The 55,381-nt window shown below is 74.0% G+C and carries 50 protein-coding genes and 1 pseudogene (1 of these 51 only partly in view); 21 read left to right on the top strand and 30 right to left on the bottom strand.

All coding sequences use genetic code 11. The features are described from left to right. From ACIGO8_RS19035 to ACIGO8_RS19015, 5 genes are all read right to left on the bottom strand, one after another. Positions 1–112 carry the 5' portion of a molybdopterin-dependent oxidoreductase gene (locus ACIGO8_RS19035; protein ID WP_399731564.1) on the bottom strand. It extends 2,201 nt beyond the left edge of the window, so the window shows 112 of its 2,313 coding nt (coding positions 1–112); it begins with the start codon at positions 110–112; its stop codon lies beyond the left edge, outside the window. A gap of 82 nt (positions 113–194) precedes the next feature. Continuing rightward, positions 195–785: a TetR family transcriptional regulator gene (locus ACIGO8_RS19030; protein WP_399732409.1), complete on the bottom strand. Its 591-nt coding sequence runs from the start codon at positions 783–785 to the stop codon at positions 195–197. Positions 786–930: 145 nt separating this feature from the next. Beyond that, complete coding sequence (locus tag ACIGO8_RS19025; RefSeq protein ID WP_399732407.1) at positions 931–2,193, bottom strand: hypothetical protein; 1,263 nt, start codon at positions 2,191–2,193, stop codon at positions 931–933. Between the two features lie 185 nt (positions 2,194–2,378). Then, positions 2,379–3,170: a hypothetical protein gene (locus ACIGO8_RS19020; protein WP_399731562.1), complete on the bottom strand. Its 792-nt coding sequence runs from the start codon at positions 3,168–3,170 to the stop codon at positions 2,379–2,381. Further along, positions 3,167–5,260, bottom strand: a complete 2,094-nt coding sequence (locus ACIGO8_RS19015) for a right-handed parallel beta-helix repeat-containing protein (protein WP_399731559.1) — start codon at positions 5,258–5,260, stop codon at positions 3,167–3,169. The genes ACIGO8_RS19020 and ACIGO8_RS19015 overlap by 4 nt, the downstream gene beginning before the upstream one ends. 150 nt (positions 5,261–5,410) lie before the next feature. Here ACIGO8_RS19015 and hmgA point away from each other — a divergent pair, with 150 nt between their 5' ends. From hmgA to ACIGO8_RS19000, 3 genes are all read left to right on the top strand, one after another. Beyond that, positions 5,411–6,736, top strand: a complete 1,326-nt coding sequence (gene hmgA, locus ACIGO8_RS19010) for a homogentisate 1,2-dioxygenase (RefSeq protein ID WP_399731556.1) — start codon at positions 5,411–5,413, stop codon at positions 6,734–6,736. A gap of 62 nt (positions 6,737–6,798) precedes the next feature. Beyond that, the gene (locus tag ACIGO8_RS19005) at positions 6,799–7,548 is read left to right on the top strand and encodes a GntR family transcriptional regulator (protein WP_399731552.1); all 750 of its coding nucleotides are present in this window, start codon (positions 6,799–6,801) and stop codon (positions 7,546–7,548) included. A gap of 124 nt (positions 7,549–7,672) precedes the next feature. After that, positions 7,673–8,893 carry a type ISP restriction/modification enzyme gene (locus ACIGO8_RS19000; protein WP_399731549.1) on the top strand — a complete coding sequence of 407 codons (1,221 nt, stop codon included), beginning with the start codon at positions 7,673–7,675 and terminating at the stop codon, positions 8,891–8,893. Between the two features lie 59 nt (positions 8,894–8,952). On the opposite strand, the gene ACIGO8_RS18995 is transcribed toward ACIGO8_RS19000, so the two are convergent. Next, complete coding sequence (locus ACIGO8_RS18995; RefSeq protein WP_399731545.1) at positions 8,953–9,663, bottom strand: TetR/AcrR family transcriptional regulator; 711 nt, start codon at positions 9,661–9,663, stop codon at positions 8,953–8,955. A 63-nt stretch (positions 9,664–9,726) separates the two neighbouring features. Between ACIGO8_RS18995 and ACIGO8_RS18990 the strand changes: the two genes are divergently transcribed. Together ACIGO8_RS18990 and ACIGO8_RS18985 are read left to right on the top strand one after the other, a co-directional pair. Continuing rightward, positions 9,727–10,665 (top strand): ATP-binding cassette domain-containing protein, encoded by a 939-nt coding sequence (locus tag ACIGO8_RS18990; RefSeq protein ID WP_399731542.1) that lies wholly within the window; start codon positions 9,727–9,729, stop codon positions 10,663–10,665. Continuing rightward, positions 10,662–11,435: pseudogene (locus ACIGO8_RS18985) on the top strand (ABC transporter permease); the annotation flags it as partial. The gene ACIGO8_RS18990 and the pseudogene ACIGO8_RS18985, both read left to right, overlap by 4 nt. 234 nt (positions 11,436–11,669) lie before the next feature. Here the strand turns inward: ACIGO8_RS18985 and ACIGO8_RS18980 are convergent. Then, the gene (locus ACIGO8_RS18980) at positions 11,670–11,942 is read right to left on the bottom strand and encodes a hypothetical protein (protein WP_399732405.1); all 273 of its coding nucleotides are present in this window, start codon (positions 11,940–11,942) and stop codon (positions 11,670–11,672) included. Positions 11,943–12,218: 276 nt separating this feature from the next. Here ACIGO8_RS18980 and ACIGO8_RS18975 point away from each other — a divergent pair, with 276 nt between their 5' ends. Beyond that, a complete protein-coding gene (locus ACIGO8_RS18975; RefSeq protein WP_399731539.1) occupies positions 12,219–13,823 on the top strand; it encodes a protein kinase in 1,605 nt (534 codons plus the stop codon). Here ACIGO8_RS18975 and ACIGO8_RS18970 read toward each other — a convergent pair. Beyond that, positions 13,807–14,613: an SGNH/GDSL hydrolase family protein gene (locus tag ACIGO8_RS18970; protein WP_399731536.1), complete on the bottom strand. Its 807-nt coding sequence runs from the start codon at positions 14,611–14,613 to the stop codon at positions 13,807–13,809. The genes ACIGO8_RS18975 and ACIGO8_RS18970 overlap by 17 nt on opposite strands. Before the next feature lie 188 nt (positions 14,614–14,801). Between ACIGO8_RS18970 and ACIGO8_RS18965 the strand changes: the two genes are divergently transcribed. Then, the gene (locus ACIGO8_RS18965) at positions 14,802–15,920 is read left to right on the top strand and encodes a DUF5925 domain-containing protein (RefSeq protein ID WP_399731534.1); all 1,119 of its coding nucleotides are present in this window, start codon (positions 14,802–14,804) and stop codon (positions 15,918–15,920) included. A 59-nt stretch (positions 15,921–15,979) separates the two neighbouring features. On the opposite strand, the gene ACIGO8_RS18960 is transcribed toward ACIGO8_RS18965, so the two are convergent. Then, positions 15,980–16,354 (bottom strand): GntR family transcriptional regulator, encoded by a 375-nt coding sequence (locus ACIGO8_RS18960; RefSeq protein ID WP_399731532.1) that lies wholly within the window; start codon positions 16,352–16,354, stop codon positions 15,980–15,982. Between the two features lie 74 nt (positions 16,355–16,428). On the opposite strand from ACIGO8_RS18960, the gene ACIGO8_RS18955 reads away from it, so the two are divergent. Together ACIGO8_RS18955 and ACIGO8_RS18950 are read left to right on the top strand one after the other, a co-directional pair. Continuing rightward, positions 16,429–17,358, top strand: coding sequence for a GNAT family N-acetyltransferase (locus tag ACIGO8_RS18955; protein WP_399731530.1), 930 nt, complete (start codon positions 16,429–16,431; stop codon positions 17,356–17,358). Continuing rightward, positions 17,339–17,884, top strand: a complete 546-nt coding sequence (locus tag ACIGO8_RS18950) for a DUF402 domain-containing protein (RefSeq protein WP_399731528.1) — start codon at positions 17,339–17,341, stop codon at positions 17,882–17,884. Before ACIGO8_RS18955 ends, ACIGO8_RS18950 begins: the two co-directional genes overlap by 20 nt. Positions 17,885–17,913: 29 nt before the next feature. Here the strand turns inward: ACIGO8_RS18950 and ACIGO8_RS18945 are convergent, their stop codons facing one another. Next, positions 17,914–18,339: a DUF6299 family protein gene (locus ACIGO8_RS18945; RefSeq protein ID WP_399731525.1), complete on the bottom strand. Its 426-nt coding sequence runs from the start codon at positions 18,337–18,339 to the stop codon at positions 17,914–17,916. 79 nt (positions 18,340–18,418) lie between these two features. Next, positions 18,419–18,892: a GNAT family N-acetyltransferase gene (locus ACIGO8_RS18940; RefSeq protein ID WP_399731522.1), complete on the bottom strand. Its 474-nt coding sequence runs from the start codon at positions 18,890–18,892 to the stop codon at positions 18,419–18,421. 211 nt (positions 18,893–19,103) lie between these two features. Between ACIGO8_RS18940 and ACIGO8_RS18935 the strand changes: the two genes are divergently transcribed. Further along, complete coding sequence (locus tag ACIGO8_RS18935) at positions 19,104–20,099, top strand: lytic polysaccharide monooxygenase (RefSeq protein ID WP_399731519.1); 996 nt, start codon at positions 19,104–19,106, stop codon at positions 20,097–20,099. Positions 20,100–20,117: 18 nt separating this feature from the next. On the opposite strand, the gene ACIGO8_RS18930 is transcribed toward ACIGO8_RS18935, so the two are convergent. From ACIGO8_RS18930 to ACIGO8_RS18920, 3 genes are all read right to left on the bottom strand, one after another. Continuing rightward, a complete protein-coding gene (locus ACIGO8_RS18930; RefSeq protein WP_399731516.1) occupies positions 20,118–21,008 on the bottom strand; it encodes an esterase/lipase family protein in 891 nt (296 codons plus the stop codon). A 201-nt stretch (positions 21,009–21,209) separates the two neighbouring features. Continuing rightward, positions 21,210–22,169: a DNA polymerase thumb domain-containing protein gene (locus tag ACIGO8_RS18925; RefSeq protein ID WP_399731513.1), complete on the bottom strand. Its 960-nt coding sequence runs from the start codon at positions 22,167–22,169 to the stop codon at positions 21,210–21,212. Further along, complete coding sequence (locus ACIGO8_RS18920) at positions 22,166–25,666, bottom strand: DNA polymerase III subunit alpha (protein ID WP_399731509.1); 3,501 nt, start codon at positions 25,664–25,666, stop codon at positions 22,166–22,168. Before ACIGO8_RS18920 ends, ACIGO8_RS18925 begins: the two co-directional genes overlap by 4 nt. A gap of 147 nt (positions 25,667–25,813) precedes the next feature. Here ACIGO8_RS18920 and ACIGO8_RS18915 point away from each other — a divergent pair, with 147 nt between their 5' ends. Next, positions 25,814–26,851 carry a DUF3533 domain-containing protein gene (locus tag ACIGO8_RS18915; protein ID WP_399731507.1) on the top strand — a complete coding sequence of 346 codons (1,038 nt, stop codon included), beginning with the start codon at positions 25,814–25,816 and terminating at the stop codon, positions 26,849–26,851. A gap of 89 nt (positions 26,852–26,940) precedes the next feature. Here ACIGO8_RS18915 and ACIGO8_RS18910 read toward each other — a convergent pair whose 3' ends face one another. The 8 genes from ACIGO8_RS18910 to ACIGO8_RS18875 all read right to left on the bottom strand — a co-directional run bounded on the left by ACIGO8_RS18910 (position 26,941) and on the right by ACIGO8_RS18875 (position 35,589). Beyond that, positions 26,941–27,849 carry a S1 family peptidase gene (locus tag ACIGO8_RS18910; protein WP_399731505.1) on the bottom strand — a complete coding sequence of 303 codons (909 nt, stop codon included), beginning with the start codon at positions 27,847–27,849 and terminating at the stop codon, positions 26,941–26,943. Positions 27,850–28,052: 203 nt separating this feature from the next. Next, positions 28,053–28,955 carry a S1 family peptidase gene (locus ACIGO8_RS18905; RefSeq protein ID WP_399731502.1) on the bottom strand — a complete coding sequence of 301 codons (903 nt, stop codon included), beginning with the start codon at positions 28,953–28,955 and terminating at the stop codon, positions 28,053–28,055. 214 nt (positions 28,956–29,169) lie between these two features. Beyond that, complete coding sequence (locus ACIGO8_RS18900) at positions 29,170–29,958, bottom strand: DUF1684 domain-containing protein (RefSeq protein WP_399731500.1); 789 nt, start codon at positions 29,956–29,958, stop codon at positions 29,170–29,172. Positions 29,959–29,982: 24 nt separating this feature from the next. Then, positions 29,983–30,993, bottom strand: a complete 1,011-nt coding sequence (locus ACIGO8_RS18895; protein WP_399731498.1) for an ABC transporter substrate-binding protein — start codon at positions 30,991–30,993, stop codon at positions 29,983–29,985. 68 nt (positions 30,994–31,061) lie between these two features. After that, a complete protein-coding gene (locus ACIGO8_RS18890; protein WP_399731495.1) occupies positions 31,062–31,865 on the bottom strand; it encodes an amino acid ABC transporter ATP-binding protein in 804 nt (267 codons plus the stop codon). Then, the gene (locus ACIGO8_RS18885; RefSeq protein ID WP_399731492.1) at positions 31,862–32,764 is read right to left on the bottom strand and encodes an amino acid ABC transporter permease; all 903 of its coding nucleotides are present in this window, start codon (positions 32,762–32,764) and stop codon (positions 31,862–31,864) included. The genes ACIGO8_RS18890 and ACIGO8_RS18885 overlap by 4 nt, the downstream gene beginning before the upstream one ends. Before the next feature lie 60 nt (positions 32,765–32,824). Next, the gene (locus ACIGO8_RS18880) at positions 32,825–34,714 is read right to left on the bottom strand and encodes an FAD/NAD(P)-binding protein (RefSeq protein WP_399731489.1); all 1,890 of its coding nucleotides are present in this window, start codon (positions 34,712–34,714) and stop codon (positions 32,825–32,827) included. After that, positions 34,711–35,589: an amino acid ABC transporter permease gene (locus ACIGO8_RS18875; protein ID WP_399731486.1), complete on the bottom strand. Its 879-nt coding sequence runs from the start codon at positions 35,587–35,589 to the stop codon at positions 34,711–34,713. Before ACIGO8_RS18875 ends, ACIGO8_RS18880 begins: the two co-directional genes overlap by 4 nt. Before the next feature lie 460 nt (positions 35,590–36,049). Between ACIGO8_RS18875 and ACIGO8_RS18870 the strand changes: the two genes are divergently transcribed. Together ACIGO8_RS18870 and ACIGO8_RS18865 are read left to right on the top strand one after the other, a co-directional pair. Beyond that, entirely contained in the window at positions 36,050–36,541 is a 492-nt protein-coding gene (locus ACIGO8_RS18870; RefSeq protein WP_399731483.1) for a GNAT family N-acetyltransferase, read from the top strand. Next, on the top strand, positions 36,538–37,509 hold the full coding sequence (locus tag ACIGO8_RS18865) for an ABC transporter substrate-binding protein (RefSeq protein ID WP_399731480.1): 972 nt from the start codon (positions 36,538–36,540) through the stop codon (positions 37,507–37,509). Before ACIGO8_RS18870 ends, ACIGO8_RS18865 begins: the two co-directional genes overlap by 4 nt. 59 nt (positions 37,510–37,568) lie before the next feature. On the opposite strand, the gene ACIGO8_RS18860 is transcribed toward ACIGO8_RS18865, so the two are convergent. After that, the gene (locus ACIGO8_RS18860) at positions 37,569–38,873 is read right to left on the bottom strand and encodes a DUF5685 family protein (protein ID WP_399731478.1); all 1,305 of its coding nucleotides are present in this window, start codon (positions 38,871–38,873) and stop codon (positions 37,569–37,571) included. Between the two features lie 324 nt (positions 38,874–39,197). On the opposite strand from ACIGO8_RS18860, the gene ACIGO8_RS18855 reads away from it, so the two are divergent. Next, on the top strand, positions 39,198–39,632 hold the full coding sequence (locus ACIGO8_RS18855) for a cell division protein SepF (protein WP_399731475.1): 435 nt from the start codon (positions 39,198–39,200) through the stop codon (positions 39,630–39,632). Positions 39,633–39,677: 45 nt separating this feature from the next. Here the strand turns inward: ACIGO8_RS18855 and ACIGO8_RS18850 are convergent, their stop codons facing one another. After that, positions 39,678–41,399, bottom strand: a complete 1,722-nt coding sequence (locus ACIGO8_RS18850; RefSeq protein ID WP_399731472.1) for an MFS transporter — start codon at positions 41,397–41,399, stop codon at positions 39,678–39,680. A gap of 404 nt (positions 41,400–41,803) precedes the next feature. Here ACIGO8_RS18850 and ACIGO8_RS18845 point away from each other — a divergent pair, with 404 nt between their 5' ends. Beyond that, positions 41,804–42,835, top strand: a complete 1,032-nt coding sequence (locus tag ACIGO8_RS18845) for a phosphatase PAP2 family protein (RefSeq protein WP_399731469.1) — start codon at positions 41,804–41,806, stop codon at positions 42,833–42,835. A gap of 106 nt (positions 42,836–42,941) precedes the next feature. Here ACIGO8_RS18845 and ACIGO8_RS18840 read toward each other — a convergent pair whose 3' ends face one another. Next, a complete protein-coding gene (locus ACIGO8_RS18840) occupies positions 42,942–43,133 on the bottom strand; it encodes an I78 family peptidase inhibitor (RefSeq protein ID WP_399731467.1) in 192 nt (63 codons plus the stop codon). A 329-nt stretch (positions 43,134–43,462) separates the two neighbouring features. Between ACIGO8_RS18840 and ctaD the strand changes: the two genes are divergently transcribed. Continuing rightward, positions 43,463–45,205 (top strand): cytochrome c oxidase subunit I, encoded by a 1,743-nt coding sequence (gene ctaD / locus ACIGO8_RS18835; RefSeq protein ID WP_399731464.1) that lies wholly within the window; start codon positions 43,463–43,465, stop codon positions 45,203–45,205. On the opposite strand, the gene ACIGO8_RS18830 is transcribed toward ctaD, so the two are convergent. The 4 genes from ACIGO8_RS18830 to ACIGO8_RS18815 all read right to left on the bottom strand — a co-directional run bounded on the left by ACIGO8_RS18830 (position 45,114) and on the right by ACIGO8_RS18815 (position 49,433). After that, entirely contained in the window at positions 45,114–46,130 is a 1,017-nt protein-coding gene (locus ACIGO8_RS18830; protein WP_399731460.1) for a helix-turn-helix transcriptional regulator, read from the bottom strand. The genes ctaD and ACIGO8_RS18830 overlap by 92 nt on opposite strands. A 126-nt stretch (positions 46,131–46,256) precedes the next feature. Then, on the bottom strand, positions 46,257–47,534 hold the full coding sequence (locus ACIGO8_RS18825) for a glycosyltransferase (protein ID WP_399731458.1): 1,278 nt from the start codon (positions 47,532–47,534) through the stop codon (positions 46,257–46,259). A gap of 68 nt (positions 47,535–47,602) precedes the next feature. Beyond that, positions 47,603–48,895 (bottom strand): ABC transporter substrate-binding protein, encoded by a 1,293-nt coding sequence (locus ACIGO8_RS18820; RefSeq protein ID WP_399732402.1) that lies wholly within the window; start codon positions 48,893–48,895, stop codon positions 47,603–47,605. Positions 48,896–48,926: 31 nt separating this feature from the next. After that, on the bottom strand, positions 48,927–49,433 hold the full coding sequence (locus tag ACIGO8_RS18815) for a hypothetical protein (RefSeq protein ID WP_399731455.1): 507 nt from the start codon (positions 49,431–49,433) through the stop codon (positions 48,927–48,929). 126 nt (positions 49,434–49,559) lie between these two features. On the opposite strand from ACIGO8_RS18815, the gene ACIGO8_RS18810 reads away from it, so the two are divergent. From ACIGO8_RS18810 to ACIGO8_RS18800, 3 genes are read left to right on the top strand one after another with little or no spacing between them, the layout of a single operon-like run. After that, positions 49,560–50,015 (top strand): hypothetical protein, encoded by a 456-nt coding sequence (locus tag ACIGO8_RS18810; RefSeq protein WP_399731451.1) that lies wholly within the window; start codon positions 49,560–49,562, stop codon positions 50,013–50,015. Next, a complete protein-coding gene (locus ACIGO8_RS18805) occupies positions 50,003–52,534 on the top strand; it encodes an ATP-binding cassette domain-containing protein (protein ID WP_399731448.1) in 2,532 nt (843 codons plus the stop codon). The genes ACIGO8_RS18810 and ACIGO8_RS18805 overlap by 13 nt, the downstream gene beginning before the upstream one ends. Next, the gene (locus ACIGO8_RS18800) at positions 52,531–53,199 is read left to right on the top strand and encodes an ATP-binding cassette domain-containing protein (protein WP_399731445.1); all 669 of its coding nucleotides are present in this window, start codon (positions 52,531–52,533) and stop codon (positions 53,197–53,199) included. The genes ACIGO8_RS18805 and ACIGO8_RS18800 overlap by 4 nt, the downstream gene beginning before the upstream one ends. Here ACIGO8_RS18800 and ACIGO8_RS18795 read toward each other — a convergent pair. Then, the gene (locus ACIGO8_RS18795) at positions 53,196–53,762 is read right to left on the bottom strand and encodes a transglycosylase family protein (protein ID WP_399731442.1); all 567 of its coding nucleotides are present in this window, start codon (positions 53,760–53,762) and stop codon (positions 53,196–53,198) included. The genes ACIGO8_RS18800 and ACIGO8_RS18795 overlap by 4 nt on opposite strands. Before the next feature lie 205 nt (positions 53,763–53,967). Here ACIGO8_RS18795 and ACIGO8_RS18790 point away from each other — a divergent pair, with 205 nt between their 5' ends. Beyond that, a complete protein-coding gene (locus tag ACIGO8_RS18790) occupies positions 53,968–54,750 on the top strand; it encodes a hypothetical protein (protein ID WP_399731439.1) in 783 nt (260 codons plus the stop codon). A 209-nt stretch (positions 54,751–54,959) separates the two neighbouring features. After that, positions 54,960–55,217: a hypothetical protein gene (locus ACIGO8_RS18785; RefSeq protein WP_399731436.1), complete on the top strand. Its 258-nt coding sequence runs from the start codon at positions 54,960–54,962 to the stop codon at positions 55,215–55,217. The last annotated feature ends 164 nt before the right edge of the window (positions 55,218–55,381 follow it).

Here is a 55,381-nt window from a genome sequence, read left to right as displayed (position 1 = left end):
CGCGGGCGGCCGTGACCCGGCCGCCGTCGAGGGTGAGGGTCAGCCCGCAGGTCGCTTCGCACAGCGGGCAGATGCGCGGGGCGGTGGACGGGAGGGACTCGGGCTCCGGCATGGCGGTCTCCGTGGGGCGGGGCGGTGGCGCACGGGCAAGCGCGAGCATACCGACCGGTAGGGAGGTGCGACAGGCCTTGTCCTTACGCGAGTGAGGGCCCCAGATACGCGTGGAGCAGCGCGCGGGTCTCGGCGACGAGCGCGGGATCACCGGCCGGGTCGGCGCGGAAGGCGAGCCGGAGCAGGGCGTCGGTGGCCTCGACGCAGACGAGGACCTTGCGGAGCAGGACGGCGTCGGCGGGGCGGCCGAGGGGCGCGGCGAGCAGTCCACAGATCCGGTCCGCGACACGGAGGTTGGGGTCCTGGTCGTCCGCCTCGGCGGGAGCGGGGACGCCGAAGTCGACGAGACCGAAGCCGGGCACGGTGCGCTTCATCGCCAGATACGCGTCGAGGACGGTGTCGATGGCGCCGGCGGCGTCGACGGCCGGCAGCGCGTCGAGGCCGGCGGTGATGCGGGCGGCGTAGCTGTCGAGGTTGCGGTGGGCGAGAGCGGCGGCCATGGCGCGCTTGTTGCCGAAGAAGCGGTAGACGGAGCCGATGGGCACGCCGGCGCGGACGGCGACGGCGCGCGTGCTCAGGTGCTCGTAGCCGGTCTCGTCGAGGAGTTCGGCGCAGGCGTCGAGGATACGGGCGAGGCGCTCGGCGCTGCGCTGCTGCACGGGCGTCCGGCGCAGGGCCGGGCCGGAGGGCCGTTGCGCTGCGGGGCCGGCGGGCGGCTGCGACGGCTGCCGGGGGGCGGGGCCGGCGGGCGGCTGCGGGGCGGGGGCTGACTCGGGTGCGGGCTGGGGCACGGGGACCATCATGCCGGTCGGGTGCGCGTCAGGCGATCAGCAGTCCGATGCCGCCGAGGGTGTAGGCGATCATCAGCGCGAACAGCGGAAGTTGGCCGGCGACGGCGCGGGCGGGCGGGAAGAGCCGCACGGCGCGGTCGTGGGCGGCGACGACGCCGAGGACGTGGCCGGTGACGACGGCGGCGACCTGGAGGGTGGCGAGGCCGCCGGGACCCAGGGGTGGAGCGGGCGCGAGGGCGTTGTCAGTGCCGGCTGCCATGATGACGGTACGTGGTCCTTCCGTCACGAAGAGTGTGAAGTAGTGGGCCACGAGGTAGCCGAGGGCGATGGGCAGGAGCGAGTGGGCGAAGGAGGTGAGCGGGGTGGTGACGGAGCGGTCGAGCAGACGCAGGGCGCCCGCGCACAGACCGTAGAGCGCGGCGACGAGGGCGACGGAGGCGAGGAGTCCGAGCGTGGCGGTCGGCGTGCGGCCGAGGGGTGAGGTCTGGAGGAGGGTGATCCAGCGCGGGCTGTCGGAGAAGCCGTCGTAGGCGGTGGAGCCGAGGAGGACACAGACGGTGGCGACGAGACCGGGCCGGGGCGCGGTGGCGTCGAGGCCGTCGAGCGGAGAGCGCAGGACCAGGCGGCCGTCGGCGCGGCGGCCGAGCGGGGAGAGCCGGGCGAGGAGGGAGGAGTAGACCTCGAAGGGGTCGGCGTGGCCGAACCAGTCGGGGCCGTGCCGGGCGGCGCCGACGAGGTGGACGGCGGTGTGGACGGCGAGGGCGGCCAGCAGAACGGGGGCCGCGGTGTTGTCGGGAGCGACCAGTTCGAGCCAGGTGAAGAGGAGCAGTCCGGCGGCCGCGGGCCGGATGCCCAGCCGGGCGGGCAGCGGGCGGGGCGGGCGCCGGGCGGGAAGCAGGGCGTGGAGGGTGCGCAGCGGGTTGAGGAGGCGCCAGACGGGGCCGAGGAGAAGGGAGGCGGGGACGAGTCCGACCCAGAGCAGGACGTAGACCGCGCCGGGCGCGGGGTTGCGGTCCGGGTCGTCGGGGCCGAGGAGGAGGTGGAGGACGACGGCGAGCGCGGCGGCGGCGCCGAGGACCCGCAGGACGGTGCGGGTGGCGGGGGCGTCGGCGAGCCGCTGGACCGCGGCGGGCAGCGGGCGGCCGGCCAGGTCGCCGCGGAAACGGGAGGTGGACCAGAGCAGGCCGAGGGAGAGGAAGGAGACGAAGAGCGCGGCGAAGGCGCCGGCGTAGGCGTAGAAGGGCGAGAGGGGCAGGTCGTGCTGGGAGCCCACGCCATGGGCGAGCGGCAGCGGCGCCCCATGCCCCGGGAGCAGTCCCGGGGCATGGAGCCCCGCGGCGCGGAGCCCCGCGCCGGGGAGTTCGGCAGCGGGGAGTCCGGCAGCCCCGGGGAGTCCGGCGGCCTGGAGTCCGGCAGCGGCGGGGAGTTCGGCGGCGTGGCGCCCGGCGGCCGTCAGGGCGGCCGTCGCGAGGCCCGTCATCGGACGACGAGTTGGGTCAGCACGAGTCCGGACTCGTGGGTCTCGACCTCGAAGAGGCCGGTGCGGTCGAGGGTGAGGGTGAGGGTGGCGGTCGTGCCGGGCGTGAGCGGCAGTTCGCGGTCGTAGCCGTGGACATGGAGGGTGTCGGCACGGTCGCCGGTCACCCGGAGGGTGAGGCGTTCACCCTTCTTCAACTCGACGCGGGATGGAGGTGGTTGTACGGAGTCGCCGGTGACGGTGATCGTCAGGGTACGGTCGGCGGGCACGGCGGTCGGGGTGCCGGCGGCCGGTGGGGCGCCGAGGCGGACGGTGGCCTCGACGGGGCGGCCCGCGACGGCCCAGGCGGTGTGGTCGTCGGCGTAGAGGCGGGCGGTGAGGGTGCGGGCACCGGCCGGGACGTGGGCCCAGGGGCCGTAGGCGCGGGCGGTCTCGCGGCCGTCGGCGAGGAGCCGGGCGTGGCCGCGGCCGGGGAGGGCGGCGCCGCCGGTGCTCTCCGGGGTGAAGCGGAACCTCTCCACGAGGAGGTGGACGTTCCAGCCGCCCTCGCTGTCGGGCCGGGTCTCGATGCGCACGGCGGGTGCGCCGGCGGCGGGCACCTCGCGGAGGCGGTGTCTGGTGCTGTCGCGGGCCGTGAGGAGGGTGCCGTTGCCGCCGGTGGCCTCCTGGTGGCCGGTGCCGGGCTTGTGGTGGGTGGTGGGGCGCCCACCACAGCCGGCCAGCAGGGCGGCGGCCAGGGCGAGGGCGAGCAACGCGCTCGCCGCGCGGGGTGCTCCTCGGCGGGCGCTCACGCGGCACCGCCGGCCGGGGCGGAGGGGGTGGGGACTTGGGCGGGGGCGGGGCCGGGGGCGGGGGGCTCGGGGAGGGCGGGGCGGCGGGTGCCCGCGACGATCACGGCCCACAGCACCCACACCACCGCGAGCAGTCCGCGCACCCACGCGGGGCTCAGCGGGATCCAGGGGATCATCAGGACCGCCTTGTCGAAGGCGTCGAGGAGGGTGAGGGCGCCGAGGGCCAGGGTCGTCCGGGCGAAGGCGGGGCGGCGGGGGTTCGCGGTGCGCAGCGCGAGGCCGAGGGCCGTCCACCACAGGCCGGTGAGCAGGAGGGCGAGGGCGGGGAGGAGGGTCGGGGTCAGGGCGAGGGTGGAGCCGGCGACGTCGAGGGCGAGGCCGAGGAGGCCGAGGAGGGTCGCGGCGCCGGCGAGGCGGTTGCCGCGCAGCCGGCGGTGCCACAGGACGGTGCCGACGAGGGCGAGGACGACGGCGGTGCCGAGGGCGAGCTGGGTCTCGACGCGGTGGATGCCGCGCGCGCCGTACCAGTCGCAGCCCGCGGGCAGCCGCCGGGCCTGGACGTTGTAGTCGGCGCAGACGAGGAGTTGGGCGAGTTTCACGGGTTCGCCGACGAGGCGGGCGCCGGCGCCGGAGACCTGGCCGCGGCGGGCGCCGCAGTCGGGCAGGGCGTGGGGCGTGGCGGCGCCGGCGTCGGGCTGCCAGCAGTTGCCTTCGCCCTGGCCGTCCCACCAGACGTCGGTGCGGTTGGGGCGGGAGGCGCCGGAGCGGTCGACGCCGAGGTGGTTGCCGGCGTAGCGGTTGTGGTGGGAGGTGTCGGTCTGTTTGCCCCAGGCGTCCTCGCCGCGGATGAAGGCGGGGACGGCGCTGAGGAAGAAGGCGGCGCGCTGGTGTCCGTAGATCCAGTTGTTCTCGTAGAGGTTCCAGTTGCCGCCCGCGGTGATGATGCCGGTGCCGGGCGGCATGGAGATCTGCGGGCAGACGACGCCCTGTTCGTAGCCGCGTTCGACGGGCGGCTTGGCGCAGGTGCCGTCGGCGACGTACGGGTAGTAGTTCTGGTTGTTGTCGTGGATCAGGTTGCGCTCGAAGCGGGCGTGGTTCTGCGGGAGTCCGGGGTGGCCGGGGAAGGCGGAGTCCATGGAGGCGCCGCCCATGTTGTGGTCGAACTCGTTGTCGTGGACGTGGACGGAGTCTCCGGCGGTGCCGCTGTAGCCGACCATGTTGTGGTGGCTGCGGCAGCCGGTGATCTCGATGGAGTGGCGCGGGACGTCGTAGCCGCGGCCGTCGTTGATGTTCGAGGCCGAGCCGGGGTAGATGCCGGAGTCGCCGTTGCCGTAGGACTCGCAGTTCTTGTAGAGGCCGTGGTCGGAGGCGAAGGTGAGGAAGCCGTATTCGTCGTTCCAGCGGGTGAGGACGTCGTCGATGACGAAGCCGTCGCCGGCCAGGACGTAGAGCGCGTTGAAGGTGGTGCGCTGGGCGGTGAAGTTGCGGAAGTAGACGCCGTCGGACTTGTCGGCGCGCAGGGCGTTGAGTTTGGCGTACTTCGCGTCGATGACGACGTCGAGCCGGGAGGCTCCGGTGCCTTCGATCTGGAGGTTCTTCTTGCCGAGGATGGCGACGAGGTTCTGGTTGTGCGGGCAGCGGCGCTGCTGCTCGTAGCTGAGGATCTGGTAGCCGAAGGAGGAGCGCGGGGCCTTGAGCGCGGCGCAGGCGCCGGTGGGCGCGGGCAGGGACGGCTCCTCCTCGTAGAGGCCGGGCAGGATCGCGATGGTCATGCCGGGCCGGTCGACGGCGTCGACGGCTTGCTGGAGGTGGCGGTAGCCGGCGCGGGCGCAGCGCTCGTAGAGGGTGAGGTTGCGGGCCTTGAGGGCGGCCGGGAAGCCGGCGACGCGCCGTTCGAAGGCGGCCCGGTCGGTCTTGCACACGAGCAGGTCGGGCTCGCCGGTGCGCAGGGCGGGCACGCTTCCGGTGCCGTCGGGGAAGGTGACGGGCCGCTCCTCGTGGGCCTGGGCGGCGGGTGCGGTGGAGAGGGCGGCGGCGAGTGCCGCGAGCACGACCGAGAGCGCGAGAACGAACCGTCGGGTCCATGACATGGCGTGAGAGTAGAGCATTGTTCATCTTTTGGAACCCCTCGTGCACCCACCACGTCCAAGACAGCCCGGCAAAGCCCCGTTGACGCGAGCGGGAGCGGAATCCTACGGTCATGCATAGGATTGTTGTGAGCGTCAGGACAGGAGCACGCGATGAACGCGGACACGAACGCGGAACGGGCGAGAAAGACCGCCGAGGCACTGACCTACAGCACGGGCTTCGGCAACGAGCACAGCTCGGAGGCCGTCCCCGGGGCCCTTCCGGACGGCCGGAACTCGCCGCAGCGGGCCCCGCTCGGCCTGTACGCGGAGCAGCTCAGCGGCAGCGCCTTCACCGAGCCCCGGGCGCACAACCGGCGCTCCTGGCTCTACCGGATCCGCCCCTCGGCCGCCCATCCGCCGTTCACCCGGATCGACAACGGCGCCGTGCGCAGCGCGCCCTTCACCGAGACCGTGCCCGACCCGAACCGGCTGCGCTGGAACCCGCTGCCGCAGCCGCCGGCCGGCACCGACTGGCTGGCCGGTCTGTGGACGCTGGGCGGCAACGGCGACGCGACCCAGCGCGCCGGCATGGCGGTGCACCTCTACCACGCGAACGCGCCCATGGAGCGGGTCTTCAGCGACGCCGACGGCGAGCTGCTGATCGTTCCGGAGCACGGCGGGCTGCTGCTGCGCACCGAGCTCGGCGATCTCGCGGCGAGCCCCGGCGAGGTCGCGCTGATCCCGCGCGGCGTCCGCTTCCGGGTCGAGCTGCTCGACGACACGGCCCGCGGCTACGTCTGCGAGAACTACGGCGCGCCGTTCCAGCTGCCCGACCTCGGCCCGATCGGCGCGAACGGTCTGGCCAACGCACGCGACTTCCGGGCACCGGTCGCCGCGTACGAGGACGTCGAGGGCCCGGTGGAGGTGGTCAACAAGTACTGCGGCAACCTCTGGTCCGCGACCTACGACCACTCGCCGCTGGACGTCGTCGCCTGGCACGGCAACCACACGCCGTACGTCTACGACCTGCGCCGGTTCAACGTCATCGGGACGATCTCCTACGACCACCCCGACCCGTCGATCTTCACGGTGCTGACCTCGCCGTCCGACACTCCCGGCCTCGCGGGCGTCGACTTCGTCGTCTTCGCCCCGCGCTGGCTGGTGGGCGAGGACACCTTCCGCCCGCCGTACTTCCACCGCAACGTGATGAGCGAGTACATGGGCCTGATCGAGGGTGCCTACGACGCAAAGGCGGAGGGCTTCGTTCCGGGCGGTGGCTCGCTGCACAACATGATGTCCGCGCACGGCCCCGACCGGGAGACCTTCGACAAGGCGAGCGCCGCCGAGCTGAAGCCGCAGAAGATCGACGACGGTCTGGCCTTCATGTTCGAGACCCGCTGGCCGGTCACCACCACCGCGCAGGCGGCCGGTGCCGACCACCTGCAGCGCGGCTACGACGACGTGTGGCAGGGTCTGGAGCGCCACTTCCGGCCGTAAGCAGCCGTAACATCCGGCCGGATGTCTCATAGTCGTCGTTCGGTCGTCGTATGGAGAGAGCCGTGACCGCCTTCGCTCCCGACTCGCTGGTCCTGAACCGGAAGCTGCCGCTCTGGTACCAGGTCTCGCAGTCGCTGCGCGCCTCCATACTCGGCCGCTCCCCGGACGCCTCGCTGCGGCTGCCCACCGAGGAGCAGCTGGCCGCGCACTACGGCGTGAGCGTGCTGACCATGCGCCAGGCCCTCAAGGAGCTGGAGGAGGAGGGCCTGATCAGCAGGCACCGGCGGCGCGGCACCTTCATCGAACCGGGTGCCCGGCGCTCCAGCCCGCGCCGGCTGCTGGGCTCGATCGACGCGATCGTGGCCCAGCAGTCCGGCGAGCGGACGACCGTGCTCGGCCACGGCACCGAGCCGGTCCCCGGCGAGCTGGCCGAGTACTTCCCGGGGCTCGCCGAGGTCGCGGTCTTCCGCCGGCTGCGCGCGGACGGCGAGAGCGGCGAGCCCACCAACTGGGCCGAGAACGCGGTGCTGCCCGAGCTCGCCGCCGGCATCGATCCGGCCGATCTGGAGCGCTGGCCGATGACGAAGGTGCTGCGGGACGTCGTCGGGGTGCGGATCAGCCGGATCACGGACACGGTCGAGGCCCGGCTGGCCGACCCGGAGACGGCGGAGCTGCTCCAGGTGCCGCTGCTCTCGCCGATCCTGCACTACACCGGTGTGACGTACGACGACGAGGGCCGGGTGGTGGACGTGGCCCGGATCCGCTACCGCGGCGACCGCTTCTCCTTCACGGTGACGGTCGAGGCGCACTGACGGGCCCGGGCGCGGACGGCGCCGGCGCGGGCGCGCGGCCGGACCCGCCGACGCCAGGTCGCCGACGGGTCGCCGACAACGGCGGCGCACGCGTGGTGGAGGCGCGCGGAGGGCCCTCGTTAGCATGCGGGGCGTGACGGAAGACGTACGCCTCGACGAGCTGCCCCTGCTCGACGAGCTGATGCCGTGGTCCGTGGCGCCGCTGCGGCTCGGCCGCTCCTGGATCGTCGCGCCGGACGTGCGCACCCTCAGGGCCCGCTGGGACCGGCTCGTCGCGGCGGAGGGCGCGCGGCGCGAGGAGCTGTTCCGCCCCAGCCGGGCCAGGACGCCGTCGAGTTCGGTGGCCGCGCTGCCCGGGCAGCGGACGGGCACGGTGCGCCTGTCCCGTGAGCCGGGGCCCTGCCCGGAGCCGGTGCGGCTCGCGCACGGCCCGTTCGACGAGCAGTGGCTGCTGCCCGACCACCGGCTGATCGACACCGCGCGGCCCGAGCTGTGGCGGGTCGCCGACGGCCACCAGCTGTTCGCGGTGGAGCAGGGTTACGTGCCGGGCGCCGCGGGTCCCGCGCTGTTGATGACGGCCGCGCTGCCCGAGGGCCGGTCCCCGGCGGGCCGGCCGGGCCGGATCCGTCCGTTGTTCCGCCGCCCCGGCGGTCGGGAGCCCAATCTGGCGCCCGGCCTGCTGCCGCTGCTGAGCCGGCGGTACGGGTACGAGGTCGGCGCGGCGGACGTGCCGGCCTGGGCGGTGGCGGCGGCGCTCCCCACCCCCACCGGCTGCCGGGTGCCGCTGCCCGAGGACCCTCAGGTGTGGGCGGCGGGCGTGGCGCTCGGCCGGCGGCTCGTCGAGGTGCAGCTGCGCGGGGCCCGGGGCGGTGAGCGGCCCCGGCTGCCGGGCGGCCGCCGGCCGTATGTGCGGGCCGCCGTGCCGGCCCGGCCCACGGAGCTGTCGTACGACGCCGACGACGAGGTGCTGTGCCTGGGCGAGGGCCGGATCTCTCCCGTACCGGCCGGGGCGTGGGAGTTCGAGGTGGGCGGGGTGCGGGTGCTCGAGCAGTGGTTCGCGCACCGGACGGCGCCGGCCGAGCCGGGCAGCTTGGAGGCGATCGGCCCGGCCGCCTGGCCGCAGGAGTGGACCTCGGAGCTGCTCGAACTGATCACGGTCCTCGCGCTGCTCGCCGAGGCCGAGCCGGAGCGCGCGGCGCTCACGGCGCGTGCGGTGGCGTCCGGTGCGGACCGGGGCGCGCTGCGGGAGGCCGGACTGCTGCCCGTACCGGAGGCGGCACGCCGGCCCGCGTCGGTGCTGGACCACCAGGAGGAGGGCCCGGAAGGGCAGTTCGCGCTGCTGTAGGCCGGCGGCCAGGGGGTGTCCCGTCGATCAGGCCGCGAGCCCGGCCTGATCGACACGACCTAGTCCTTGGCGAACGAGTCGAGGACCCGGTCGATCGTCCGGGTGAAGACCTCCTCCGCGTCGAGCGGCGGGGCGGCCTCGGCGAAGAGGGCGGTCAGGCGCGGGTAGGCGCCGCTGGCGAGCCGGCTCGCGAGGTAGGCGTGGCGCACGGCCTGTTCCTGCTCTTCGGACCAGGGCAGTGAGCGGGCCCGTTCGGCGACGGCGAGCTCGTTGGCGACGATGGTCATGACGGTGCCGTTGACCGTGGCGATCAGCTCCATCTTGGTGCCGCCGGGCAGGTCGAGCCCGGCGAGGCACTCCAGGCAGTGCTCCAGGAAGCGCAGGGCGTTGGGCCCGTAGGCGTAGCCGGTGGTCATCAGCCGGATGACCCAGGGGTGGCGGTGCAGGATGCCGCGGGCCTCGCGGGCCACCGCCCGCATGTCGGCGCGCCAGTCGCCGCTGGGGCCGCCGAGTGCGTACTCGCCGCTGGCCTGGTCGACCATCAGCTCGTACAGGTCTTCCTTGCGCGGCACGTAGTTGTACAGCGACATGGTGCCGCAGCCGAGCTCGGCGGCGATCCGGCGCATGGAGACGGCGTCGATGCCGTCGGCGTCGGCGATGCGGACGGCCGCGTCCGTGATGTCGCTGCGGCTGTAGGCCGGTTTGGGGCCTCGGCCCGTGCGCGCGGGGCGCGCCCAGATCACTTCGGGTTCGGCCGCTCGGCCCGTCATGGATCACCACCTCGTCCACCATCGTAGTTACGTACACCGTACGTAGTGCGCTATGGTCACGGCATGACGACTACGTACGCTGTACTTAGTGAGGGTCTGCGGAAGCGGTACGGGCAGGTCCACGCCCTGCGCGGGCTCGACCTCGCGGTTCCCGAAGGCACGGTCTGCGGCGTCCTCGGGCCCAACGGAGCCGGAAAGACCACCGCCGTACGGGTGCTGACCACCCTGGTCTCGCCCGACGCCGGCAGCGCCCGGGTCGCCGGGTGCGACGTGGTGCGCGACCCGGCCGGGGTGCGGAAGCGGATCGCGGTCACCGGGCAGTACGCCTCCGTCGACGGCGACCTGACCGGCGCCGAGAACCTGCGGCTGTTCGCCCGCCTGCTGCGCGCCCCGCGCTCGCGCGCCGACGAACTCCTGGAGCGCTTCGGCCTCGCCGAGGCCGCGGGCCGGCCCGCCCGCACCTACTCCGGCGGCATGCGCCGGCGCCTCGACCTGGCCGCCAGCCTGATCGTGCGGCCGGCCGTGCTCTTCCTGGACGAGCCGACCACCGGGCTCGACCCGCACAGCCGGGGCGAGATCTGGGACGCCGTCCGCGCTCTGGCGGACCAGGGCACCACCGTGCTGCTCACCACGCAGTATCTGGAGGAGGCCGACCGGCTCGCCGACGAGATCGTGCTCGTCGACGAGGGCCGGGCGGCCCAGCGGGGCACTCCGGCCGAGCTCAAGGCGCTGATCGGCAGCTGGGCGGAGGTCGTGGTCGCCGAGCCCGCGCCGCTGGAGGCGGCCGCGGCCGTGCTCGACCGGCTCACCGGCTCGCTGCCGTCCCTGGACGCCGAGCGCCGCACGGTCGGCGCGGTCACCACCGACCCGACCCTGACCCTGCCCCGGATCGTCCGGGAGATCGACGCGGCCGGCGTCCCGGTCCTCGACGCCTCACTGCGCCCGCCCACCCTCGACGAGGTGTTCCTGCGCCTCACCGACCGCAAGGAGCTCGCCGCATGAGCACCCTCGTCCACGACGGCACCGCGATCCTCGGCCGGCACCTCCGCAGGGTCCGGCACGCGCCGGCGATCACGGTCATGACGCAGACCATGCCGGTCGTCTTCCTGCTCTTCTTCGGTTACGTCCTCGGCGGCGCGCTCGCCATGCCGGGCGCCGACTACCGGGCCTACCTGGTGCCGGGGATGCTGGTGGCGACGGCCGCGAACGGCGTGATGACCGGCATGTTCCAGGCCGCCCAGGACACCCACCGGGGCGTGACGGACCGGCTGCGCACGATGCCGGTGAGCCGGGCGGCGGTGCCGCTCGGGCAGGCGCTCGCCGATCTGGTCACCAGCGCGGCGGGCACGGTTCCGCTGCTGCTCGTCGGCCTCGCGATGGGCTGGCGGATCGAGGGCACGGCCCTTCAGGCCCTGGCCGCGCTCGGGCTGCTGCTGCTCTTCCGCTTCGCGGCGACCTGGGTGGGCATCCTGCTGGGCCTGGCCTCGCGGAGCGAGGAGGCGGCCGGCCAGCTGGGCAGCGCGACCTTCATGCTGCCGCTGCTGTCCAACGCGTATCTGCCGACGGACGGGATGCCGGGCTGGCTGCGCACGGTCGCGGAGTGGAACCCGATCTCGGCGGTGACGACGGCGGTGCGCGAGCTGTTCGGCAACGGACCTGATGCCGCGGCGGACGCGGCCTGGCCGGTGACCCATCCGGTGACCGGAGCCCTGCTGTGGTCGCTGGCCCTGCTCGCCCTGTGCGCCCCGGCGGCGGTCAGGCGTTACGCCCGTACGTGGCCGTGGACAGCCGGACGGGCGCGGCACGGCGCCGGGTCGAGCCCGCACGCCGGGAGGCCGCGGATGCGCCCACGCCCGGAGGTGCCGGAGGTGCCGGAAGGCTGCGGGGAGGGGCGGGCGCCCGGCCGGTGGGGACGCGGCCGGCGCGTGGTCAGAGGTGTGCCGTGGGCCGGGCGGGAGCGGGGAGTGGCGCGTGGGGACGCGCGGTCGCCCGGCCGGGACGGCCTGTCAGCCGTGGCTGCCGAAGAGCGAGCGGCGCAGTCGGCGGAGCGGGGCGAAGAGCGAGACCCGCGAGCTGCGGCTGCGGTGGCCGTGGGCGGGCACCTCACGCGTACGCGTCGTCAGTTCCCGCATGAGCAGCGTCGCCTCGGCCGCCTCGCGCTGCGGCACGGCGGGGCCGCCGAGCACCGCGAGATGGCGGTCGAGCCGCGTGCTGGTCGCGCTGCTCCCGCACGTGATGGCAGGCACTCGCGGCCTGCTGCGCATTGCTATCTGTTCCATGTCACTCCCCACCCGTACGAGGGCACCCGGCCCGGGCAGGTTAACCCTATCGCTCCGCTACGACACCCGTGTATTCCGGCCGCAGGATTCACCGCTTGTGTACGGGGGTTGACGATCACTGTCCGAATCCATCTGATTCCAGGGTGAGTTGGACAGCGATCGAACACCTGTCGAACCGTCACGAACCATCCTGCCCGGACCGGCCCCACCAGCGGGCCTTCGACCGGGTGTGATCTCCGCCACCACAATCCGGCCCCGCTCCGCTACCGTGGAGCGATGACGGTCATCGCGGGTCGTTACCGGCTTCTGGACGTGCTCGGCGAAGGCGGGATGGGCACCGTGTGGCGCGCCCGGGACAAGGTCCTGGGCCGCGAGGTGGCCGTCAAGGAGGTCCGCGCCCCGGCGGGGCTGCCCGCCGAGGACCGCGAGCGGCTGTACGCCCGGCTGGAGCGGGAGGCCCGCTCCGCGGCCCGGATCGCGCACCGCAACGTCGTCACCGTCTACGACGTGGCCCTGGACGACGACCGGCCCTGGATCGTGATGGAGCTGGTCCGCGGGCTCACCTTGGCGGAGACCCTCGACGCCGAGGGTCCGTTGCCGCCGCGGCGGGCCGCGCACGTGGGCGCCGAGGTGCTCGCCGCGCTGCGGGCCGCGCACGCGGCCGGCGTGCTGCACCGCGACGTGAAGCCGGCCAACGTGCTCCTCGCCAACGACGGCCGGGTGGTCCTCACCGACTTCGGCATCGCGGCCATGGCGGGCACCTCGCCGCTCACCATGACCGGCGAGCTCGTCGGCTCCCCGGAGTACCTCGCGCCGGAACGCGCGCTGGGGCGCACGCCGGGGCCCGCGGCCGACCTGTGGTCCCTCGGCGTGCTCCTGCACACCGCCGTCGAGGGCAGCTCGCCGTTCCGGCGCGAGACGGCGCTGGAGACGCTGCGGGCGGTGGTGGACGAGGAGCCCGCGCCGCCGGTGCACGCCGGCCCGCTGGCTCCGGTGATCGAAGGGCTGCTGCGGAAGGAACCGGAGCAGCGGCTGCCGGCGGAGGCGGCCGAGGAGCAGCTGCGGCTGGTCGGCGCGGGCGGCACGCCCCGGACCGAGCCGCCGCCCACGGCTCCGACCCGGGCGTACGCCGTCCCGCTGGGCATGCCGGACGGCCCGGAAGGACCCGGGGGCCCGGGTGGCACCGGCGGCCCGGGCTCGGGTGCGACCGCTCCCCTGCCCGCGCCCGGGCCGGAGCCGCGGCGGCGCCGGGCGGGCCTGGTCGCCGGGATCGTCGCGCTGCTGCTGGTCGCGGGCGGACTGACGTACGCGGTGCTGCGGGACACCGGGACGGACGAGACGCCGCCGGTGCCGCCGGTCACGACGACGGGCGCGACGAGCACGGAGCCCACCTCGGCCCCGCCGACGACGGCGAGCACGAGCGCCTCGCCGAGCGCCACGACGGCTCCGCCGGTGTCGGTGCTGGTGTACGTCCGGGCGGAGCGCGGGAGTTACGGCGGCGCGTGTCCGCCGCCGCAGGACCAGGCGCCGTCGTTCACGGGCACGGTCACGGTGGACCGGACGCCGGCCACCGTGTCGTACCGCTGGGCGACGGAGAGCGGTGAGGGCCAGGACACCGAGTGGCGGACGCTGGAGTTCCCGGAGGGCGGGCCGACGGAGCGGCAGGTCGGCCGGGTGCAGGTGGAGTACGCGCCGGGAGCGACGGTGCGCGACCGGATCCGGCTGGAGGTGCGGGAGCCGGTCGCGCGGGAGTCCAACTGGGTGGCGTTCACGGTGAGCTGTGAGGAGACGGCTTCGCCCTCGGGCCCGCCGACGGCGACGGCGACGCCCTCGGGCGGGACCGCCTCCCCGGGCGGTGGAGCCGCTATGCCGCGCCGGTGAAGGCCGGCAGGTAGCCGCCGGACTGGCCGGCGGCGGTGGGGTGGTACGACTCGCCGATGTTGAGCCAGTTGACGCTGTGGAGCCAGGCGGAGCCGGAGCAGATCTCGTGCCCGGTGAAGGGCGGCACGACGCTGGAGAAGGTATAGCCGTGGTCGGCGGCGCGCTTGGCGGTGGCCGCGTTGAGGTAGTCGGCGGCGTCGTTGATGGCGCGGCGCTCGTTCTCGCTGAGGCCGGCGACACAGGTGCCGTCGAGCTTGTAGAAGCGGGGGTAGCCGAGCACGACGACGTGGGCGTTGGGCGCCTTGTTTCTGATGGCCGTGTACACGCTGTCGAGCTTCCCGGGAAGGGTCGTGTCGACGTAACTCTTGGCCTGATTCACGCGGCTGATGCAGCTCGTCTCGGACTGGAGTACGCAGGTCGTCATGACGTCCGAGAAGCCTGCGTCGTTGCCGCCGATCGTGACGGAGACCAGGTCGGTGGCGGCGCTGAGGGGTCCGAGCTGATTCGCCGTGACATCACCCGTTCGGGCGCCCGAGCAGGCGGTGAAGGCGAAGGAGGAGGGGGCGTGGGCGTTCTTCCAGAGGACCGGGTAGGCCTTGGTGGAGCGCTTGCAGTCACCGCTGGCGCTGTCGTAGCTCCCGGCGCCGACGCCGGAGGAGTACGAGTCGCCGAGGGCCACGTAGTCCAGCGCCGCGGTCTGGGCGGCCTGCGCGGTTGCCGCGCCGGTGAGGGCGAGGACGGCGCCGAGGAGGAGCGAGGACGAGAACGCCGTAAAACGGGACAGTTTCATGGAACCTCCCTGTAGCAGGATCTCTGCGTTACCAGGTAGTAGCAGCGGATCCGGCGCGCCGGAAGTGTTCATGTCAAAACTCGTGTCGCCCCGTCCCGACCACCCCTCAGAAACCAGCTGTTTCAAGCCATCGGACGACACGTCAAAAGGCGGTGCGCGGATCGCACCCTTGCCGGATCATGGACGCCATGTCAGCCACCCACGGCGCACCGCGAGACCCGTCCCGGCCCGAGGACACCCTTCCGATCCGACTCCACCTCACCGACGACGACTCCCCGTCCGACGTCGTCGACGCCCTCTTCCTCGGCCGCTTCGCGACCGGCGAGCAGCCGCACTCCCACAGCACCAGCCTGGACCGGGTGAAGCCCGCCGCGACGCTGCTGCCCGCGGGCGCGAAGCTGCTGCGCGCCGCCAAGGACGACGACCGCAGCGCCGTCCTCGCCGAGGGCGAGGGCTGGACCCTGCTCGTCTCCCGCTGGAGCCGGGGCGCGGACGTCACCGTCACGGCGACCGATCCCGAACTCGCCGAACGCGTCCTCAAGGAGGCCACGGACGGAGCGCGGGACGAACCCGAACCGCAGCCGGAGAACGTCACCATGGGCTTCTGGTACGTGTCGCCCCGGCGCGGCCCCTACCGGACCACCCGGCAGATCGGCGCCGGCACCTGGGAGGAGATCCGGCCCAACTACACGGCGCCCGTCGCCGACGCCATGGACCGGCTGATGGCCGTCACCCCGGAGGACATCTCCGGCCGGCTGCTCCTGCTCCACGGGCCGCCCGGCACCGGCAAGACCTCCGCGCTGCGCACCCTCGCCCGGTCCTGGCGGGACTGGTGCCAGGTGGACTGCGTCCTCGACCCGGAGCGCCTGTTCAGCGACGTCGGCTATCTGATGGACATCGCCATCGGCGAGGACGAGGGCACCGCGAAGGGCCGCTGGCGGCTGCTGCTCCTGGAGGACTGCGACGAGCTGATCCGCGGCGAGGCCAAGCACGCGGCGGGCCAGGCGCTTTCCCGGCTGCTCAACCTGACGGACGGTCTGCTCGGGCAGGGCCGCAACGTCCTCGTCGCCGTCACCACCAACGAGGACCTGGAGCGCCTCCACCCGGCCGTGGTCCGCCCCGGCCGCTGCCTGGCCCGGATCGAGGTGGGCCGGCTGACGCGGCCGGAGGCGGTGCGCTGGCTGGGACGGGAGGACGGTGTCGGACGGGACGGAGCGACGCTGGCGGAGCTGTTCGCGCTGCGGCGCGGCACGCCCGCCGCCGGCATGCCGGAACCGCGGTCCGCGGAGGCGGGACTCTACCTCTGAGCGAGGCGCGCGCCGCCGACGCGCCGGTCACGGGCGCCGCCCGTCCTGCCCACGGCGGCTCAGGCCTCGTACGCCGCCCGCAGGGCGTCACGCACCGCGGCCTCCGCGGCCTCGCGGCTGAGGCCGAGGCGGCGGGCCTCCGTCGCGTAGCCGGCGGCCGCGGTCGCGGCCAGGCGTGAGGCGGCGTCGGAGGCGGCCGCGACGAAGGTGCCGTTGCGGCCGCGGGTCTCGATCACGCCGTCGCCCTCCAGGGCCTTGTACGCCTTGGCGACCGTGTTCGCCGCGAGCCCCAGCTGCTCCGCGAGACCCCGTACCGTCGGAAGCTTGTAGCCGACGGGCAGCTCGCCCGAGCGGGCGCTCTCGGAGATCTGGGCGCGCAGTTGTTCGTACGGAGCGGTGGTGGAACGGGCGTCCACGCTGATTCGAAGCGTCACCCGCCCGATTGTGCACCCGGCCCGCCGGAAATTGGGAGGCGCCCGGGCCCGCCCGCCGCATAGCGTGCGGCACCATGACTGTGATCGTCCGCGCTGTGCGGCCCGAGGACCCCGGGGACGCCGAGGGCTTCGCCCGGGTCCGCCGCGCCGCGCTCCCGTACATGCTCACGACCGCGCGCCAGCTCGCGTACGACTGGGCGCACGCCCATCCCGACGAGCGGAGCCGGCCGCTGGTCGCCGAGATCGACGGCGAGGTCGTCGGCACCGTCGAGGCCGCTCTCGCCCACGAGTCGCCCGAGCCGGGCGGCGGCTTCGTCAACGTCTACGTCCACCCGGAGCACCGCGGTCACGGCGCCGGGACGCTGCTGCTGCGCGCCTGCGAGGAGTATCTGGCCGAGGCGGGGGCGACGACGCTCTACAGCTGGGTCCTGGACGAGCCCGCGCACCGTTCCTTCGCCGAGCGGCACGGCTACGCGCCGAGCCGTTCGGCCTACTTCCTGCGGCTCGACCTCACCACGGCCGAGCTGCCGCCCCTGCGGGAGGCGCCCGCCGGCGTCGAGCTGCGCACGGCGGCGGACTTCGCCGGCGACCCGCGTCCGCTGTTCGAGCTGGACGCCGTGACGACCGCGGACGAGCCCGGCGACGTGCCGGCCGAGCTGAACGACTACGCGCACTGGCTGACGTCCACCTGGAACCATCCGCTGCTCGACCGCGAGCTGACGACGGTGGTGGTCGCCGACGGCCGTCCGGTCGCCTTCAGCGCGGCGCGGACGGACGGGCTCGGCCGGTACGGCTCGGGCATGACCGGCACCGACCCGGCGTACCGGGGCCGGGGCCTCGCCAAGCTCGCGAAGAACGACTCGCTGCACCGGGCCCGCGCGGCGGGCTGCACGGAGGCGTTCACCGGCAACGACACCGGGAACGGGCCGATGCTGGCCATCAACGAGTGGTTCGGGTACGAGATCTGCGCGAAGGAGTTCCGGCATGTCCGCACGCTCGGCTGACGCCGGTGAGACCGAGGCCGGGGCCGCAACCGAGGTCGAGGCTGGGACCGAGGTCGAGGTCGTGCTCGTCAAGGCCGGCCGGACGAAGATCCGCTATCCCTCCGCGCTCCTCGCCGACGACGGCGCCCGGCTGACCGTCCGCGCGCCGTGGGCCGCCGAGGGCGTCCGGGACTTCGGCTTCGTGCGCTTCGAGCCGGGCGACGTGTTCACCGAGCACTACTGGCGCGACCGTTGGTACGCGGTGAAGGAGGTCCGCGCCGGTGACGGGACCCTCAAGGGCTGGTACTGCGACGTGACCCGCCCGGCCGTGGTCGCCGCGGACGGCGCCGAGGTGCTGGTCGAGGACCTCGACCTGGACCTGTGGGTGTCGGCGGACGGCACCGAGGTCCTGCGGCTCGACGAGGACGAGTTCGCGGCGAGCGGTCTGGCCGCCTCCGACCCGGAGGCGGCCGAACACGCCGTACGCGCCCTCGACGAGCTGACCGCCCTGGGCCGGGACGGGCTGGTGTCCCTGCTGCACGACTGACCGGCCACCGGCGGGCCGGCCCGGGCGGGTCAGTTCAGGGTGACCGTCCGGGTCGCGTCCGCCAGGAACTCCGGCATCGGCAGGGACAGCGGGCCCGTGGCGGTGAGCTGCATCAAGGTGGCCTCCACGCGGGCGCCGCCGGTGCGGTAGGCGGGCTCCTTCACGACGGAGCTGTTGGTCCAGGTGTGCAGCCGGCCGTCGCACACGGCGCGGGTGCCGCCGATGCCGGCGGAGCGGTCCGCCTGGATCAGGGTGGAGCCGACGAAGACCGGTCCCGCGCTGTCGTCGGCACAGCGGTAGGTGCCGGAGAGGCGGACCGTGCCGTCCTCGGCGACCGTCCCGTACGCGTCGACGGTGAGGACGTCGGCGGGTCCGGCCCAGGCGGTCGGGGCGGCGGCGACGGAGGTGACGGCGGCGGCCAGCAGGGCGCCGGCGAGGGCGAGTCGAGCACGCATCGGTGGAGGTCCCTTCGGGGAGTGGGGGGTTGACGCTGCCCGCCAGGGATACCGGATCACGCCGCCAGAGGTCCGAAACTCACTCGATCGGGGGCGAGTTGAGCACCCGCTTACGGTAGTGGACACGGTCGTACGGTCCGTCCAGGCGGCGCTCGGTGACCTCGTAGCCGTACCGCTCGTACATCTTCTGGTTCTCCCACATCATCGCGTTGGTGAGCAGCCGCACCTCCGGCAGGCCGAGGTCCCGGGCCCGCTGCTCGACCCAGGTCATCAGGGCGCGGCCGAGGCCGGTGCCCTGGGCGTCGGGGCGGACGGCGACGGTGTCGAGGTAGAGGTGGCCGGCCTCGGGGATCACCACCACGAGGCCGGCCACGGGCTCGCCCGCGCCCGCGGGCGCGACGAACACCCGCCCCGCCGCCACGTTCGCCGCGTGGTCCGCCTCCATCGGCGCCGGCACCAGACCGATCCGCTCGATGTAGTGGTGGAAGGCCGCGTCGATCACGGCCTTGACGGCGGGCACGTCGGCGGGCAGGGCAGGGCGCACATGTGTCATACGGTCACACTACGGCCGCGCTTGATCAGCTTCCGCAGCGACGGCCAGGCGGGCGGTGGCGGTGCCGGATTCTGTGGCCCCGCTTAGAGGCCCCTTAACGCGACCATAAGGATCGCCCGCCGTCGCTTTCCGGGGCCGAACCGGCGGATTCCGAGGGCTAGTTTGCTGGGCAACCCCCCACACCCCACCCTCGTGAAGGAGTTGTCCCCCCATGACCTCACGCCTGACCGCACGCCGTACGACCGCGGCCTTCGCGAGCACCGCCGTGCTCGCCCTCGCCGGGCTCGCCGCCGCTCCCGCCGCGTTCGCGCACGGGTCGATGACCGATCCCGTCAGCCGGGTCGCCGGGTGCTACGCGGAGGGGCCGGAGAGCCCGAGGTCGGCGGCGTGCAGGGCGGCGGTGGCCGCGGGCGGGACGCAGGCGCTCTACGACTGGAACGGTGTGAACATCGCGAACGCGGCCGGGAAGCACCGCGAGCTGATTCCGGACGGGAAGCTGTGCAGCGCCGGGAACGAGAAGTACCGGGGCCTCGACCTGGCGCGGGCGGACTGGCCGGCGACGAGGCTGGACTCCGGCGCGCACACCTTCCGCTACAAGGGCACCGCTCCGCACCGGGGCCGCTTCGAGCTGTACGTGACGAAGGACGGGTACGACCCGTCGAAGCCGCTGGCGTGGTCGGACCTGGAGGCCGAGCCGTTCGCCACGGTCACCGACCCGGAGCTGCGGAGCGGCGACTACGTGTTCACGGGCACGATCCCGAAGAAGTCGGGCCGGCACCTGATCTACTCGATCTGGCAGCGCTCGGACTCTCCCGAGGCCTTCTACACCTGCTCGGACGTGGTGTTCGGGCAGGACGGCGCGGGCGGCGCGCCCGCGACGCCGGAGGCACCGGCGCCGAGTGCGCCGTCCGAGGCGCCGTCCACGGGAGGACACGGCGGGCACGGCGGGCACGGCGGGCACCCGGGCGGGCACGGCGAACACGGCGGACAGGGCGCTCCGGACGCGACGGCGACGACCGCCGCGCCCATGACCACCGCGCCCCAGACCACCGCACCCGCCGCGGCCGGGGCCGGCGGTGAGGAGCTGGCCGAGACCGGTGGCGACGCCGTCACGCCGTATCTGGCGATGGGCGGCGCCGCCGTGCTCGGGCTCGGGGCGGTCGTGCTGTTCGCCGCCGCCCGCCGCCGTTCGTCGTCCCGGCGCTGAGGGTGCGCCGCGGGCGGGCTAGCTGAACACCGACGCGCAGGTGGTCGGCGTCGCGTGGGCCGGGTCGAGGGCGTTGTTCACCTCGTGGAAGACGATCCGGTCCACCGTGCCGATCGCCACGTGCTCGGACAGGTCGAGCGCGCACCGGTCCTGGAGCAGCACGTTGCTGACGTTCGGTCCGGACAGCCAGCCGGACTGGTACGGCGTGACGACCTCGTCGTGCTTGGTGGCGATCACCGTGTAGCGCACGCCGGGCACGGTGTCGCCGCCGGCGTTCAGCTTGGTGAGGAGCGCGGATCCGGCGATCTGGTCGGCGAGTCCCGGGGTGTGGGTGCTGATCAGGTCCTGGGCGCCGGGGAAGTACGGCAGCAGCTGGGTGAGGCCGCCCAGTGTGGTGCCGTGGTTGTCGGGTGCGATGCCGACGAGTGCGTTCACCTTGTCGGCGCCGCCGAGGAACTTCAGGTAGTAGCGGGGCATCATGCCGCCCTGCGAGTGGCCGACGAGGTCGGCCTCGCCCGCGCCGGTGGCGGCGAGGACCCGGTCGACGTACGCGTCGAGCTGTTCGGCGGACTTGTCGACCGGGCCGAGGCCGTTGAAGAACGGGACGCCCGGCAGTTGGCCGTAGTCGAGCGAGAAGACGCAGTACCCGCGGTCGACGAGGTACGGCGCGAGGCCCAGCCAGTTGTCGATCGAGTTGCCGAACGTGCCGTGGACGAGGACGACGGGGCGCGGGTGGGCGGCGGACGGCTTGCACGTGAAGTCGTTCCAGCCGCGGCTGGGCGCCGAGGCGGTCTGGGCGGTGTCGGCCTGGGCGGCGGTGGGGGCGAAGGTCGCTGCGGCGGTCAGGAGCAGGACGGACAGGGCTCTGACGGCCCGCTTCCAGGGCTTCGTGGAGGTCCGGGGCAGCATCGGGCGATCTCCTTGCGGCTCAAGGGAAAGGGGATGCGGTACGCCCTGCGGTCCGGACCACAAGTGGGGGTGCGCTTCCAGTCAAGCTACGCACGGGTAGCCTGCACTGGGAAGTTACGCGTCGGTAAAAACTGGCGTGTCGTCAGCCGCCCCGCCGACGCGCGGAGCACGGGGCGGGTGGGCGGGTCCTGGAGCGCGGACTCAGGCCGCCAGCGAGCCCGGCAGCACCGCCCTCGGCCCGAACTTCGCCCGGGCCCGGTCCGCGACGGCCTCGATCCGCCGGGCCTTGTCGTCCGCCGGGTCGAAGGTCAGCTGGTGCGCGGCGCCCTCGGCCGGCGCCAGGCCCTCGGCGCGCAGCGCGATGCCCCGGACGCGGGCCCGCTGGAGTCCGAACGAGGCGAGGAGCGCGTACGCGAGGGCGGTGAGGTCCGTGGAGTGCGCGGTGGGTTCGCGCAGCGTGCGGGTCCGGTTCGACGTGGTCCGGTCCGCGTAGCGCACGGTGACCGTCAGGGAGCGGCAGACTTGCTTCTCGGTGCGCATCCGGGCGCCCAGTTCCTCGGTGAGCGAGAGCAGCGCCCTGCGGTGGGCGCCGGGGTCCAGCTCGTCGTGCGGGAAGGCGCGTTCGGCGGCCAGGGAGCGGGAGATGTCGCCGGGGACGACGGGTGTGCGGTCGATGCCGTGGGCCCGTTCCCACAGCTCGCGGCCGGCCTTGGCGCCGACGAGCCGCTGGAGCACGGCGAGCGGCGCGTCGGCGACCCGGCCGACGGAGTCGAGGCCGTAGCCGCAGAGGGTACGGGCGGTGGCGCGGCCGACGCCGTCGAGGGCGGCGACCGGCCGGTCCCGCAGGAAGGCGGCCGGGTCCTCGACGACGAGGGTGGCGCCGGGCCGGGCCTCGCGGGCCGCCATGCGGGCCAGCATCGGGTTGGGGCCGGCGCCGATGACGCAGTCGGTGCCGTACAGGGCGAGCGCCCTGACCCGGATCACCGAGGCCAGTTCGCCCGGGCTCCAGCCGAAGTAGCGCAGCGCGCCGCGCACGTCGGCGAGCGCCTCGCCGGGCGGGACCGCCTCGACGACCGGGGTGAACTCGCCCAGGAGGTCCAGGAGCCGGGGCAGCATCGCCTCCGCCTCTGGCTCGAGCCTGAACCGTACGCAAAGGATCATCCCGCGCTCCCCGGACTGCTGTGCCACAGCTTCCTCGACGGTGTCGCGGCGCCTTCCCCGGCCGGCTGGAGGTCGGCCCAGGGGTTCATCGTGAAGCCGGTGGGCAGGGTGATCCGGCGGCCGGCGTCGCCGTCCGCGGAAGGGTCCTCACCGGCGGGTGCGGGCTGCGGCGGGCTCTCGGAGAGCCGCTGCCCCACCGCCTCCAGGCCGCCCTCGGCCCGCAGTTCGATCAGTTCGGCGAGGTTCCAGGCGGCCGAGCCGACCACGCTGAGGCTGCGCGGGCCGCGCCGCTGCACCACGCCGCGGACGAGCAGCAGCCAGGAGTGGAAGACGGTGTGGGCGCAGCGTTCGTGGGAGTCGTCGAAGAAGGCGAGGTCGACCAGGCCGGTGCCGTCGTCGAGGGTGGTGAAGATGACGCGCTTGCCGGAGCGGATGGGCGGGGTCTGGGTGGCCGCCTTGGCGCCGGCGACCAGGACGGTCTGCCCGTGCGGGGCGGAGCGCAGCCGCTGGGCGGAGACCACGCCGAGTTCGCGCAGGAAGGCCTGGTGGTCGCCCATGAGGTGGCGGGAGGCGTCCATGCCGAGGATGCCGAGCTCGGCGCTGAGCCGTTCGCTCTCGTCGAGGTCGGGCAAGCCGACGGGTGCGGTCTTGCGGCCCTGGGCGAGCGGGAGCTGGCCGCCGTAGGAGGCGGTGCCGCGCTGGACGCGGTGGAGTTCGGTGAGGTGGAGCAGCAGGTCGCGCCGGTTGGCGCCGAAGGCGTCCAGCGCGCCGACCTGGGCGAGCCGTTCGGCGACGGGTTTGCGCGGGCGGGCCCGCTCCCAGAAGTCGAGGAGGGAGGCGTAGGGCTGTCCGGCCTCGATGCGGGCGCTCTCGGCCTCGCTGATGCCGTGGACGTCGGCGAGGCCGAGCCGGAGTCCCCACCTCTCGGTCCCACCGTCGGACACCAGTTCGATCCGATGGGCGGCCGCCGACCGGTTCACGTCGAGCGGCAGCACGGGCACTTTGCGCCGACGGGCGTCCGCGAGCAGCAGCCGCTTGGGGTACATGCCGGGGTCGTGGGTGAGCAGTCCCGCGTAGAAGGCGGCCGGGTGGTGCGCCTTGAGCCAGGCCGACTGGTAGGTCGGCACGGCGAAGGCCACCGCGTGCGCCTTGCAGAAGCCGTACGAGCCGAAGGCCTCGACGATCTCCCAGGTCCGGGCGACGACCTCGTCCGCGTATCCCTTGCTCCGCGCCCGCACGGCGAACCAGGCCTTGATCCGCCCTTGCGACTCGGGGTGGGAGAGCCCGCGGCGCACCTGGTCGGCCTCATCGCGGCCGCAGCCGGTCATGATGCTCACGATCTCGATGATCTGCTCGTGGAAGACGACGACGCCGTACGTCTCCTTCAGGGCGTCCTCCAGGTCGGGGTGCGGGTAGCGGACCGGCGCGCGGCCGTGCCGGGCCTCGATGAACGGGCGGACCATGTCGGCGGCGACCGGGCCCGGCCGGAAGAGCGAGATGTCGACGACGAGGTCGTGGAAGGTCTCGGGCTGGAGCCGGCCCACCAGGTCGCGCTGGCCGGGCGACTCGATCTGGAAGCAGCCGAGGGTCTCGGTGGAGCGGATGAGCCGGTACGTGTCGGGGTCGCCGGGCGGGACGGCGTCGACGTCCGGCCGGGTGCCGGTGGCCCGCTCGACCTCGGCGACGGCGTGCGCCATCGCCGACTGCATCCGCACGCCGAGGACGTCGAGCTTGAGCAGTCCGAGGTCCTCCACGTCCTCCTTGTCGAACTGCGTCATGGGCAGTCCCTCGCCGCTGGTGGGCACGACGGGAGTGCGCCGGAGCAGCGAGGCGTCCGAGAGGAGCACGCCACAGGGATGCATGGCGATGCCGCGGGGCAGCGCGTCGAGGGCCTCGACCAGCTCCCAGAACCGGTCGTGTCCCGCCGTCTCGGCCTTGAGCTCGCGCAGTTCGGGCAGTTCGTCGAGGGCGGCGCGGGCGTCCCGGGCGCGGATGTGCGGGAAGGCCTTGGCGATCCGGTCGATCCGGGCCGGGTCCATGGACAGGGCGGCGCCCACGTCCCGTACCGCGTGGCGGACCCGGTAGGTCTCGGGCATGGCGACGGTGACGACCCGCTCGGGGCCGAAGCGGTCGAGGATCGCGCGGTAGACCTCGATGCGGCGGGCGGACTCCACGTCGATGTCGATGTCGGGCAGCTCGGTGCGGCGCTTGGACAGGAAGCGTTCCATCAGCAGGCCGTGCTCGACCGGGTCGGCGTGGGCGATGCCGAGGAGGTGGTTGACGAGGGAGCCGGCGCCGGAGCCGCGGGCGGCCACCCGGATGCCCATCTCGCGCACGTCGTCCACGACCTGGGAGACCGTCAGGAAGTAGCTGGCGAAGCCGTGGTGGGCGATGATGTCCAGCTCGTGGTGCACCCGGTCCCAGTAGACGTGCCGGTCGGGGCGGCGGTCGTAGCCCTTGAGGATCATGCCGGCGGCGGCCCGGGAGGCCAGCACGCGCTGGGCGGTGCGGTGGGCGGCGCCGACGAGGTACGGCTCCGGGAAGTGCGCGGAGCCCATGCCGAGGTCGTCCTCGGGGTCGACCAGACAGGCGGCGGCGACCTCCTCGGTCCGCTCCAGGAGCCGGTGCGCGGTCTCCCGCCGGAAGCCGGCGGCCTCGACGATCCGCTCGGCGCCGGCCAGCATGTCGCCGGCGCCCTTGAGCCAGGCCTCGCCGCTGTCGAGTCCGGCGCGCGGGTCGACGGGGACGAGCCGGCGGGCGGCGTCGAGCACGTCGGCGACGGGTCCCTGGCCCCGGTCGGCGTAACGGACCTCGTTGCCGAGCACGGGCCGCACGCCCTGCTCGGCGGCGAAGCCGACGGTCCGGGCGGCGAGCCGCAGCGAGCCGGGCCCGGTGCCGGGGCGCCCGTGGTGCACGACCTCCAGGCACAGGGCGTCGCCGTACCGCTCGCGCCAGGGCAGCAGCAGGCGCGCGGCCCGGTCGGGGCGGCCGGCGGCGAGCGCGCGCCCGACGTCGGAGCCGGGCCCGAGCAGCACGAAGAGGCCGTCGCCGCGGTGCGCGGCCCAGGGCAGCACGGGCTGCCCCTCCCCGGCCTGGGCGTGGGCGGCGGTGACCAGGGCGCAGAGCGCGGCCCAGCCGGCGCCGGAGCGGGCGAGGAAGACGGCCCGGGGCGCGGACTCGTCCACGAACGCGCCGCCCCGCACGGGTACGCGCCGTGCGGAGGTGCGTCCGGCGGAGGGTTCGGGCGCGCCCGGTCCGGCGGGCGGGACGGCGGCGAGGAACGGCTCGTAGGCGAGGTCCACGCCGAAGAGCGGACGGACGCCCGCCTTCTCGCAGGCCTTGGCGAAGCGGACCACGCCCGCGACGGTGTCGCGGTCGGTCAGGGCGAGGGCGTCCATGCCGCGCTCGGCGGCGCGCTCGGCCAGCCGCGCGGGGTGGGAGGCGCCGTAGCGCAGGGAGAAACCCGAGGCGGTGTGCAGATGCGTGAACCCCGACATGCGCGCCACCTCCGCACTCCCACGAGAAAATCGTACGTACGTTCCACCCCCTCGTCTCCACCATAACCCATTTTCGAACGCCCGTACGATAACTCGTTCGGACCGGTCCCACCTGCGGGAACACCGCCCGGCCCCGAGCGTGGGGGCATGAGTCTCGTCGCCGAACTGAAGAGCGCCGTCACCCCGCGAGCAGCACTGCTGGTCGTCGGCGTCTTCGCCCTCCAGCTCCTGTTCATCGCCTCGTACGTCGGAGCCCTGCACGATCCGAAGCCCACGGACGTGCCCTTCGGCGTGGTCGCGCCGCAGCAGGTCTCCGGCGCCCTCATGGGCGAGCTGGAGAAGCTGCCCGGCGATCCGCTCGACCCGCGCGTGGTCGCGAGCCGGGAGGAGGCCCGCGACCAGATCCTGAACCGGGACATCGACGGGGCCCTGATCGTCGACCCGCGGGGCCGCACCGACACGCTGCTCGTCGCCTCCGGCGGCGGCAAGGTGCTCTCCGCCACCCTGCAGGCGATGTTCACGCAGGTGGAGGCGGCCAACCAGCGCACCGTGCGGACCGTCGACGTGGCCCCGTCCTCCGGCGAGGACTTCAACGGGCTCTCCGCCTTCTACCTGGTCATCGGCTGGTGCGTCGGCGGCTACATCTGCGCCGCCATCCTGGCGATCAGCGCCGGCTCGCGCCCCGCCAACCGGGAACGGGCGGTCATCCGGCTCGGCGTGCTCGCGCTCTACTCGGTGCTCGGCGGACTCGGCGGCGCGGTCATCGTCGGCCCGATCCTCGGCGCGCTGCCCGGCAGCGTCGCCGCCCTGTGGGGCCTGGGCACGCTGGTGGTCTTCGCGGTCGGCGCGACCACGCTCGCGCTGCAGTCGCTGTTCGGGATCGTCGGCATCGGCCTGGCGATCCTCCTCGTCGTGGTCGCGGGCAATCCCAGCGCGGGCGGTGCCTTCCCGCTGCCGATGCTGCCGCCCTTCTGGAAGGCGATCGGCCCGGCCCTGCCGCCGGGCGCGGGCACCTGGTCGGCCCGCTCGATCGCGTACTTCAAGGGCAACGACATGACCGGCTCGATGCTGGTCCTGTCCGCCTGGGCGGTCGTCGGCTCGGCCGTCACCCTGGTGATGTCCTCGCTGAAGCGGAAGCCGGAGCCGGAGGCGGTCGCCGCCGAGGTCGGCGACGTCCGCACCTAGGAAGGGTCTCGCCGACCGTCCCTCCGGCCGCCGGAGCGGCCGGAGGGACGGGAGGAGCGGGCGGCGCGCCAGGCGCGCCGGCCGGCGGGTCAGAAGACGTTGACCCCGTACGCGCTCAGTGCCTCGGTGACCGGCTGGAAGAAGGTCGTACCGCCGGAGCTGCAGTTGCCGCTGCCGCCCGAGGTGAGGCCGATGGCGCGGCTGCCGGAGTAGAGCGGGCCGCCGGAGTCGCCGGGCTCGGCGCAGACGTTGGTCTGGATCATGCCGTAGACGATGTCGCCGCCGCCGTAGTTCACCGTGGCGTTGAGGCCGGTGACCGTGCCGCTGTGGATGCCGGTGGTGGAGCCGCGGCGGGTGACGGACATGCCGACGGTGGCGTTGGCGGCGCTGGTGATGTCGACGCTGCCGACCGTGCCGGACTTGGCCACCGAGCTGTTGGTGTAGCGCACGATGCCGTAGTCGTTGGTCGGGAAGCTCGAACCGGCGGTGGTGCCGAGGACGGTCGAGTGCGAGGAGTTGGACCACCAGGTGCCCGCGCCGTCGGTGCAGTGGCCGGCGGTGAGGAAGTAGTAGTTGCCCGCGCTGTCCTTGACGTTGAAGCCGAGCGAGCAGCGCCAGCTGCTGGCGTAGATGGCGTCGCCGCCGGAGATCAGCTTGTTGAACCGGCCCGGGGTGCGCTCGATGCGCAGCGCGCCCGCGTTGGCGCCGGCCTGGCGCTTGATCTTGGCGAGGTCGGCCTGCGAGACGGTGGAGTCGGCGGTCACGACCACCGTCTTGGAGGCGGGATCGACCCGCCAGGCGGTGCCGGCCACGTCGGCGGCGAGCACGGCGTCGCCCGCGGCGGTGAGCTGGGCGGCGCTGAAGGTGCCCGGCTGGGCGGCGGAGTCGGCGTTCGCGGTGGGGACGGCGATCGCCGCGGCGGCGGCGAGACCGGTCGCGACGGCGAGCATCCGGGTGTTGCGGGTGTTTCTCGTGGGGGTGGTGCGCTTGATCCTCACTTCTCGTTCCTCCTGAGGGGAATCGGGGGCCCGCAGTGGGGTGTCGGACCCGTGAGGCGCGGCCCTGGGCCGGCGCTGTGGGGGAGTCTCGGGCCGCACGGCCGGGAGCCGCAAGGGCGGCTTTCGGCCGTGAAGCCTTCAACTTTCCAGCTGTGTGCGGGAGTTGCTCGGTACGCGGCAGGAGCCAGGACTGAGTGCGGGACTCAGTACAGGCTGACCTTGTACGTGGCGAGCGCCTCGGGCACCGGCTGGAAGAACGTGGTGCCTCCGGACCGGCAGTCGCCGCTGCCGCCGGAGGTCAGGCCGAGCGCCTTGGTGCCGTCGTAGAGGGCACCGCCCGAGTCGCCGGGCTCGGCGCAGACGTCGGTCTGGATCAGTCCGCGTACGGTGCCGCCGCTGGAGTAGCGCACGGTGGCGTTGAGGCCGGTGACCGTGCCGCCGTGGGTGCCGGTGGTGGAGCCGGTGCGCTTGACGGACTCGCCCACGTAGGCGTCGGCCGCGGTGTAGCCGCCGGGGTGGCTGAGCGAGGCGTTGTCGTAGCGGACGAGGGCGAAGTCGTCGCCGGGGAAGCGGGAGCCGGTGGTGGGTCCGATCAGCGTCGACTGCGCGGAGTTGGCGTACCACGTCTTCACGACGTTGCCGCAGTGGCCGGCCGTGAGGAAGTAGTACGTGGAGCCGCTGCGCACGTTGAAGCCGAGCGAGCACCGGTAGCCGTTGCCGTAGATGGCGTCGCCGGCGGCGAGCAGGGGCCTGAAGACGCCGGGCGTTCTCTCGACCCGCAGGGCCGCGGCGTCGGCGCCCGCGGCCCGGCGGATCGCGGCGATCCCGGCCTCGGAGACGGTGGAGTCCGCGGTGACGACGACCCGGCCGGAGGCCTGGTCGACGTACCAGGCCGTACCGCCGACGTCCGCCTTCAGGACGGCCGCGTCGGCGCGGGCGAGGGCGGCGGCGCTCGCCGGTCCGGGAGCGGGAGCGGCCTGGGCGCCGGGCAGGGCGAGGGCGGTGGCCGCCGTGACGGCGGCGGCGACGGCGAGCAGTCGGATGCGCGTGGTCCTCACTGTGCTCCTTCGGGGTGCGGCGGAGGGACCCGTGGGTGGCGGGCCCATGAGGCACCGTCAGGTGACGTGTTCCTGACATGCACCGCGAGCGATACTGGCCGCCACGACCGGAACGCACAAGACCGCCTGCGCCTGCCGTTCCGCGCGCGCGGACGGCGCGGCCCGTCCTGGGCCGCGCCGTCCACCCGCGGTCGACCGCCGGTCGGATCCGGCCCCGACCGCCGTCCGACCCGGCCTCGACCGGGGCTCTTTCCGTCCCCGGTCAGCTCTCGACGAGCCGCCGCTCCCCCGCCGCGACCGCGGTGTCCAGCGTGTTCCCCGGCGGCGGGAACGGGCAGATGAAGTGCGGCGCGAACGCGCACGGCGGCAGCAGCGCCCGGTTGAAGTCCACCGTCACCGAGCCGTCCGCCGCCGGCGCGGCCGGCCGCAGGAAGCGGAAGCGGTAGCTGTCCCGGCCGCTGGTGGCGTCCGCGAAGACGGCCCACAGCGTGCCGTCGTCCTCCACCGCCACCTGGAGACTGTGCTCGGCGCCGTGCAGGTCGAAGACCAGCTCGCCGGCGAGCCCGAGTCCGCGCTCCTTGCCGTCCGCGTTCTCCACGCGCACGTGCCGGTCCTCGGCGTACGGACGGAACACGCCCGGCCGCACCCAGCGCTCGTCGTACGGCGTGGCCTCGATGCCCCGGAACGCGCGCCGCGCCGCCGACTCGGGGTCGAAGTCGCGCACCGCCCACTCGCCCTCACGGCGCAGCACGACCAGCCGCCGCCCGGCCGACTCCACCCGGGACTCGTGGATCGGGCCGTGGTCGGCGCCCAGCCGCACCGTACCGATCAGGGGCTTGCCGTCGACCGTGACCGCGTCCTCGGCGCCGGCGGACAGGGTCACCTCGTCACCCTCCGCCCGCCACTCCCCCGGAACGGCCGGAATTCGCCCCTCCGGGAAGTCCGAGAGCCAGTAGGTTCCGGTCAGCGACAGCGGTCCGTACGACGAGGAGACCGCCGCCGTGCGCTGCTCGTGCCAGTGCTGCCAGTCCTGCGATGCATCCGTGCTCATGGTGCGTCACCTTTCCATACCGCGTCAGTTCTTGGTCCGGGGCAGGCCGGGCGGGTTGATCTCGGACGTCGTGACGGCCTCGCTGCTCAGTCCCCACCGCTTGAGCACCTGCGCGTAGGTGCCGTTCTCGATGACGTGGTTCAGCGCGGCGGCGTAGGCGTCGACGAGGCCGCTGTCCTTCTTCGTGGTGACGGCGATCTTGCCCTGGAGGCCGGCGCCCGCGCCGGAGAACTTGCCGACGATCTCGGTCTGGCCGGCCGAGGCGACGTGGTAGGCGGAGGTCGGGTTCGGGCCGAGGTAGGCGTCGATGCGGCCGGACTGGAGCGCCAGGTAGTAGTCGGTCTGGTTCTGGAAGTACTTGATGTCGACCGGCTTGCGGCCCGCCTTCTCGTTCTCCCGGCTCCACTCGACGAGGATCTTCTCCTGGTTGGTGCCCGAGCTGACCGCGATGGTCTTCCCGGCGACGTCGGCGGGACCCGCGACCTTCCAGCCGCTGCCCTTCTTCGCCTCGAAGGCCAGGTCGTCCAGGCGGTAGGTGGCGAAGTCGTACTTGTCCTTGCGCTCCTCGGTGACCGTCACGTTGGAGAAGACGCCGTCGAACTTGCCGCTGTCGAGGCCGACGAAGAGGTTCTCCCAAGAGACCGGGTCGACCTCGGGCTTCACCCCGAGGGTGTCGGCGACGAGCGTGGCGATGTCGAGCTCGACACCGATCAGCGTTCTGTCGTCGGTCGCGTAGAAGGCGAGCGGCGGAGCGCTGCCGGTGGAGACGCCGAGGTTGAGCGTGCCGCGCTTGCGGACGGCCTCGGGGAGCTTGGCGGCGATCGCGTCGACCTTCGCGGTGTGGACGCGCTTCTGGTCCGGGCCGAGGTTGATCGCGGTGCCGCCCTTGGCACCCTTGGGCGCGACCTGGTCGGTGGCGGCGTCGCTCGCACCGCCGCAGGCGGTGAGCGAGACCAGCGCGGTGAGCGAGGCGAGGGCGACGGCGAGCGGGCGGTGCCGGAGGGCACGGACGGTGCGGCGGGCGGGAGAGGACATGACGGGACTCCTTGTCGGGCGGGAATGTCAGGCGGGGATGGTCAGGCGGGAAGGGACGGGCGGCGGGGTCAGAGGACTTTGGAGAGGAAGGCGCGGGTGCGCTCGTGACGCGGGCTGTCGAGGACCTCTGCGGGCGGGCCCTGCTCGACGATCCGGCCCTCGTCCATGAAGACGACGGTGTCGGCGACCTCGCGGGCGAAGCCGATCTCATGGGTGACGACGATCATGGTGGTGCCGGCGGCGGCCAGGTCCTTGATGACGTCGAGGACCTCGCCGACCAGCTCGGGGTCGAGCGCGGAGGTCGGCTCGTCGAAGAGCAGCAGGCCCGGTTCGAGGGCGAGCGCCCGGGCGATCGCGACGCGCTGCTGCTGCCCGCCGGACAGCTGCTTGGGGTAGGCCTTGGCCTTGTCGGCGAGCCCGACCCGCTCGAGCAGCTTCAGGGCCGCCGCCTCGGCCTCCTTGCGCGGGCGCCGCAGCGCGGACACCGGCGCCTCGACGACGTTCTCCAGGACGGTCAGGTGCGGGAAGAGGTGGAAGTTCTGGAAGACGAAGCCGATCCGGGTGCGCTGCCTGAGGATCTCGCGCTCGCGCAGCTCGTACAGCTTGTCGCCGGAGCGGCGGTAGCCGACGAAGGCGCCGTCGACGCTGATCGAGCCGCTGTCGACCTTCTCCAGGTGGTTGATGGTGCGCAGCAGGGTGGACTTGCCGGAGCCGGACGGGCCGAGGACGACGGTGACCTCGCCGGGCCGCACGTCGAGGTCGATGCCGCGCAGCACCTCGAGGGCGCCGAAGCTCTTGCGTACGCCGCGGATGCGGACCTTGACGTCGGGCTCGGCCGTGACGGCGGCCTCGGCGGCGGTGGCGGTGCTCATCGGGTGCTCCCCTTCGCGTAGTGACGTTCGACGTAGTGCTGGACGACGGAGAGCGCCGTGGTGAGCAGCACGTACCAGGCGGTGGCGACCATCAGGAGCGGGACGACCCGCCCGTTGCGCCCGTAGACGACCTGGACCTGGTAGAAGAGCTCGCCGATCGCCATGACGGAGACGATCGAGGTGCCCTTGAACAGCGAGATGATCTCGTTGGCGGCGTTGGGCAGGATCGAGCGCATCGCCTGCGGCAGCACGATCCGGCGCAGCTGCCGCAGCCGCGGGATGCCGAGGGCGGCCGCCGCCTCCAGCTGGCCGCCGTCCACGGCCAGCACGCCGCCGCGGACGATCTCGGCCGCGTAGGCCGCCTGGTGCAGCGCGAGCCCGAGGACGGCCGCGCTCATCGCGCCGACCAGGCCCATCGTGTCGAAGGCCCAGAAGCTCGGCCCGAACGGGATGCCGAGGCTCAGCTCCTTGTAGAGGTAGGCCAGGTTGAACCAGAACAGCAGCTGGACGATGAGCGGGATCGAGCGGAAGGCCCAGATGTAGCCGAAGGCGACCGCCCGGAGGAACGGGCTGCCGGACAGCCGCATGAAGGCGAGCACGATCCCGAGGGCGAAGCCGAGGACGGTGCCGTAGAAGGTCAGCTGGAGGGTGACCCAGACGGCCTGGAGGATGGCGTCGGCGGTGAAGAAGCGGGCGAAGACGTCCCACTCCCAGCCCGGGTTGGTGACCAGGCCGTGCAGGAACTGGGCGAGGACGACGACGGTGGCGGCGACGGCGGCCCAGCGCCAGGGATGCCGAACGGGCACCACCGTGAGGGCGGGGCCGTCGGCGTCCGGAGGCTCGGTGGAAGGGGTTCTCGCGGGGACGGCGTGGACGGGTGGATCACTGGTGAGAGACATGGCGGTACCTCGGGTACGAGGGCGGGACGGACAGGACCGGGGCGGCCGGGGCCTCAGGCGCTAGGCGCTCAGCGACGCGGGCGCGGGCTCGGCGGCGGGCGCGGGCACGGCCTGGGCGGGCGCCGGCTCGGCCCGCGTCGGCGCGGGCTCGGCGGGCGCGGGCGTCGTACAGGACAGGTCGCGCAGGAGCGCGAGCGCGGTCCGCGCGGTCCGGTCGTTCTGGCGGAAGGCGAAGCCGCCGGTACGCGGCCGGGTGAAGGCGCCGCCGGCCCGGGCGGTGGTGGGCGGGCCGAGCGCGAAGCGGCGCGGGTGCGGCCGTCCGTCCCGCCCGAGGACCCGGCCGTCGTCCGGGTCGACGGCGAGCAGCCCGGCGTCGGTGGCGCGGGCGCCCTCCTCGTACAGGGCGCGCAGCAGCGGACTCGCGGTGTCCGTGACCGTGGCGTCGGGCAGCCGGGCCTCGACCAGGGCGCGGGCCTCGGTCCACACTCCCGGCAGGCTCGCGGAGGAGGCCCGGAAGACGCCGCGTTCCTCGTCGGCCTCGACGGTGACGCCGGCGCCGAGGAAGCGGACGATCCCGGCGTCGGAGAGGGCGAGCAGCTGCCGCAGCCGCGGGCCGGGCGGGCCGGAGGCGAGGAAGCTGAAGAAGCCGTGCCACCAGTTGCCGGGATCGCCGAGGTCGCCGAACCGCAGCAGCTGGCCGTAGACGGACAGCAGCGCGCCGAAGACGGCCAGGTCGGGGCTGTGGGCGGGATCGTGACGGCGGGTCAGGTCGTCGGTGATGTGCCGGCGCAGCCCGTCCTGGAGGGCGTCGGCGGAGTCGTGGCGGACGCCGTCCAGCGGGTGGTCGAGGGCGTCGAGGTCGAGCCGGTCGGCCGGGTCGGGCACGGCGGCGGCGACCAGGGCGTCGAGCTCGGGGCCGAGGGGCGCGGCTGCCGCGTACTTCTCCTCGAAGTCGCGCCAGGGGACGGCGGTCCGCTCGGGATGGGCGGCGAACAGCCGGTGGTAGTGGGCGAAGCCCAGCTCCTTGGCGACGAGCGGCCACACGTCGCGCCGGAAGTCGACCGGGCGGCCCGTGGCGAGCAGCGCGTCGACCTCGGCGGGCCCGAAGAAGCGTGGCAGCGGCGGCCGTTCGCCGGTGAACTCGTATCCGATCTTGGAGTGGTACGGGACTCCGCGCCGCGATCCGACGTGCAGGACGGGCTCGCGGCCGGAGGGCACGTAGACGAGCCGGTCGCCGTCCTCCTCGTAGCGTCCGCCGCGGCCCTCGGTGAGCAGCACCATGAGGTCGACGAAGGCCAGGCCGAAGCCGCGGACCAGGACCGGCTCGCCGGCGGGCAGCGCGGACAGGTCGGAGTCGGCGGTGAAGTCGGGCGGCAGGTGGGTGAGTCCGTGGCGGGCGGCGAACGCTGCCAGGTCCCGCTGTCCGGGGTCGGGCCGGGCGTCGAGGTGGCCGAGGGCGAGGACGACGAGGTCGGCGACGAGCGGTTCGGCGTGCCCGGCGAGCCAGACCCGCTGGCGTCCGTCGCGCGGGCCGCCGACGCGCAGCGCGGTGGTGGGATGCTCGTGGACGGTGACGGACGGCGGCAGTTCGGCGCGGGCCCGGTCGTACACCCAGCGGAGATAGGCGCCCTGCTGGGGGCGGCTGGGGAAGACCCGGCCGTCGATGCCGGCCCATTCGGCGAGGGTGGGTCCGGGGCGCACGGGCCCGTCGATCGTCACGGACTCGTCGGTGAACATGGTGACGTCCTCGGCCTGGGAGTTCATCCAGAGCAGCGGGGACTGGGCGGTGCGCCAGATCCGTCCGGGGCCCGCCGGGTACGGGTCGACGAGGTGGACGTCGAGGGGCCGGTCGCCGTACAGCTCGGGCAGGTTGGCGGCGAGCCGCTCCAGGAAGCCGGTGCCGCGCGGCCCGGCGCCGACGACGACGATCGCGCGGCGGGGCCCGCTCATCGCGTTCCCTTCGTGCCGCCCGTGCCGCCGGTGCCGGTGCCGCGGGCGTAGTGGCGCTCGACGTAGTGCTGTCCGACGCTGAGGACGGAGGTGACCAGGACGTACCAGACGGTGGCGACCAGGAGCAGCGGGATGACCTGGTAGGTGCGGTGGTAGACGAGCTGGACGGAGTAGAGCAGGTCCTGGACGGCGATGACGGAGACGATCGAGGTGCCCTTGAGGGTGCCGATCAGCATGTTGCCGGCGGGCGGCACGATGGAGCGCATGGCCTGCGGCAGCACGATCCGGGTGAGCCGGCGCAGGCGGCCGAGGCCGAGGGACTGGGCGGCCTCGATCTGGCCGCGGTCGACGGAGAGGATGCCACCGCGGACGACCTCGGCGGCGTAGGCGCCCTCGTGGAGGGTGAGGCCGACGACGGCGACGGAGACCGGGCCGAGCAGGTTGACCGTGCTGACGCCGAGGATCGTCGGGTACAGGGCGCCGATGTTGAACCAGAACAGCAGTTGGACCAGGATCGGCGTGGAGCGGAAGAACCACACGTATCCCCAGCTGACCGCGCGCAGCACCGGGTTGGCGGACAGCCGGAAGACGGCGAGCAGGGTGCCGATGGCGAAGCCCAGGACCATGACGACGGCGGTCAGCCACAGGGTGAGGACGAGGCCGCGCAGCACGGCGGTGGAGGTGAAGTAGTCGCCGACCACGTCCCATTGGAAGGCCTGGTTGGTGACGACGGAGAAGAGTCCGAGCGCGACCAGGACGAGGACGGCGCCGGCGGCGGTCCACTGGCCGGTGCGGCGGGCGGGGACGATGCGGAGGTGGTCCTCGGAATCGGCGGGCGGGGCCGTCGAGGGGGTTTTGAGGAGGGTCGCGGACATGGCGAAGGCTCCGTGGATGCCAGAGACGGATCGAACACGGGAGTGCGCCTTCACGCGCGGTGAGCCGCGGACCCGAGCCCCTCAGCACGGGGTCCGCGGTTTCAAGCTACGCGGAGCGCGGGGCGGGCTGTCAAGCCCGTCCGCATGATGAGCCGTACGTCTCATCATGGTTGACGGAGAAACGGATGCCTGTTCCACTTGGGCCATGCATCCGCAGCAGTGGCTGGTCACGCGCTCCCACATCGACTTCGGTCGAGTGTGGTCCTCCTCCTGTTGAGCCGACCCCGCTGCTTCTCCCTGCCCGCGTGCTGTTTCCCGCGGCGTCTTCACCGCGCACGACCGTGAGTGCCTGAGCTCGACTCCCCTCGCTCCACCCTGCCTTGCCCTGACTTGCCTTGACCCGGGCGCGCCCGTCCCGGGCCGGCTCCGCCCTGCCCTTCCTTCGTCCTGAAGGACCGTCATGACCTTTGCGCTGTCCGTGTCCGTGTACCGGACCACCACCACCGACCCGCTGGCGAACCCGCTCCTCGACGAGCTGACGCACGAGTACACGACCCGCTACGGCGCGTCCGAGGACCTGCGCAGCTACCCGGCGGAGGAGTTCCTGCCGCCGCGCGGGACGTTCCTGCTGCTCCTGGAGCAGGGCCGGCCCGTGGCGGGCGGCGCCTACCGCCGTTACGACGAGCACACCGCCGAACTCAAACGGATCTGGACCCACTCCGAGCACCGCAGGCGCGGGCTCGCCCGCCGGGTCCTCGACGAACTCGAACGGGACGCCGCCGCGCGCGGCTACTCCCGGATCTTTCTGACCACCGGACCGCGCCAGCCCGAGGCCAAGGGCCTCTACCTGGCGACCGGATACCGCCCCCTCTTCGACGTCACGGCCGATCCCGAGTCGATCGGACCGCTGCCGTTCGAGAAGCACCTGGACCTGGAGATCCCGACACCATGAACAGCCCGCGCACGCACCGCACCACCGCAGCCTTCGCGCTGATCACCGCCGCCGCACTCGCGCTCACCGCGTGCTCGGGCGGCGAGCCGGTGACGGCCCCGGCCGGCTCGACCGGGAAGGGAGGCGCCGCGCAGGGCGGCGCGCTGCCCACCGAGGACGTGGTATCGGGAGTGAAGAAGAACGAGGCGGCGGCGAAGCTGCTGCCCGCGGACGTACGCGCACGGGGCACCCTGACCCTCGTCAACTCGGTCGGCAGCCCGCCCAGCTCGACCTATCTGCCGGACGGCAAGACGGTCGTCGGCCTGGACGCCGACCTCTCGGAGGCCGTGGCCAAGGCCCTCGGTCTGGAGCTGAAGCACGAGGTGGCCGGCTTCGAGGCGATCCTGCCGGCGCTCGGCAGCGGCAAGTACGACGTCGGCACCGGCAACTTCGGCGTGACGGAGGAGCGGCGCAAGAGCATCGACTTCGTCACCTACATCAACGACGGCCAGGGCTTCGCGGCCCGCGCCGACAGCAAGCTGTCCGCCGTCACGGACCTCACCCAGCTGTGCGGTCTGCGGGTGGCCACCGGCGCGGGCACCACCTTCGAACGGACCTTGGAGCAGAACAAGGCCCGGTGCGCCGCGGCCGGGAAGAAGCCGTACGAGGTGAACGTCTACAGCGAGCCGGGCGCCATCTGGATGGCGCTCCAGCAGGGCCGCAGCGACGTGGTCATGAACACCATCAACGGCATCCGTTACGCGGTGACGCAGCAGCCGGGCACGAAGTTCCTCAACGAGTACCGCCGCCTCGACGTCGGTTTCGCCTTCAAGAAGGGCACGCCGCTCGCCCCGGCCTTCCAGGCCGCGGTGAACGGCCTGAAGGCGGACGGCACCTACGACCGGATCGTGAAGAAGTGGGGCGTGACCGACTCCGCCATTCCCGAGTCCCGGATCAGCCCGCCGGAGATCCCGGCGCCGACGAAGTGACGCGGGTCCGGCCCGTCCGTCCGGCCCGTCCGGCCGGTCCGGACGGACGGGCCGGACCGTCAGCAGCCGTCGCAGGGGCAGCAGCAGTCGCAGTTGCCGCAGCCCGGGTCGCCGCAGTCGCAGTCCCGGCAGCAGCCTTCGCGCTTCTTGCGGGACCAGGGACCCTCGTACTCCTTGGCACAGCAGATCTGGCAGGTGCAGCACAGCCAGGTGAACATGGCGCACCCGGCGAGGAAGCCGCGGGGCTTCTTGGGCTGCTGGGACCCGCCGGCGCCGAACTGCGGCGGCAGCCCGCCGGGCCCGCCCGGACCGCCCGGCCCGGAGGGTCCGCCCGGTCCACCCGGTCCGCCCGGTCCGCCGTAGGGGTTCCCGCCGCCGTACGGGTTGTAGGCACCGTACGGGCCGGGCGTACCGCCGCCGTACGGGCCGGGCGCACCGCCGCCGTACGGAGCGCCGGGGACGGGCCCGTGGGGCGGCTGCCCCGGGCCCGGCGCGCCGTGGGAGCAGGTCGTCGTGCCGAAGGCCCGGTCGATCGAGGCGCGCAGCTCGTGGGCGAGCAGGACGTGCGCGAGGCGCCCGTCGGCGAACTCGGCGTCCTTGAGGGCCAGCCGGATGCCGTGCAGCGCGTCGTCGGCGAGCCGGCGGGCCTCCTCGCGGGAGGTGCCGGTCGCGGTGAGCGGGTTCCAGGAGCCGGCGGCCTCGTCGGCGGCCTGGTCCTCGACGGCGTCGAGGAGGTGGGCGAGGCGCCCGAAGAGCCGGCCGGCCTCGGCGAGGGGCTCGACGTTGCCGGGGCGGCCGGCGAGGACCGCCGTGTGCGCGAAGGCGGCGGCGGTCGCCGTCTCCGTCGGCTCGGTGACGACGAGCAGCGAGGTGCCCCGGCCCGCGAGCGCCTCGATGCCGGGCTGGCGGTCGACGGCGTCGACGAGGACGGCGGTGTCGAAGCCGAGCGCCCGTCCGGTGCGGGCACCCGCCCGGTCCCAGGAGCGGGCGACCCGGCGGGCCGCGACGGCGACCGGCCGCCGGGCCAACAGGCCGTCGCGGTCGGCGACGTGGTCGCGGATCTTCGCGGAGGCCAGGACGAGCGAGACGGCGGCGGCGAGCCGCGCGCCCTCGCCGCGCGCGACCGGCGCGGTGCGCATGGCCCGCAGCGGGCAGGGACCCGCGGTGCGGCGCCCGCTCCCGGTGGTGCCGGTCTGAGCCTCCGTCAGGACCGAGACGATCAGGCCGTCGTAGTTGGTGACGACCCGGGCGAACTGCCCGTGGTCGGCGCGAAGTGCCAGGCAGAGGCCGCAGAGATGGGCCATCCACTCCGTCTTGAGGCCTTCGGTGAGGCGATGCGCGCACGGCCTGACGATTCCGAACAAGTCACTCCCCCGTGAGCCGGTCGCGCCACGTCGGTGCGACTGCGTCGGGCATCGTACCGAGCGGATCCGTTCACCCGTACGCCCCGCCCGTCACCCTTGTGGCCCGACTTTCATATTTTAAGTTGCACACCTCCGCCCGACCCTCTGTCAGCCCCCTCAAACCGCAAGATCCCTGACGAATCGCCAGATTTCGAGCCTGACGTTCTGCACCAGTACCGTCACGAATCCCCTGCGCGCCGACTATCCACTTGGCGCGCGATCCGCATCATGGACGACGATAGGGAAATGCGGAACCACGAGTGACCGCGCTGAAAGGAGGCGTCCATGGGATCGGTGCGCAAGGCCAGTGCCTGGCTGGGGCTCGTCGAGGACAACGACGAGCGTTACTACGACGACGAGTACGCCGACGGTGCCGAGAGCGGCGACGCCTGGGTGACGGACCCGCGGGTGCGGGTGGCGACCGACACGGCGCAGGAGCAGGGCCGTCGGATCGCGACCGTCTCCCCGGACGGGTTCCGGGACGCCCGGGGCATCGGAGAGCTGTTCCGGGAGGGCGTCCCGGTGATCGTGAACCTGACCGCGATGGAGCCGAACGACGCCAAGCGGGTCGTCGACTTCGCGGCCGGCCTCGCCTTCGGTCTGCGCGGCTCGATCGAGCGCGTCGCGACCCGGGTCTTCCTGCTCACCCCGTCGGACACCCAGATCGTCACGGGCGAGTCGGCCGGCCGCTCGCAGGACGGCTTCTTCAACCAGAGCTGACGCCCGGCCCGGCGCACGACCGCCGGCCAGCGGCCGCCGGGCTCGTCAGTGGCCCGGCCGGGCCGAGCCCGCCGGTTCGGCGGGGCCTCGGGTGGCGGGCACGCGGGCGCCGGCCGGCGGGCGGGACGGCCCGGCGGGGCCGGACCCGGCCGCGCGGCCCTCGCCCCCGGCGCGGTCGAGCGGGGCCGCGGGGACGTCGCCGTCCTCGTCCCGCACGGGCGGGCACTCCATCACGCGCGGCAGGCGCAGGGCCATCAGCGCGCCCAGCAGGAGCAGGCCCGCGCTGACGAAGAGCGTCACGTGGAGGCCGTTCACGAAGGCGTGGCGGGCCGCCTGATGCAGGGCGGCGCCGGCAGGGCCGCCGAGGCGGTCCGCGACCTGGTAGGCCTCGCCGAGGGAGTTCGCGGCGGCGCGGGCCGTCCCGTCCGGCACTCCCGGCACGCCGCGCAGCCCCGGCGCGTACGCCGCGTTCATGACGCTGCCGAGCAGCGCGATGCCCATGCCCGCGCCCAGCTGGTAGGAGGTCTCCCCGATCGCCGCCGCCCCGCCCGCGCTCTCCGGCGGCGCCTCGCTGAGCATCGACTCGTACGCCGAGAAGAGCGTCGTCTGCAGCCCGAAGCCGAGCAGCACGAAGCCGGCGGTCAGCAGCAGCGGCCGGTCGTGCTGGCCCATGAGCACCAGCAGCAGCACCGCCGCCGCCGTGAGCACGAAGCCCCAGCCGACCATCCGGCGCGGCCCGAGCCGGCGCAGCGTGTACGAGCCGGTGGCGCCGGCCGCCATCGCGGCGAAGGTCAGCGGCAGCAGCCGCAGCCCGGTCTCCAGCGGGCTGAGGCCGAGGACCAGCTGAAGGTACTGGACGGCGATCAGCTCCAGGCCGACGAGCGCCAGCATGGCGAGCACGATGCAGCCGACCGAGGTGGTGAAGGGCGCCCGCGCGAACAGCCGCATGTCGATCAGCGGGTGCGCGCGCCGCTTCTGCCGCCGCACGAACAGCACCAGGAGCGCCGCGCCGACGAACAGCGGCCCGGCGGTCGGCAGGGCGAGCAGCGACTCGCCGGCGCCCAGCCGCTTCACGCCGAGGACCGCGCCGAGCACGCCGGCCGCGGCCATCAGCGCGCCGAGCACGTCCCACGGCCCGTCGGCGCCGCCGCGCGACTCGGGCAGCAGCCAGCGCCCGACCGGCAGGATCAGCGCCATCAGCGGGATGTTGATCAGGAAGACCGAGCCCCACCAGTAGTTCTCGACCAGGAAGCCGCCGAGCACCGGCCCGGTGGCCGCGCCGACGGCGGCGACGGCGGTCCAGATCCCGATCGCGGTGGCCCGCTCCCGCCGGTCGGGGAAGACGGCGCGGAGGATGGACAGCGTGGCCGGCATGATCATGGCGCCGCCGACGCCGAGCAGCGCGCGGGCGCCGATCAGGACCTCGGGCACGGTGGCGAGCGCGGCGACCGCCGAGGCGATGCCGAACAGCGCGTAACCGAGCAGCAGCACCCGTCTGCGCCCGACCCGGTCGCCCAGCGTGCCGAAGAGGATCAGCAGCGAGGCGCAGATCAGCGGATAGGCGTCGACGATCCACAGCAGCGCCGTGGAGCTCGGGCGGAGGTCCTCGGTGACGGAGGGGACGGCGACGTGCAGCACGGTCGCGTCGAGCGCGACGAGCAGCAGGCTGACGCAGAGGACGACGAGGACGACCCAGCGGTTGGCACCGCCGTCGGTTCCGCGGCCGAGGGGCCGCGGCCGCGTCCCGGCCGTGATCGTCCGCGCCATGTACGTACCTCCCAGTGAAGCCCTCGCGCTCGGCGGGCACCGGCCGGGGCAGCGGCCCCGGGGCGGCCCGGCATCGACGGGCGAGTGAGCCGTCAGCGTACGCGAGTTCAAGCTCCGAGCGCGTGGCGCACCTCTCACCCCGGCGGGCCGCGCGGTGTGGCGTACGCCACTCCGGCCGGCTCGCGTGTCGGCTGGAATTCCCCGCGCGTCGCCGTTCGCGGAATTATCCGGACCCTCAAACACACTTACGGAAACGACCCTCCGGCATTAGGGCGGAAGGTCATCGGATTTTCCGACGGGTGACGGGAACAAACACCCGACTGAGAGCAACTCCACATCACATCGTCATCACGAAGGCACGGGAACGACCGAGGTCGCTACTCACTCCCTGTAACGTCGATTGGGTGCGTACCGACATCTTTGCCCGGCTGGACCGGGAGCCGGAACCGCCGAAGATAGAGGTCCCGCGGATGACCCGCACGCGTCTCGCCCTCTTCGGCGGGACGTTGGCGTTCTATCTGGTCATCGTCGTCGCCGTACTGCTGTCGACCTGGCTGGTGCTGCTCGACTGGAAGATCATGCTCTTCCGGCCCTACCAGCAGTGGCCGGAGCTGCACGCCTTCCTCGACTACTACGTCGTCCTCGGTCAGCGCGGCCCCACGGCCGTCATGGTGGCCGCCTGGCTGGGCTGGCGCTCCTGGCGCCAGCACACCCTGCGGCCGCTGCTCTCCCTCGGCGCCGCGCTGCTGCTGCTCAACGCGACGGTCGGCGCGGTCAAGCTCGGACTCGGCCGGCTCGGTCCCCACTACGCGACGCAGGTCGGCTCCGCCGAGCTCTTCGCCGGCGGTGACATATTCCCGTCCGGACACACCGCGAACGCGGTCGTGACCTGGGGCATCCTGGCCTATCTGGCGACCACGCCGAGGGCCCGGCGCTATCTGTCCGCCCTGTCGGCCGTGGTCGCGCTGGGCGTCGGCCTCACCACCGTCTACCTCGGCACGCACTGGCTCAGCGACGTGCTGCTCGGCTGGGCCGCCGGCCTGCTGATCCTGCTCGCGCTGCCCTGGTGCGAGCCGGTCATCGCGATCGCCGAGGCCTGGATCCTGGGCCTGCGCGACCGGCTGCGCGAGCAGCTGCGCTCCCGCCGCCGCCTGGTGCCCTCGCTGCCCGTGGCCACCGGCGGTCCGCTGCCCGGCCTGTTCCCGCAGCGTCCGGCCGGGGCCGAGGAGCCGGTGCGCGAGACCGTCGGCGCCGCCGCCACCGGCCGCGGCCCGGCGGTGCGTGGCGGAGGACTTCCGACGCCGCCGCTCGCCGCCCCGCGCACGCACCACGCCGCCCATCACGCCGCCCATCACGCGGTGCGCTCCGAGCGCGGCCCGGCCGCTCCGGCCGGCAGCCGCCGCCCGCCGCACTCGCGGCCCGCGACGGGCGGCTGATCCCGGCCCGCCCGCGCGCGGGCCCACGGGGACCCGCGAGGAGCCACCAGGCGTACGCGAGAGGGCCCCGGCCGTCGACCGGCCGGGGCCCTCTCGCGTCGCGCGCTCAGCCCAGCCAGACGCGCCGGACGACGCCGTGCTCGACCTCGAAGTTGATGCGCCCCTCCAGGTACTCCATGGTGATGATCGACCCGGGCGGAAGGGACCGGACGACGCTCCAGCCCCGGATCCTGGCGAGCCGCTCCGCCTCCTCCTCGCTGAGTCCCACATACGTTTCGGGTGCGTGTTCGGGTGTCATACAGCTCACGTTAGTACCTCGCCGGTCACGCTTGTGTCACAGCTTCTCGACATATGTTTGACCGTCATCCCGTCCCCGGCGACGGCGGTTTCCAGCCGTTTCCGCGGTAATTCACGGCCTTCCGCGAGGCGTTCTCCGCCGCGTGCGGCGAAGCCTCCGGAATTCCCCGCGAGCAGGCCCCGCACATGAATTCCGGCGAGCGGCACCGGGCCGGCCGCCCGCGCCCGCCATTCACGTTTTCCCCGCATCCCGCACACGCCGTCCCCCGACCGGACGACCCGCCGGTCCGCCTCCCCCGCTGCCCGCGCGCCGCGGCGCATCATCCGTGGATGACCACCGAGACCGAGACCGCGGCCCACGAAGCGCCGCGGCAGCGGCATGGCCGGATCCTCATCGACTGGATCACCACGACCGACCACAAGAAGATCGGCCACCTCTATCTGGTGACCTCGTTCGTCTTCTTCCTGATCGGCGGGGCGCTCGCCATGGTCATGCGGGCCGAGCTGGCCCGGCCGGGGCTCCAGCTGGTGTCGAACCTGGAGTTCAACCAGGCCTTCACGCTGCACGGCACGATCATGCTGCTGCTGTTCGCGACGCCGACCTTCGCGGGCTTCGCCAACGAGCTGGTGCCGCTGCAGATCGGCGCGCCCGACGTGGCCTTCCCGCGGCTCAACATGTTCTCGTACTGGCTGTTCCTCTTCGGCGGCCTGATGGTGCTCGGCTCCTTCCTCACCCCGACCGGGCCGGCCGCCTTCGGCTGGACCGCCTACGCGCCGCTCAACAGCGTGCTGCGCTCACCCGGCGTCGGCGTCGACCTGTGGATCATGGGCCTCGCGCTCTCCGGCTTCGGCACCATCCTCACCTCGGTGAACTTCCTGGCGACGATCATCGGGATGCGCGCGCCCGGCATGACCATGTTCCGGATGCCGATCTTCACCTGGAACGTGCTGTTCACCGCGATCCTGGTGCTCGTCGCCTTTCCGGTCCTCGCCGCGGCCCTGCTGGTCCTGGAGTCCGACCGGCGGTTCGGCTCGGTGGCGTTCCAGCCGCAGAACGGAGGCGCGCTGCTGTGGCAGCACCTCTTCTGGTTCTTCGGGCATCCCGAGGTCTACATCATCGCGCTGCCGTTCTTCGGCATCGTCAGCGAGATCATCCCGGTCTTCGCGCGCAAGCCGCTGTTCGGCTACGTGACGCTGATCGCCGCCACCATGTGCATCACCGGCCTCTCGGTGGTCGTCTGGGCGCACCACATGTTCGCGACCGGAGCGGTGCTGCTGCCCTTCTTCTCGATGCTGTCGTTCCTGATCGCGGTGCCGACCGGCGTGAAGTTCTTCAACTGGACCGGGACGATGCTGCGCGGCTCGCTGTCCTTCGAGACGCCGATGCTGTGGGCGACGGGCTTCCTGGTGACCTTCCTGTTCGGCGGGCTGACCGGCGTGGTCCTCGCGTCGCCGCCGCTGGACTTCCACGTCACCGACTCGTACTTCGTCGTCGCCCACTTCCACTACACGGTCTTCGGCACCGTCGTCTTCGCGACCTTCGGCGGCTTCTCCTTCTGGTGGCCCAAGTTCACCGGGCGGAAGCTGGACGAGCGGCTCGGAAAGATCCACTTCTGGACGCTCTTCGTCGGCTTCCAGACCACCTTCCTCGTCCAGCACTGGCTGGGCGCGGAGGGCATGCCACGCCGGTACGCCGACTATCTGGCCGCCGACGGCTTCACGGCGCTCAACACGGTGTCGACCATCGGCGCGTTCCTGCTGGGCACGTCCACGCTGCCGTTCCTCTACAACGTGTGGCGCACCTGGCGGTACGCGCCGAAGGTCGAGGTCGACGACCCGTGGGGCTACGGCCGCTCGCTGGAGTGGGCGACCTCGTGCCCGCCGCCGCGGCACAACTTCCTCGCGGTGCCGCTGATCCGCTCCGAGTCGCCCGCCTTCGACCTGCACCACCCGGAGTTCGCGGCCTACGAGCGGATGCTGCTCACGGGTTCCGCGCCGGTGCGCCGTCCGGCCGCGCAGGAGTCGTCCGAGGAGCCCCGTCCCGGTCGAGGGCCCGGGTCAGAAGGTCCCTGAGCGCCCGCACACGGTCGGCCAGCTCCGGCGGATCGACGACCTCGAACTCGAAGCCGATCATCGACACGTGGATCACCAGCACGTCGAGGCTGTGCGCGCCGGTCCGCAGCAGGCAGGAGTGCTCGCCCTCGGCGGTCAGCGTGCCGTCGGCGGCGCCGACGGCCGCGGCGGCCTCGGCGAGCGGCACATGGAGCCGGACGGTGGCCTCGGTCGCGTACACGGCGGTGGACACGCCCTTGGCCACATAGGCGGCCAGGTCCTCGGCGGGCGGCTCGCGCGGGGTGAAGCGCGGCCCGTGCGGCGGCTTCGGCTCGATCCGGTCGGCCCGGAAGGTGCGCCAGCCGGCCCGGTCCAGGTCCCAGGCGACCAGGTACCAGCGGCGCTCGCTGCACACCAGGCGGTGCGGCTCGACGGTCCTGCGGGTGGTGGCGCCGGCGTGGTCGCGGTAGGCGAAGCGCAGCCGCTCGGTGTCCCGGCAGGCGTTCGCCAGCTCGGTCAGCACGGCCGGGTCGATCCGCTCGCTCGGGGTGCGCAGCATCGGCACGGTGTAGGCGTTCAGGGCGCTCACCCGGCGCCGGAGCCGTCCGGGCAGCACCTGCTCCAGCTTGGCGAGCGCGCGTACGGAGCTCTCGCCGATGCCCTCGACGCCCTGGCCGGCGGCCGCCCGCAGCCCGACGGCGACGGCCACGGCCTCCTCGTCGTCGAGCAGCAGCGGCGGCAGCTCGGCGCCCGCCCCGAGCTGATAGCCGCCGCCGGTGCCGGGCGTGGCGTTCACCGGATACCCGAGCTCCCGCAACCGGTCGACGTCCCGCCGCACGGTCCGCGCCGTCACTCCCAGCCGCGCGGCGAGCTCGGGCCCGGACCACTCACGGTGGGCCTGGAGCAACGAGAGCAGACGCAGCAGCCGTGCGGAGGTCTCCAACATGTGCCCGAGTCTGCCACCCGTCGCGGACAGCTAGGGTCCTCGAGTCGAGGCGGCCGGGACAGGTTCGCCGGCGGTGCCGCGGGCCGGGCCGGCCGGTTGCTTCGTGTCTGAGGCCCGCCGGGCCCGTCAGCGGAAGCGGCGGACGAGGGCGCCGGCCTTCGACTTCGCCGTGTAGGCGGCGTCGAGGGCGGTGCCGAGGGCCCGGTGGAGCGCGGCACGGGCCGGGGCGTGGGTGCGGGGTCGGGCGGTGCCCGGGCCCGCGAGTTCGGTCCAGATCGTCTCGTGGCGGGCGGCGACGTGCGACGGGTCGAAGCGCTCCGACGCGACGAGCGCCGCCTTGGCCGCCCGGGCCCGGGCCTCGTCGTCGTTGATGAGGCCGAGCAGCGCGGCGGCGACCGCCGCCGTGTCGTCGACCGGCACCAGCCGTCCGTCGACACCGTCCTCGATGATCTCGGCGGGCCCGTGCGGGCAGTCGGTCGCCACCACAGGCAGACCGCAGCGCATCGCCTCGACGATCGTCATGCCGAAGGACTCGCGCCGCGAGGTGACCGCGGCCAGCGAGCCCTTCGCCCACTCCGGCTCCATCGGGTGGGCGGTGCCCATGAGGAAGACGTGCTCGCCCAGCCCGCGCCGCTCGATCTGCCGGGCCAGCGTCTTCTTCAGGTTGTCGGAGGCGTCACCCGTGCCGTAGATCCGCAGCTTCCAGTCGGGCCGGGCGGCGGCCACGTCCGCGAAGGCGTCGATCAGCAGGTCGTAACGCTTGACCGGGGTCAGCCGGCCCGCCGCGACGACGACCTTCGCAGCGGGATCGGCCGGCGGCACGCCCGGCGCGGGCACGCTGTTGGGCACGGCGTCGACGCGTACGCCGGGCAGGCCGAGCGCCCGGTAGGCGCGCGCGTCGGCCTCGGTGACGGTGGTGACCGCGTCGAGCAGCGCGTACTCGTGCCGGATGTCGCGGCGCAGCCGGTAGCTGTGGCCGTCGAGGATCAGGTGCTCCTGCCCGACGAGGACGGGTCCGCGCGGGGCCTGCCGGGCCAGCTGCACGTTGAGCCCGGGCCGGGTGGAGACGACGACGTCCGCGTCGACCGAGGCGAGGTGCGCGCCGATCCGCGCGTCGGTGAGCGCGCTGTACTGCTTCCAGCGGCCGTCGCCGCGCGGGAAGACCCGGGCCGGCTTGTGGAAGTCGGGGTGCTCGCCGTCGTAACCGGGGCTGTTCTTGCGGATGTCGACGAGGTGCCGCAGCGTCACTCCGGCGGGGACGCCGAGGATCGGCTCGTCGCGGTGACGGAACACCGAGACGATCTCCACCTCGTGACGGCCCGCCAGCTCGGCGGCGAGCGTGAACGTCGTCCGGATCGTCCCGCCGATGTGGTAGCCGTTGTGGAGCAGGAAGGAGATGCGCATGTCCGTACCGGTTCCCCCCGGTGAAGTGCGTGGTCGGGGGCGACTGTACTGCGCCGGAGGGCGGTTGTTCACGGCCGGTATGCCAGCTGGGGCACGGTGGCGCAGTTCCTGTTCATGTCGCCCTGGGCGACCCAGCCCCGCCCGTCCTGCCAACGGGCCACGGACAGACAGGTGAAGAGGGTCTTCGGCGGCTCGGTCCGATGCTCGAAGCGTACGGGCAGCAGCAGCCCGCGCGCGGTGTACGGCTCCGCCCGGTTGACGTAGGCCTCCACGCAGGCCCGGGTGAGCCCGCCGGGCGTGCGGAGGCAGGACCTCGCCGCGTCCGTGAACCACATGGCCGCGGCCCAGCCCTCCAACTGCCACTGCGCGAGCGGCCGGTCGCCCATGGCCGTCCGGAACTCCCGTACGGCAGGAAAGGTGGCGTCGTCGTAGTTGCGGCTGGCGCCGGTGACGTAGAGCGCGGCCCGGCAGCCGGGCGACCCGGCGTAGTCGCGCGTCACGGCCGACGACCAGTTCTGCACATTGGTCACCTTGGCGGCGACGCGGACGCCGGACGCCTCCATCGCCTCGCACAGCCGGGCGTTGCCGTGGGTGTCGAGCGCGTCGAAGACGACGTCGGCGTGCCGGGCGCGCAGATCGGCGGCGACGGCGCGGAAGTTGGGCAGCGCGAAGTCGACCTGCTCGTCGACCACCCGGTAGCCCTCGGCGCGCAGTCCTTCGGAGACCAGCCGGGCGTACGCGGCGGACGCGGCCTGGTTGTACGAGACGACGGCCGCGGTGCGGGCGCCGAGGTGGGTCCTGAACCAGCGGTAGACCTCCGTCCCGCCGTACAGCACGCCGTTCCAGCCGGGTGACGCGCCGGTGCGCGGGGCCGAACTGCCGTAGATGCCGTAGAGGTGCGGATAGGTGTCGTAGGCCGGGGTCAGCGGCTGGCCGCCGATGTCGGGGACGCCGGCCTTGGCGACCAGCGGGGCGCCCGCGTAGTCGAGGGCGGTGGTGGCGACCAGCGCGAAGACCTTGTTCCGGTCGAGGAGCCGGTGCACGCACGCGTTGTTGCCGATGCCGCTGCCGCCGTCGTCGCAGGTGACGACCTCGATCCGGCGGCCGTCGAGGCCGCCGCGGGCGTTGAGGGCGTCGAACCAGGCGCGGGCGCCGTCGCGCGGCCCGGTGAAGGTCTCGCCGCCGACCGGGCTCGTGGCGCTGGTGATGATGCCGACGCGGAGCGGCTCACCGCCGGAGGGGTTGACGGTGGGCCGCGTCTCGAAGGCGCGCTCCGGAAGCCGGCTGCCACAGCCCGTCAGGAGCGCGGCCAGGGCAGTGAGGACGGCGAGCGCGGTGAGGGCGGTGAGCCGGGTGGGCAGCGGCGTCGGGCGGGCCCGGCCCCGGGCCGGCTCAGCAGCCCGGGACCCGTGACGCGCCACTGAGCTGGACGAGGCCGCAGAGGGTCTGGACGGAGACCTTCCAGGTGCCGTTCTGGAGGACGGAGGTGCCCTTGGCGTCGGGGAGCGCGGGGTTGCCACCGACGAGCAGGTCGTAGGTGACGTTCGCGCCGGCGGCGGAGGTGAACTCGACGGCCTTGACCTTGGCGGCGGTCTGGGCGGCGTTCTTGTCGCCGGCGAAGGCGCCGAGGACGGGCGCCATCTTCTCGCCGTTCTCGAGCAGCTTGACCCGCTCGGCGACCGGCGTCTTCGGGTCGAAGAAGGCGGCCCAGTTCCGGGCGATCTCCGCCTTGGCGGCGGCCGGGTCGGCGGGCTCGTCCGCACCGGGGGTCAGCGGGGCGGTCGATTCGGTCCCGCCGGAGGACGTGCCGCCGCCGTCGTCCGAGCAGCCGGCGGCGACCGGGACCAGGACCAGGGCCGCCGCGGCGGCGAGAACGGCGGCGCGTCGCTTGAGAACCATCTGGCTCACCACCGGATGTCGGGGCAGGCCGGGCGGCCTGATGATTCCAGGGTGTGCCGGTTCGGGGCATAGTGCAAGGAAAGGTGCGTCCAGGGACACCAGGGGACGAAAGGCGGTGAGGCCTCCGTGCCGTCGACCTCCGTGCCGCCGACCTCCCGGATCCTCCTCTGGGCGGGGCTCGTGGCGGCCGCGTGCGGGGCGGTGCTGTGCGTGGCCGGCTGGTACGGGGCGTCCGGGGAGCGGTTCGCGGCGCGGCAGCTGCCGTATCTGGCCTCGTGCACGGTGCCGGGAGCGGCGCTGATCGTGGCGGGCGCGGTGCTGACGACGGCGGGCCTGCGGCGGCCGGCCGCCGTGACCGAGCGCGCGTCCGGCTCCGAGCGGGAGTCCGGGTCCGAGCCCGAGGACGCCTCCGGACTCCCCTCGCCCTCCTCTCCCTCCTCGGAGGAACCGCCGTTGCGGGTGCCGGGCGGGACGCTCGCCCACCGGCCGGACTGCCCGTTGGTGGCGGGCCGGCCGGAGGCGGTCCCCGCCGGCGACGCGGAGCTCGCTCCCTGCCCGGTGTGTGAGCCGTGGCCTCGCTGACGTACGACCTCGTCCTCGCCGGCCTCGCCGTCGGCAGCGCGGCGGCGCTCACCGGCATCGGACTGATCGTCACCTACCGGGCGACCGGCGTCCTCAACCTCGCGCACGGGGCCGTCGCGATGGTCTGCGCGTACGTGCTGCGCCAGCTGGTGGTGGAGTGGGGCTGGCCGCTGCCGCTCGGGGCGCTCGTGACCCTGCTCGTCGTCGCGCCGGCCATCGGACTGGCCCTGGACCGGGTGGTGTTCCGGCCGCTCGCGCTCAGCGGCGCGGACCCGGCGCGGTCGCTGGTCGCCTCGATCGGCGTCTTCGTCCTGCTCGTCGGCGCGGCGGCGCTGATCTGGGGCACCGGTGCCCGCGACGACGCGCCGGTGCTGCTCGGCGACGACCCGTGGGTCCAGCTGGCGACGGTGGTGGTCCTCGGCTGCCTGGTGGGCGCGGTGACGCGGTGGACGAGGTTCGGTCGGGAGCTGCGGGCGGTCGTCGACAACCGGCCGCTGGCGATGCTGTCCGGTATCGCCGCGGACCGGGTGTCGGCGGCGGGCTGGGCGTTCGGCTCGTTCACGGCCGGGCTCACGGGCGTGCTGCTCGCGCCGTACGTGAGGCTCGACCCGTACGGGATGCCGCTGCTCGTGGTCGAGGTGATCGCGGTCGCGGTGGTGGCCCGGATGCGGAGCCTGCCAGTGGCGGTCGTGACCGCGCTCGCGCTGGGCGTGGCGCAGGCGCAGCTGACCCGGCTGCACCCGGAGGGCTGGGCGGGCGAGCTGCTCCAGGCGGCCGGGGCGAACCTGTTCGTGCTCGCGCTGCTGGTGGCGGCGCTGGTGCTGCCGGGAGTGGGCGGCGGCGACGCGCTGCCGCCGCCGAGCAGGGCGCCACGGGTCCCGCCGGGCGTGTGGCTGGTCGTGGGCGTGCTCTTCCTGCTGCCGCTGGGCTTCGCGGGCGAGGACCTGACGACGGCCGTCCAGGTGCCGGCCCTGGCGGTCGTCCTGCTGTCCCTGGTGGTGGTCTCGGGCCGGGGCGGCCAGATCGCGCTGGGCCAGGCGGCGTACGCGGGGCTCGGCGCGCTGTTCACGGCCCTGCTCGCGTCGGCCGGCCTGCCGGAGCTGTGGGCGCTCGTGCTGGCCGTGGCGTGCGTGGCGCCGCTGGGCCTGCTGACCGGCTGGCCCGCGATCCGGCGGCACGGCCTGGCGCTGGCCCTGGCCACGCTGGCGGTGGGTGTCGCCGTCAGCCGCTTCGTCTTCGCGCAGCCGTACGCCACGGCGGGCCTGGCGCCCAAGCGCCCGGCCGGCTTCGACCACGACCGCGCCTACTACGTCCTCGAACTCGTGGTCCTGGCCTGCTGCCTCCTGCTGGTCGCCGCCCTGCGCCGCGGCCGCACGGGCCGCGCCCTCGCCGCCCTGCGCGACCACGAGGCCGGCGCGGAGGCGGCGGGCGTCCGCGTGGCCGGCCTGAAGCTCCTCGCCTTCGTCCTGGGCGCGGCCCTGGCGGCGCTGGGCGGCGGCCTGCTGGGCATGGGCGTCCGCGCCTTCGACCCGGAGGCGTTCGACCCGCTGCGGGGCCTGCTCTGGTTCGCCGCCGTCGTCACCCTCGGCGCCGACACCCTCCTGACCCCGCTCCTGGCCGCCACCCTCCTGGTGGCCCTCACACCGGGCCCCGAGTCCGCCCTCCCGGCCGCCCTGATCGGCCTCCTGGCCACCCTGACCGGCCGCATCCCTCCCCTGCTGCCCCTCCTGCTCCCCGAGACCCGCCCCGCCCCTCTCGTGACGCCTCGCAGGCCCCGGACCACCACCCCGGCCCCCGCGCCCACCGGCGCCGCGCCCTCCACGGGACAACCCGCACCCGCGCCGACCACCGGACCGGGCGGCGCGGGCGGGCGCACCTCCTCGGGTGGAGGCCGGCCCCCGCGGCTCGTGGCGCGGGGCGTCTCGCTCGCCTATCCCGGAGGGCTCACCGCGCTCGACCGGGTCGACATCGCGCTGCGGCCCGGGCAGGTCACCGCGCTCGTCGGGCCCAACGGGGCCGGGAAGAGCACGCTGTTCGACTGTCTCGCGGGGACGTCGCGGCCCACCGCGGGGCGGGTCGTGCTCGACGGCGTCGACATCACCGCGCGCCCGGCGCACGTGCGCTGCCGGCTCGGGATCGCGCGGACGTTCCAGCAGCTCGCCGTGTTCCCGTCGCTGACCGTGGAGGAGAACGTGCTCGTCGGCGGGCCCGCGGCCGAGCAGGCGCTGCGGCTGGTCGGGCTCGCCGGGCCCGTCCGGCACCGCGCGGCCGCCGGGCTGCCGACCGGCACCCTGCGCCGCGTCGAACTCGCCCGCGCGCTCGCGGGCCGCCCGCACACACTGCTGCTCGACGAGCCCGCCGCGGGTCTCGACGCGGACGAGACCGCCGCTCTCGCCCGTGTCCTCGCCGCCCTCGCCGCCGACGGCCTCACCGTGCTCGTCGTCGAGCACGACCCGGACCTCGTCGACGGCATCGCCCACACCGTCCACACCATGGAAGGCGGCCGGCTCCTGTCATGACCGTCGAGATCGCCCTGCGCGCCGCCCGGGTCCACTACGGCCCGCTGGAGGTCCTGCACGGCCTCGACCTGGCGTTTCCCGCCGCGACCGTCACCGTCCTCCTCGGCCGCAACGGCTCCGGCCGCACCACCGCCCTGCGCGCCCTCGCCGGCACCGTGCCGCTGGCCGCCGGGCGCGTGGTCTGGCGCGGTGCGGACGTCAGCCGCCTTCCCGCCCACGCGCGGGCCCGGCGCGGGCTGTGCTTCGTGCCGGACCTGCGGGCCGTGTACGCGACCCTCACCGTCGCCGAGAACCTGGACCTGGCGGCGCCCGGCCGCACCGACGAGGCCCTCGCCGCCTGCCCGGAGCTCGCGCCGCTCCTCGCCCACCGCGCCGGCACGCTGTCCGGCGGCGAGCGCCGGCTGCTGGCCCTGACCCGCGCCCTGGTCGCCCCGGCGCCCCGCGTCGTCCTGGTCGACGAGCCGTCCCTCGGCCTGGCCCGTCCGGTGGCTTCCCGCACGTACGGGCTGCTCGCCGCCCTCACCCGGCCGCCGGTCGGCGCGGCCGTGGTCCTGGCCGAGCAGCGGCTCCCGTACGGGCTGCCGCCGGGCTCGCTCGCGTACGAACTGAGCCGCGGCTCCCTCGCCTCGGCCGGCGAGATCACCGCCTCCGCCGGGACCCCCTAGAGCGGAGAGATCCGCAGCATCGTGCCCACCGTCAGCCGGTTCGGGTCGGCGCCGATCGCCGCGCGGTTCGCCGCGTACAGCGCCTGCCATCCGCCCTTGACGGCGTAGCGCCGGGCGAGGGCGCTCAGCGTGTCGCCGGGCTGGACGACATGGGCGCGGCCGCTCAGGCCGTAGCGCCGGGAGCAGACCGGCCAGGCGCCCCAACCCTGGACGCGCAGCACGTCCTCGGCGACCCTGATCTGCTCGGCCCTGGTGGCCAGGTCGGCGCGCCGGGCGTAGCGGCGGCCGCCGTACTCGTCCCAGGTGGTCTGCCAGAACTGCAGGCCGCCGTAGAAGCCGTTGCCGGTGTTGGCGCGCCAGTCCCCGCCGCTCTCGCACTCGGCGACGCAGCCCCAGGGCCACTGGTCCTTCACGCACGCCTCGACGGGCGTGGGCGCGGCGGACGCGACGGACGAGGCGGCCGTGGTGGCCGTGGTGGACGCCACCGCCTCGGCCGGTCCCGCCGCGAGGAGCAGCGACGCCGCCAGGACGGCGCCGGCCGTCCCGTATCGGATCTTCGACATCGGGGCAGGCTAGGCAGCCGCTCCGGGCGGCGGGCCCGTGCCGCGCGGAAACAGCGTTCACATGCCACCCGGTCGGAGTCACCGGGCCGCCGCCCAAGTTGTCGTCCCGCGCGCGTGACCCCGGCCGATCCTTCCCCGTTGAACTCGGCATGAGACGGCCGGGATCCGCCCGGTGTCGCACGCAACCGAGTCCAGGGAGTCCCCCGTGCCGCGCATGCTCGACGTCAGCGAGGACGTACGCGCCGAGATCGGCGACGAAGAAGCCGACCGGCTGCTCGCCGGCGAGAACGCCCCGGGCAGCTACGACTGCACCTCCTGCCGCACGCCCGGTGACTCCGAGCAGGAACGGACCAGCACGGTGCTGTTCGTCGGCGAGGAGACCGCCGTCCTCGCCTTCGCCCACGCCAGCTGCATCCCGTCCCAGGTGGTGCGGGTCGCCGAGGAGCAGCTCCAGGGCGCCGTCGCCTCCATCACGGCGGCCGACGCCGCCGACTCGCTGTCCGCCGCCCACCCCGAGCAGGCGGTCCTCGGCGTCACCAGCGGTCTGGTCCTGATCGAGGGCGAGCTGCACCCGGCGCTCGTGGTGGAGCCGACCACGCCGGTCGCCCGCCCCGGTTCCGCCGGTCTGACGGACGAGTTCCTGACTCTCCTGGTCGAGCAGGGCTTCCAGCCGGTGACCGACGTCAACGTGAAGCCGGCCCCGCTGCCCGGCTGGTCGGTCCTGGTCGCCATGGGCCAGCTGCACTCCGTCCTGCAGCCCGGCACGGACGGCACCGGGCAGGTCGCCTGGTGGCAGGCGCACCAGCCGCTCCAGGTCACCGAGGGCTGGCGGGCCGCGGCCAACAAGTCGCACACGGTGCTGGTCTTCGCCGCCCCGGTCGGCTCCATCGGGCAGCAGCCGCGCGAGGACCTGCTGCGGGACGCCCTGGAGAAGGCCGCGGTCGACGGGCGTCTGGTGGCCGCCGCGATGCCGCTGGCCGGCACGTGACGGGCGACCCGCGTCCCGGCATAGGGCCGGCTCGCTTCCCGCGGGTGCCGACCGTTCCACGGCCTCGGTGTGCTCCTCTTTCCGAGGGCCGCCCGCATCTCACGGACGGCGGGGTCGTTGGCACATACGTGCACGCCTACGACCCCTTCCCCCAGCAACTTCCCGGCCATCCGGGCCCTTCGGGCCAGAGCTTCCGCCCGATCCCGACCATGCGTCCGGCGCAGGACGTCTCGGCGGCTTTCCCGGCCCGCTCGACGGGCCCGGCCGGCTCGGCCGCCGTCGTCTCGGCGACGCCGATCTACGACGCCCTGTACTCCGAGTTCCGCCGCTCCTTCCGTACGCTGCCGGGTGACCGCAGCGGCGAGGAGGAGCTGGGCTTCCGGGCCTTCGGGACGCAGCGCCAGCAGGGCCTGCACGCGGGATGGTCGGCGTACGCGCTGCCGCCGGGCCGCCGCGGCGGCATCTAGGCCGTCAGGCCCTCAGGCCCCCCAGCAGCATCCGACAACGGCCGGGGGGGGGGGGGGGGGGGGGGGCCCGGCCCCCCCCCCCCGCCCGGGGGGCGGGCCGGGGGGGGTGGTGGGGGCGGGGACGCCCCCCCCCCCCCGGCGGGGGTTGGGGGGGGGGGGGGACG

The organism is Streptomyces sp. NPDC053493 (assembly GCF_044544825.1).
In the GTDB taxonomy this organism is placed as follows: Bacteria; Actinomycetota; Actinomycetes; order Streptomycetales; family Streptomycetaceae; genus Streptomyces.
This window is presented reverse-complemented; position numbering and strand designations above follow the sequence as displayed.

Coding starts and splice junctions, on each gene's coding strand:
- ACIGO8_RS19015 (WP_399731559.1), bottom strand. CDS start 5,260: ATGTCATGGACCCGACGGTTCGTTCTCGCGCTCTCGGTCGTGCTCGCG.
- hmgA (WP_399731556.1), top strand. CDS start 5,411: ATGAACGCGGACACGAACGCGGAACGGGCGAGAAAGACCGCCGAGGCA.
- ACIGO8_RS19000 (WP_399731549.1), top strand. CDS start 7,673: ATGCGGGGCGTGACGGAAGACGTACGCCTCGACGAGCTGCCCCTGCTC.
- ACIGO8_RS18995 (WP_399731545.1), bottom strand. CDS start 9,663: ATGACGGGCCGAGCGGCCGAACCCGAAGTGATCTGGGCGCGCCCCGCG.
- ACIGO8_RS18990 (WP_399731542.1), top strand. CDS start 9,727: ATGACGACTACGTACGCTGTACTTAGTGAGGGTCTGCGGAAGCGGTAC.
- ACIGO8_RS18980 (WP_399732405.1), bottom strand. CDS start 11,942: ATGGAACAGATAGCAATGCGCAGCAGGCCGCGAGTGCCTGCCATCACG.
- ACIGO8_RS18975 (WP_399731539.1), top strand. CDS start 12,219: ATGACGGTCATCGCGGGTCGTTACCGGCTTCTGGACGTGCTCGGCGAA.
- ACIGO8_RS18970 (WP_399731536.1), bottom strand. CDS start 14,613: ATGAAACTGTCCCGTTTTACGGCGTTCTCGTCCTCGCTCCTCCTCGGC.
- ACIGO8_RS18965 (WP_399731534.1), top strand. CDS start 14,802: ATGTCAGCCACCCACGGCGCACCGCGAGACCCGTCCCGGCCCGAGGAC.
- ACIGO8_RS18955 (WP_399731530.1), top strand. CDS start 16,429: ATGACTGTGATCGTCCGCGCTGTGCGGCCCGAGGACCCCGGGGACGCC.
- ACIGO8_RS18950 (WP_399731528.1), top strand. CDS start 17,339: ATGTCCGCACGCTCGGCTGACGCCGGTGAGACCGAGGCCGGGGCCGCA.
- ACIGO8_RS18945 (WP_399731525.1), bottom strand. CDS start 18,339: ATGCGTGCTCGACTCGCCCTCGCCGGCGCCCTGCTGGCCGCCGCCGTC.
- ACIGO8_RS18940 (WP_399731522.1), bottom strand. CDS start 18,892: ATGACACATGTGCGCCCTGCCCTGCCCGCCGACGTGCCCGCCGTCAAG.
- ACIGO8_RS18935 (WP_399731519.1), top strand. CDS start 19,104: ATGACCTCACGCCTGACCGCACGCCGTACGACCGCGGCCTTCGCGAGC.
- ACIGO8_RS18930 (WP_399731516.1), bottom strand. CDS start 21,008: ATGCTGCCCCGGACCTCCACGAAGCCCTGGAAGCGGGCCGTCAGAGCC.
- ACIGO8_RS18925 (WP_399731513.1), bottom strand. CDS start 22,169: ATGATCCTTTGCGTACGGTTCAGGCTCGAGCCAGAGGCGGAGGCGATG.
- ACIGO8_RS18920 (WP_399731509.1), bottom strand. CDS start 25,666: ATGTCGGGGTTCACGCATCTGCACACCGCCTCGGGTTTCTCCCTGCGC.
- ACIGO8_RS18915 (WP_399731507.1), top strand. CDS start 25,814: ATGAGTCTCGTCGCCGAACTGAAGAGCGCCGTCACCCCGCGAGCAGCA.
- ACIGO8_RS18905 (WP_399731502.1), bottom strand. CDS start 28,955: ATGGGCCCGCCACCCACGGGTCCCTCCGCCGCACCCCGAAGGAGCACA.
- ACIGO8_RS18900 (WP_399731500.1), bottom strand. CDS start 29,958: ATGAGCACGGATGCATCGCAGGACTGGCAGCACTGGCACGAGCAGCGC.
- ACIGO8_RS18895 (WP_399731498.1), bottom strand. CDS start 30,993: ATGTCCTCTCCCGCCCGCCGCACCGTCCGTGCCCTCCGGCACCGCCCG.
- ACIGO8_RS18890 (WP_399731495.1), bottom strand. CDS start 31,865: ATGAGCACCGCCACCGCCGCCGAGGCCGCCGTCACGGCCGAGCCCGAC.
- ACIGO8_RS18885 (WP_399731492.1), bottom strand. CDS start 32,764: ATGTCTCTCACCAGTGATCCACCCGTCCACGCCGTCCCCGCGAGAACC.
- ACIGO8_RS18880 (WP_399731489.1), bottom strand. CDS start 34,714: ATGAGCGGGCCCCGCCGCGCGATCGTCGTCGTCGGCGCCGGGCCGCGC.
- ACIGO8_RS18875 (WP_399731486.1), bottom strand. CDS start 35,589: ATGTCCGCGACCCTCCTCAAAACCCCCTCGACGGCCCCGCCCGCCGAT.
- ACIGO8_RS18870 (WP_399731483.1), top strand. CDS start 36,050: ATGACCTTTGCGCTGTCCGTGTCCGTGTACCGGACCACCACCACCGAC.
- ACIGO8_RS18865 (WP_399731480.1), top strand. CDS start 36,538: ATGAACAGCCCGCGCACGCACCGCACCACCGCAGCCTTCGCGCTGATC.
- ACIGO8_RS18855 (WP_399731475.1), top strand. CDS start 39,198: ATGGGATCGGTGCGCAAGGCCAGTGCCTGGCTGGGGCTCGTCGAGGAC.
- ACIGO8_RS18850 (WP_399731472.1), bottom strand. CDS start 41,399: ATGGCGCGGACGATCACGGCCGGGACGCGGCCGCGGCCCCTCGGCCGC.
- ACIGO8_RS18840 (WP_399731467.1), bottom strand. CDS start 43,133: ATGACACCCGAACACGCACCCGAAACGTATGTGGGACTCAGCGAGGAG.
- ctaD (WP_399731464.1), top strand. CDS start 43,463: ATGACCACCGAGACCGAGACCGCGGCCCACGAAGCGCCGCGGCAGCGG.
- ACIGO8_RS18830 (WP_399731460.1), bottom strand. CDS start 46,130: ATGTTGGAGACCTCCGCACGGCTGCTGCGTCTGCTCTCGTTGCTCCAG.
- ACIGO8_RS18825 (WP_399731458.1), bottom strand. CDS start 47,534: ATGCGCATCTCCTTCCTGCTCCACAACGGCTACCACATCGGCGGGACG.
- ACIGO8_RS18815 (WP_399731455.1), bottom strand. CDS start 49,433: ATGGTTCTCAAGCGACGCGCCGCCGTTCTCGCCGCCGCGGCGGCCCTG.
- ACIGO8_RS18800 (WP_399731445.1), top strand. CDS start 52,531: ATGACCGTCGAGATCGCCCTGCGCGCCGCCCGGGTCCACTACGGCCCG.
- ACIGO8_RS18795 (WP_399731442.1), bottom strand. CDS start 53,762: ATGTCGAAGATCCGATACGGGACGGCCGGCGCCGTCCTGGCGGCGTCG.
- ACIGO8_RS18785 (WP_399731436.1), top strand. CDS start 54,960: ATGCGTCCGGCGCAGGACGTCTCGGCGGCTTTCCCGGCCCGCTCGACG.